The organism is Stenotrophomonas sp. UBA7606, from assembly GCF_002477705.1.
Taxonomy (GTDB): domain Bacteria; phylum Pseudomonadota; class Gammaproteobacteria; order Xanthomonadales; family Xanthomonadaceae; genus Stenotrophomonas.
Window position 1 is genome coordinate 1 of the sequence record NZ_DLJW01000124.1, and the last position, 41,885, is coordinate 41,885.

The 41,885-nt window shown below is 65.9% G+C and carries 35 protein-coding genes; 20 read left to right on the forward strand and 15 right to left on the reverse strand.

Translation table 11 applies throughout. The features are described 5' to 3' along the window. Window positions 1-438: 438 nt before the first annotated feature. The gene (locus B2527_RS16035; RefSeq protein ID WP_293715877.1) at window positions 439-1,311 is read left to right on the forward strand and encodes a methylglyoxal synthase; all 873 of its coding nucleotides are present in this window, start codon (window positions 439-441) and stop codon (window positions 1,309-1,311) included. A 504-nt stretch (window positions 1,312-1,815) separates the two neighbouring features. Here the strand turns inward: B2527_RS16035 and B2527_RS16040 are convergent. From B2527_RS16040 to B2527_RS16055, 4 genes are read right to left on the reverse strand one after another with little or no spacing between them, the layout of a single operon-like run. After that, window positions 1,816-2,484, reverse strand: a complete 669-nt coding sequence (locus B2527_RS16040) for a DUF2894 domain-containing protein (RefSeq protein ID WP_293715881.1) — start codon at window positions 2,482-2,484, stop codon at window positions 1,816-1,818. Next, complete coding sequence (locus tag B2527_RS16045) at window positions 2,481-3,131, reverse strand: OmpA family protein (protein ID WP_293715884.1); 651 nt, start codon at window positions 3,129-3,131, stop codon at window positions 2,481-2,483. Before B2527_RS16045 ends, B2527_RS16040 begins: the two co-directional genes overlap by 4 nt. Window positions 3,132-3,136: 5 nt before the next feature. After that, window positions 3,137-5,224 carry a DUF802 domain-containing protein gene (locus B2527_RS16050; RefSeq protein WP_293715887.1) on the reverse strand — a complete coding sequence of 696 codons (2,088 nt, stop codon included), beginning with the start codon at window positions 5,222-5,224 and terminating at the stop codon, window positions 3,137-3,139. A 10-nt stretch (window positions 5,225-5,234) separates the two neighbouring features. Then, window positions 5,235-5,951 (reverse strand): DUF3348 domain-containing protein, encoded by a 717-nt coding sequence (locus B2527_RS16055; protein WP_293715890.1) that lies wholly within the window; start codon window positions 5,949-5,951, stop codon window positions 5,235-5,237. 206 nt (window positions 5,952-6,157) lie between these two features. Between B2527_RS16055 and B2527_RS16060 the strand changes: the two genes are divergently transcribed. The 4 genes from B2527_RS16060 (at window position 6,158) to B2527_RS16075 (ending at window position 10,717) form a co-directional block, all read left to right on the forward strand. Continuing rightward, window positions 6,158-8,377 (forward strand): TonB-dependent siderophore receptor, encoded by a 2,220-nt coding sequence (locus B2527_RS16060; RefSeq protein ID WP_293715893.1) that lies wholly within the window; start codon window positions 6,158-6,160, stop codon window positions 8,375-8,377. Between the two features lie 132 nt (window positions 8,378-8,509). After that, window positions 8,510-8,797 carry a hypothetical protein gene (locus B2527_RS16065; protein ID WP_293715896.1) on the forward strand — a complete coding sequence of 96 codons (288 nt, stop codon included), beginning with the start codon at window positions 8,510-8,512 and terminating at the stop codon, window positions 8,795-8,797. Continuing rightward, window positions 8,794-9,096, forward strand: coding sequence for a hypothetical protein (locus B2527_RS16070; protein ID WP_293715899.1), 303 nt, complete (start codon window positions 8,794-8,796; stop codon window positions 9,094-9,096). Before B2527_RS16065 ends, B2527_RS16070 begins: the two co-directional genes overlap by 4 nt. Before the next feature lie 10 nt (window positions 9,097-9,106). Then, a complete protein-coding gene (locus tag B2527_RS16075) occupies window positions 9,107-10,717 on the forward strand; it encodes a PepSY-associated TM helix domain-containing protein (protein WP_293715901.1) in 1,611 nt (536 codons plus the stop codon). A gap of 148 nt (window positions 10,718-10,865) precedes the next feature. Here the strand turns inward: B2527_RS16075 and B2527_RS16080 are convergent, their stop codons facing one another. Further along, window positions 10,866-11,138 (reverse strand): metal/formaldehyde-sensitive transcriptional repressor, encoded by a 273-nt coding sequence (locus B2527_RS16080; RefSeq protein ID WP_293715904.1) that lies wholly within the window; start codon window positions 11,136-11,138, stop codon window positions 10,866-10,868. Between the two features lie 62 nt (window positions 11,139-11,200). On the opposite strand from B2527_RS16080, the gene dmeF reads away from it, so the two are divergent. Beyond that, window positions 11,201-12,154, forward strand: coding sequence for a CDF family Co(II)/Ni(II) efflux transporter DmeF (gene dmeF / locus B2527_RS16085; RefSeq protein ID WP_293715907.1), 954 nt, complete (start codon window positions 11,201-11,203; stop codon window positions 12,152-12,154). Between the two features lie 210 nt (window positions 12,155-12,364). On the opposite strand, the gene B2527_RS16090 is transcribed toward dmeF, so the two are convergent. Next, window positions 12,365-13,000 (reverse strand): response regulator transcription factor, encoded by a 636-nt coding sequence (locus tag B2527_RS16090; RefSeq protein ID WP_293715910.1) that lies wholly within the window; start codon window positions 12,998-13,000, stop codon window positions 12,365-12,367. Beyond that, on the reverse strand, window positions 12,997-14,103 hold the full coding sequence (locus tag B2527_RS16095) for a sensor histidine kinase (protein WP_293715913.1): 1,107 nt from the start codon (window positions 14,101-14,103) through the stop codon (window positions 12,997-12,999). Before B2527_RS16095 ends, B2527_RS16090 begins: the two co-directional genes overlap by 4 nt. Before the next feature lie 168 nt (window positions 14,104-14,271). Here B2527_RS16095 and B2527_RS16100 point away from each other — a divergent pair, with 168 nt between their 5' ends. Further along, window positions 14,272-14,991 carry a hypothetical protein gene (locus B2527_RS16100; RefSeq protein WP_293715916.1) on the forward strand — a complete coding sequence of 240 codons (720 nt, stop codon included), beginning with the start codon at window positions 14,272-14,274 and terminating at the stop codon, window positions 14,989-14,991. A gap of 112 nt (window positions 14,992-15,103) precedes the next feature. Here the strand turns inward: B2527_RS16100 and phhA are convergent, their stop codons facing one another. Further along, entirely contained in the window at window positions 15,104-15,994 is an 891-nt protein-coding gene (gene phhA, locus B2527_RS16105; RefSeq protein ID WP_293715918.1) for a phenylalanine 4-monooxygenase, read from the reverse strand. 131 nt (window positions 15,995-16,125) lie between these two features. On the opposite strand from phhA, the gene B2527_RS16110 reads away from it, so the two are divergent. Then, a complete protein-coding gene (locus tag B2527_RS16110) occupies window positions 16,126-16,608 on the forward strand; it encodes an Lrp/AsnC family transcriptional regulator (RefSeq protein WP_293715921.1) in 483 nt (160 codons plus the stop codon). Window positions 16,609-16,828: 220 nt separating this feature from the next. Here the strand turns inward: B2527_RS16110 and B2527_RS16115 are convergent, their stop codons facing one another. Next, window positions 16,829-17,869: a patatin-like phospholipase family protein gene (locus tag B2527_RS16115; RefSeq protein WP_293715924.1), complete on the reverse strand. Its 1,041-nt coding sequence runs from the start codon at window positions 17,867-17,869 to the stop codon at window positions 16,829-16,831. Window positions 17,870-18,250: 381 nt separating this feature from the next. Continuing rightward, entirely contained in the window at window positions 18,251-19,264 is a 1,014-nt protein-coding gene (locus tag B2527_RS16120) for a TIGR00266 family protein (RefSeq protein WP_293715927.1), read from the reverse strand. 173 nt (window positions 19,265-19,437) lie between these two features. On the opposite strand from B2527_RS16120, the gene B2527_RS16125 reads away from it, so the two are divergent. Next, window positions 19,438-21,699, forward strand: coding sequence for a TonB-dependent receptor (locus B2527_RS16125; protein WP_293715930.1), 2,262 nt, complete (start codon window positions 19,438-19,440; stop codon window positions 21,697-21,699). Between the two features lie 126 nt (window positions 21,700-21,825). On the opposite strand, the gene B2527_RS16130 is transcribed toward B2527_RS16125, so the two are convergent. From B2527_RS16130 to B2527_RS16140, 3 genes are all read right to left on the reverse strand, one after another. Further along, complete coding sequence (locus B2527_RS16130) at window positions 21,826-22,944, reverse strand: glycoside hydrolase family 18 protein (protein WP_293715933.1); 1,119 nt, start codon at window positions 22,942-22,944, stop codon at window positions 21,826-21,828. Between the two features lie 252 nt (window positions 22,945-23,196). Next, window positions 23,197-24,036 carry an acid phosphatase gene (locus B2527_RS16135; protein ID WP_293715936.1) on the reverse strand — a complete coding sequence of 280 codons (840 nt, stop codon included), beginning with the start codon at window positions 24,034-24,036 and terminating at the stop codon, window positions 23,197-23,199. Window positions 24,037-24,910: 874 nt separating this feature from the next. Beyond that, a complete protein-coding gene (locus tag B2527_RS16140; RefSeq protein WP_293715939.1) occupies window positions 24,911-25,735 on the reverse strand; it encodes an ABC transporter ATP-binding protein in 825 nt (274 codons plus the stop codon). Between the two features lie 124 nt (window positions 25,736-25,859). Here B2527_RS16140 and B2527_RS16145 point away from each other — a divergent pair, with 124 nt between their 5' ends. From B2527_RS16145 to B2527_RS16165, 5 genes are all read left to right on the forward strand, one after another. Continuing rightward, complete coding sequence (locus B2527_RS16145) at window positions 25,860-27,062, forward strand: DesA family fatty acid desaturase (RefSeq protein ID WP_293715941.1); 1,203 nt, start codon at window positions 25,860-25,862, stop codon at window positions 27,060-27,062. After that, window positions 27,059-27,391: an EF-hand domain-containing protein gene (locus B2527_RS16150; RefSeq protein WP_293715944.1), complete on the forward strand. Its 333-nt coding sequence runs from the start codon at window positions 27,059-27,061 to the stop codon at window positions 27,389-27,391. The genes B2527_RS16145 and B2527_RS16150 overlap by 4 nt, the downstream gene beginning before the upstream one ends. Before the next feature lie 183 nt (window positions 27,392-27,574). Further along, complete coding sequence (gene mutM, locus B2527_RS16155) at window positions 27,575-28,387, forward strand: bifunctional DNA-formamidopyrimidine glycosylase/DNA-(apurinic or apyrimidinic site) lyase (protein ID WP_293715947.1); 813 nt, start codon at window positions 27,575-27,577, stop codon at window positions 28,385-28,387. A 265-nt stretch (window positions 28,388-28,652) separates the two neighbouring features. Further along, a complete protein-coding gene (locus tag B2527_RS16160; RefSeq protein ID WP_293715950.1) occupies window positions 28,653-29,666 on the forward strand; it encodes a DUF4380 domain-containing protein in 1,014 nt (337 codons plus the stop codon). Between the two features lie 457 nt (window positions 29,667-30,123). Further along, a complete protein-coding gene (locus B2527_RS16165) occupies window positions 30,124-31,728 on the forward strand; it encodes a glucan biosynthesis protein (RefSeq protein ID WP_293715953.1) in 1,605 nt (534 codons plus the stop codon). 159 nt (window positions 31,729-31,887) lie between these two features. Here B2527_RS16165 and B2527_RS16170 read toward each other — a convergent pair whose 3' ends face one another. Continuing rightward, window positions 31,888-32,508, reverse strand: a complete 621-nt coding sequence (locus B2527_RS16170; protein WP_293715955.1) for a thymidine kinase — start codon at window positions 32,506-32,508, stop codon at window positions 31,888-31,890. A gap of 76 nt (window positions 32,509-32,584) precedes the next feature. Between B2527_RS16170 and B2527_RS16175 the strand changes: the two genes are divergently transcribed. Next, window positions 32,585-34,567 carry a UvrD-helicase domain-containing protein gene (locus tag B2527_RS16175; protein ID WP_293715975.1) on the forward strand — a complete coding sequence of 661 codons (1,983 nt, stop codon included), beginning with the start codon at window positions 32,585-32,587 and terminating at the stop codon, window positions 34,565-34,567. 697 nt (window positions 34,568-35,264) lie between these two features. After that, the gene (locus tag B2527_RS16180) at window positions 35,265-35,783 is read left to right on the forward strand and encodes a GNAT family N-acetyltransferase (protein ID WP_293715957.1); all 519 of its coding nucleotides are present in this window, start codon (window positions 35,265-35,267) and stop codon (window positions 35,781-35,783) included. A 133-nt stretch (window positions 35,784-35,916) separates the two neighbouring features. On the opposite strand, the gene B2527_RS16185 is transcribed toward B2527_RS16180, so the two are convergent. Further along, window positions 35,917-36,582, reverse strand: coding sequence for a YceH family protein (locus B2527_RS16185; protein ID WP_293715960.1), 666 nt, complete (start codon window positions 36,580-36,582; stop codon window positions 35,917-35,919). Window positions 36,583-36,787: 205 nt separating this feature from the next. Here B2527_RS16185 and B2527_RS16190 point away from each other — a divergent pair, with 205 nt between their 5' ends. From B2527_RS16190 to plsB, 4 genes are all read left to right on the forward strand, one after another. Beyond that, entirely contained in the window at window positions 36,788-37,690 is a 903-nt protein-coding gene (locus tag B2527_RS16190; protein WP_293715963.1) for a 5'-nucleotidase, lipoprotein e(P4) family, read from the forward strand. Continuing rightward, on the forward strand, window positions 37,687-38,406 hold the full coding sequence (pyrF, locus tag B2527_RS16195; protein WP_293715966.1) for an orotidine-5'-phosphate decarboxylase: 720 nt from the start codon (window positions 37,687-37,689) through the stop codon (window positions 38,404-38,406). Before B2527_RS16190 ends, pyrF begins: the two co-directional genes overlap by 4 nt. 362 nt (window positions 38,407-38,768) lie before the next feature. Beyond that, window positions 38,769-39,743, forward strand: coding sequence for a hypothetical protein (locus B2527_RS16200; RefSeq protein ID WP_293715969.1), 975 nt, complete (start codon window positions 38,769-38,771; stop codon window positions 39,741-39,743). Next, window positions 39,743-41,885: glycerol-3-phosphate 1-O-acyltransferase PlsB (gene plsB / locus B2527_RS16205; RefSeq protein WP_293715972.1), on the forward strand; the 2,143-nt coding region annotated here is incomplete at its 3' end. The genes B2527_RS16200 and plsB, both read left to right, overlap by 1 nt.

Genomic DNA, 41,885 nt, shown 5'->3' on the forward strand with positions numbered 1-41,885 from the left:
TGGCTCGGCACTACACGGCTCCGTGTCGCGTATGCCGCGAAGCCGTCACGTATCCACTGGGATACGAACCGGGGGCGGCCGGATTGCGGGAAAGCCTTTGCCGAGCATGGCTCGGCACTACACGGCTGCGCGTGGCGTATGCCGCGACGTCGTCACGCATCCACTGGGATGCGCACCGGGGGGACGGATTGCTGGGAAAGCCTTTGCCGAGCATGGCTCGGCACTACAGGGCTTCGGTGAGGAGGGCCGCGAAGCCGCCATTTTTTGCTCAGGAACGCCTGAGGGACGTCCGGATCAGGGGAAAAAGTCGCTGCCGAGCATGGCTCGGCACTACCGTGGCCCCCCTTTCGCGGGTGATGTCCTTGATCATCTTGTCGTCAACGCTGGCACCGGGCTGCCCTACACTCCACCTGTATCCAGTGGAGAAGAGAACAAGCGATGCGTATTGGACTGGCCGCCAACCGTCTGCACCACGAAAGCAAGGATGCTGCATTGTTCCGTTGGCTCGGCGCGTGTGAAAAGGGTATCCGTGAGCTGGGTATCGAGCTGCATGCCGTGGGACGCACTTACGACGCGATCGCCAGTGCTCAGTCGCTTACCGACTACCCCGCGCTGAAACGCTATCCCAACGGGCGCGAGGGCGGGCTGATGAAGCTGGTGGCCGAGGTCGTGGGCATGGGCAGCCCGGAACGAACCCTGGATGGCGCGATCTACCTGATCGATCCGGTCGATCCGTCTTCGATTTTTCCCGAGGCCATCGCCCTGAAGCGGCAATGTGTCATCCACGGGAAGCCTTTCATTTCCACAGTTGCCACGGCCCGTGACTGGATCGAGATGGAGCGCATCCACGCCGGGTTGGCGGCAGACCCGGCGGCGGACGACCTCAATGCCTTTGAGCAGCAGACCCTGGCATTGATCGCACACGATGCGCGTAAACCACAGATGCTGGCCTTTGCGGCGGAACACTTCGATGTCCTGTCACGCTTCAAGCAGCGCATCGGTACCGGCACCACGGGCCAGCGCCTCAACGAGATGGCGTGGAGCCGCGGATGGCCGCGGGAGCAGGCGTGGATCGAGCGCTTCCAGAGTGGCCCATTGGGTGGCGACGCGCAGATTGCGGATCGTGTCCTGGAGCACCAGTGCCAGCGTGCGATCTTCTTCGAGGATCCGCATGTCGCCCGGCAACACGAAGCCGACATCCAATTGCTGGAAAGAGCGGTGACCACGGTGACGGATGAGGCCGTTTGCATTACGGCGCCGAACATCGCAGCACGATGGGCGAGCGCCGCGGCGCTGCGACAGCAGCGTTGATGTAGCGCCGAGCAATGCTCGGCAGCGGCTTTCCGGGCAATCGGAGACTGACCCGGCGGTGACCTGACACAAGGTCCTGTCGGGGTGGCTTACCTCGTTCCTGGCGGGCCTCGTAGTGCCGAGCCATGCTCGGCAGCAGGAGCTTTCCCGGCAATCGTGGCCTCACCCCGGGCGGACCAGGCAGGAGGTCCTGTCGACGCGGCGGCTTACCTCGTTCCTGGCGGGCCTCGTAGTGTCGAGCCATGCTCGGCAGGAGCTTTCCCGGCAATCGTGGCCTCACCCCGGGCTGACCAGGCAGGAGGTCCTGTCGACGCGGCGGCTTACCTCGTTCCTGGTGGGCCTCGTAGTGCCGAGCCATGCTCGGAAGGAGCTTTCCCGGCAATCGTGGCCTCACCCTGGGCTGACCTGGCCGGATGCTTCGCCGGTTTTGCAGCGCTTACGCCACTCCTGCCCGCTACCGGATACCGCCTCCGGCGGGCTGTTCCATCAACGGGCGGAGGCGGCTCATCGACCGGGCGCTGCATGGTTCTGTGCGGACTTGGCCGTGCGCTTCCTGCGTGGCCCCTTGCGCTTGCCATCGGGGCTGCCAGCAGTGCCGCCGGCGCTCAGCTGCTCCATCCAGGTGAGCACATCGACGTAGGCGATGAAGTGCTGCAGGTATTCCGGCGAGATCTCCTGCATCAGCGCCATTGCGCGGTAGGTGAGCACGCTGGAGTGCAGGGGGCCGGCATCCTCGGGCAGTGAATCCAGGCATTGCCGCAACAGGCTGTCGATGCGGATGCGGCTCCACAGCTGCTGGAATTCATCCAGTGCCGGCATCAATGCGGTGTCACCGGATTCGCCAGCCTTGGTGTCGTCGCCGGCCCCGCGGGAGGCGTGCAGGGGTAGCTGGTACTGCAGCGGATCGGCAGCCAACTGCTGCAGCAGGGACTGCAGCGGGCCTGGGCCGGCGTCGCCGGCAGCGCTGGGTGCCGGCGTGGCCAGCTGCTGCGCGTACGCCGCGGTGAGCTGGGACAGGCGTGCATCCAGCTGTGCCCGTGCGCTGCCGCCATAGCGTTGCGCGCGATCTGCCAGCGAGGCGATCAGTGCGAAACCGGCGGGATCGCAGCGGTCAGCACCGCATTCGCGCCATGCCTGCAGCTGTGCCAGCGTTGCCGAGTCAGCGCTGGTCATTGCGCAGCGCTGGCCGTGTCGTCCTGCTTGGGACGCGGGATGGGCGCGATCTCGACGCGGCGGTTCTTCGCCCGCCCGGCTTCATCGTCGTTGCTGCTGACCGGCTGCTCGGCGCCGAAGGCGGCGGCGAACACCGATTGCGATGGCACGCCATCGGCGATCAGGGTGCGGGTGACGGTGAGCGCACGCGCCGCTGACAACGCCAGGTTGTCGGCGAAGCGGCCATTGACCACACGCACCGGCTGGTTGTCGGTGAAGCCGCTGACCATCAGGATTTCCTCGCGTGCGCCCAGATAGTCGCGCAACGGCGCAGCGATGCTCTGCAGCAGCTCGCGGCCTTCCGGCTGCAGCTGGTCGGAGTTGAGTGCGAACAGCACGCTGCCGCTGATGCCGATGCGGCCATTGATCACGGTCACGCGGCCAGCCGCCAGTGGCGCGGCCAGGGCTTGCTCCAGGGTCTTCAGCTTGGCGGTCTGTTCCTGGCGTTGCTTGACCTCTTCATCCAGGCGGTTGTGCAGCAGCAGCTGGATGCCGATGACGCTGGCCAGGATCAGCACGAACGCGCCCAGCAGCACCGACATCAGGTCGCCGAACGCGGCCCAGGTGGTGGCGCTGGATTCGGCGTCGAACTCGATTTCGTCGCTCATCGCGCTCAGGCTCCGGCGTTGTCGCGTGCTTCGGCGAGCTGCTGCAGCTCACCGATGATCTGTTTCTGCGAGAGCATGCTCAGGTCCACCACTTCACGTGCCTGCGCGACGTAGTAGGCCAGCTGCTCATCACTGCGGGCCAGCGACTTGTCCAATGCGCTTTCGATCAGCTGCAGGCGCTCGTTCAAGGCCGCGGTGGACTGGCCGAACAGCTGCACGGCGCTGCCGAAGGCATCGCCCAGGCTGGCCATTTCCACCGCGCTGGCGGTGACGTTGGCGGCGGCGTGGTCGAGCTTGCTGGTCTCGCTTTCAAGCTGGGTGCTGAAGCGGCTGCCGACGCGTTCAAGCAGATCGGCCGAGGTGCTGACCAGTGCGTCGACTGCGCTGCGTTGCTCGGTCGATGCGTGGGTCACCGCGCCGAGCAGGGTTTCCAGGGTCGACAACAGGTGGCCGCGTTCTTCCAGCATGGCAGTGTCGCGGACCATGCTGTCGGACAGCTTCTGGCGCAGCTCGGCTACCACTTCGGCGGCGGCGCGCGGCGCCTCGGAGGCGGTCTGTACCAGGCGCGAGATCTCGGCGATGGTGTCGCGTGCCTGTGCCTGCTGCTGTTCGCTCATGGCCTGCGTGGTCTGCGCCAGGCTGTCGCAGATCTGCTGCTGGCGCTGTGCGACGGCTTCGCCGTTGCGCTGCCAGCTGCTGTCCAACGTGCTGACCATTGCCGATAGCGACCGGGACCATTGGCCGAGACGCTGTTCGTCGCGTTCGGCGAAAGCGTTCTGCAGTTGTTCGTGCGATTGCTGCAGCGAAGACAGCAGCGACTGCGCGTGCTGTTCAAACGCAGACGAAGTCGCGAGCAAGGCCTGCTCATTGCGCTGCGCCAGTTCGTCATGCGCGTTGTGCTGCTGTGCCAGTGCATCACGCCAGGCATCGGCAGTGCGGCTGACATTGTCTTCCATGCGCGCGGCGACGCCGTCGATCAAGCTGTTGGAGCGCTGTTCGAAGGTGCTGCTGAACTGTGCAAGTGCCTGCTGCAGCTGTTCGGTCAGCGCGCTGTTGCTGCGCTGCTGTTGCTCCAGTGCGCTGTTCCAGCTGCTGCCCGCAGTTGCGGCCGCACTCTGCACGGCTGCGTTGATGCCTTCCAGTTGCTTGTGCACGGCGCTGTCGATGCTGGCGTGCAGCGCATTGGACTTGTCAGCCAGGCCCGCCATGGTTGCATCAACAACGGGCTGCAGTGCGGCGCCGACCGCATTGGCCTGCTGGCTGATGCCGGCCTGCATCGATTGCTGCAGCGATGCCGCCAGCTGCGTATAGGCCGCTTCGGTGCGCTGGTGGAACTCCTGCTGGCTGGCCTGCAGGCGTTCGTTGTTGGCCTGGTGCTGCTGCTCCAGGTTGCCCATCATGGCCTGCAGGCGCTCGACCAGGGTCGGCATCAGCGCGTTCTGTTCCTGCAGCAGGCGGAAGGTCTCGCCGCGCTGGAAGCTCTGCGAATGCATGCGCAGCTGGCTGGCGATGCCGGCATCCAGCTCCTGCACGGCCTGCGCGCGTTCGCGGCGCAGCAGGGCTGACAGCAGGCCGAGCGCGGCTGAACTGGCAACACCGGCGATCGAGGTGCCGAAGGCAAAGCCCAGACCCTTCACCGGTGCGGCCAGCGAACTGCGGATCGCGTCCAGGTCGGTAGCGCTTTCCAGCGCCAGGCCGGTGCCGCGCAGGGTGGCCATCATGCCGAGCAGGGTGCCGAGCATGCCCAGCAACACCAGCAGGCCGACCAGATACGGGGTCAGTGCAGGCGCGGGCAGGCCTACGCGCTCGCCCTGTACGCGCAACCGCACCGGACCACGCAGGCCCGGCTGCAGGCGACCGAGCCAGCCGTCGAGGTTGTCTGCGGCTTCACCGATGGACGGCAAGGCCTGTTGCAGGGTGCTGGTTGCCTGGCGGTAACGGAACAGCTCAAGCGCGCCGGCCAGGTAGCAGGCAGCGATGATCGCGGCGACCACCGCGGCCAGCGGATGGGTGCCGGCATAGCCGATGCCGATCCAGCACACGGCCAACAGGCCAACAAGGAAGACAACGACTGCGACGAGGTTTCTGGACATGAGGTACGGATTACCGGGTGCGTAGCGCTGCAAGCAGGCCATCGATGGGGTGGAAACGGACATCCAGTTCGGCCAGCAGCGCGATGCGCAGGTCTTGCCGGAACGTGACCAGCCAGGGGCCGGCGGGTGCCGCGGTGGAATCCGATGCGGCTGCATCGGCGGGGTCGTGCGCGGCTGCAGCAAGCAGCCGTTGGTAGTGCAGGCCGAGCAGCACCGGCACATGGGAGAGCAGGCTGTGTTCGCGCGGGCTGAGGGTGGCTTCCATCACCGCGTCGACTTCAGCCAGACGCGCCTTGGCCGGGGATTGCCGCGCCAGCATGTCACGCAGGCGGCCGCGCAGGCGGCCGCTGGCGGTCTGCATGGCCCGTTGCTGGTTCAGGTAGTGCTGGCGGTAGGGGGCGAAGCCGGGCGGCAGCTCGGCATCGGCAGGCGCCGGGTTGCGTGGCGGGCTCAGGTCGATCTCGGCCTGGATGGCGTCCACCAGCTTGGTTCGCGCAGCGGTGTATTCGGCATCCTGCGCCGGCGTGTAGGCGGCACCGGGTTCGGGCTCCGGTGGTGGGTTATCCAGCGCCTTGGACAAGGTGACGGCACGGTTCCAGTCGAACCACTGCGCCAGCCGCTCCGGCACCGCAGGCGCCGCAGGGGATGTTCCCTCGTCATTGAAGCGGGCCAGCAGGCGAATGAACGCCGGGCCCAGAACGGGCGCCCGTTCGGATGCTTTCGCCATGGTCCTGACTAAAAATTGGCCATTTTACATGCTGGCGCAAAGCGCGCCTTGGGCCGGGTATTCAGGCCTCTGTGGACGGGACCGCCGCGGCTGGCAGAACAGCCAGTGTCAGCAATGTTGTTGCGAATGGTTATTATTTACTATAATCAGCCCATCAGCCGCTGCCTGGGCAGTCAGCCAATACTTCTGTCTGTGCAGGTTGATCCGTGTCCCTCCCCCGTATTTCCGCCGGTCTCCGTCCGGCCTTGTTGTCCCTTGCCGTTGTCTCGGCCCTGTTCCCGATGGCTGTGGTCGCCGCCGAAGCCGAAGCGGCACCGGCTGCAGACGCGCAGACCCTGGATGCGGTGCGGGTCAATGCCTACCGCACCACCGGTCACACTTCCGGCGCGACCAAGACCGATACCGCCATCGCCGAAACCGCACAGTCGGTCTCGGTGATCGCGCGCGAGGAACTGGACGCACGCGGCGTGCAGAACCTCAACGAGGCCATGCGTTACGTGGCTGGCGTGTCGCTGGAAAGCAGCGGCATCGACAACCGTGTCGATGACTTCCGCATCCGCGGCTTCGACGCCGGCAGCTGGGCCAACAACGTCACCATTGACGGCATGCGCGCGCCGCAGGGCAGCCAGTGGAACCGCAGCATGGTCGACAGCTGGAACCTGGATCGCGTGGAAGTGCTGAAGGGCCCGTCCGCAGTGATGTACGGGCAGGTGGCTCCGGGCGGCATGGTCAACCAGGTCAGCAAGACGCCGGTGCCTGACCAGCAGCAGGTGCTGCGCCTGGGCATCGATGGCAATGGCCAGTACAGCACTGCCTTCGACGTCGGCACCGGCAGCGACGACAACCGCCACCTGCTGCGCCTGGTCGGCCTGTACCGTGACGGCCAGACCCAGATCGACCGCACCGAGCAGCAGCACTGGTTCCTTGCACCCAGCTACACCTTCCAGATCGCCGAGCGCACGCGTCTGACCCTGCTCGGCCTGTACCAGAAGGACGACGGCGGCTCGACCTACCAGTTCCTGCCGATGGACGGCACGCTGCGCCCTACCGCTTACGGCTACATGAAGAACACCACCTTCATCGGCGAGCCCAACTGGAATACCTTCGATCGCACCATCTGGACCGCGGGTTACCTGTTCGAGCACAGCTTCAACAACAACTGGACCCTGAGCCAGAGTGCGCGCCATACCGATGTCGAATCGGTGTTCCGCACGGTGGTCACCAATGGCGGCCTCAACGCCGATGGCCGCACCCAGAAGCGGCGTGCGACCTGGGGCGAAGGCGACTCCAAGGGTGAGACGGTCGATACGCGCTTGACTGGAAAATTCAGCACCGGCGTTGCCGAGCACACCGTGCTGTTCGGCGTGGACTGGCAGAAAGCCGACTGGACCGGCGCGCGTGGTGCGATGGTCAACCCGGCCGATATCGACATCTTCAATCCGATCTACACCAACTACGTGCCGGTCACCACCAGCATCAACTACAGCGGCGGCATCAACCGCCAGACCGGCGTTTACCTGCAGGACCAGATCGCCATCGACAAGTGGCGCCTGACCTTCGGCGGCCGCCATGACTGGACCAAGGACGACACCTGGACCCAGGCGTATACGGTGGCCACCAATACCTACCGCCCGGTGGTGCCAACCAAGGTCAAGGACAAGGCGTTCACCGGCAATGCCGGCGTGCTGTACGTGGCCGACAACGGTCTGACGCCTTACCTGAGCTATGCCGAGTCGTTCCAGCCGGCGGGCACCAATGCCAACATGAGTTACACGCAGACGCCGTTCGACCCGGTCACCGGCAAGCAGTGGGAAGCCGGCCTGAAGTACCAGCCGGCCTCGTTCGATGGTCTGCTGACCTTGTCGGCCTACGACCTGCGCCAGCAGAACATCGTCACCAACGACCCGATCAAATCGCACAATACCTGCGGTGCCGCCGGCAATGCGGATTGCCAGGTGCAGGACGGCGAAGGCCGCGTGCGTGGCGCCGAGCTGGAAGGGCGCATCACCCCGCTGGAGGGCTTCAGCCTGATCGGCGCAGCCAGCTGGATGGATTCGGAGGTCACCCGCAGCAACAACGGCTATACCGGCAAGCAGTTGGCAATGGTGCCGGACTGGACGGCGGCGTTGTGGGCCGACTACACCTTCGTCGCCGGTGGCATGGAAGGTCTGAGCATTGCCGCCGGCGTGCGCTACAACGGCAGCAGCTACGGCGACAGCGCCAACCTCTACCTGATCCCGTCCTACACCTTGTGGGATGCGGCGATCCGCTACGACGCGGGCCAGCATGGCGCGGTCGGCACGCAGTTCGCGCTCAACCTGAGCAACCTCACCGACAAGCGCTTCGTCTCCACCTGCGGCGGCGTGTCGTCCTGTTACTACGGCACCGGCCGTACCGTCACCGCCACCGCACGTTTCAGCTGGTGATCGGCGCGCGGCACCTGCGCGTTCGTGCAGGTGCCGCCAGCGCATGTCCAGCGAAGAGCCAGACCCGATGAAGAACCCCTATCGCATGCGCGTCCGGCAAGGACGCGCGACCACGCACAGCAGGCAGGCCGCATGAACCTGTGGCTGGGACTCGCCGGCACCTTGGCCGGCATCATTGGCGGACTGTTGTTGTATGTCGCTTCGCCACAGCAACAGCTGCGCGCCGCCGGGCCTTGGCCGACGCGGCATGCATGGTGGCCGGGCACGCTGCTGGTGCTACTGTCACTGTTGGCGCTGTGGCCGCTGCTGGCGCCACTGGAAGCGATCACCACTTGGTTGATGCTGTTGATGCTGGTGTGGTCGCTCGCCCCGTTCCTCGGGGCGTGGCGTGCACGCGTGCGCGCGGGACGGTCGGCATGAACGCGGTGAAACCGCGGCTGGAAAGCCGCCATTGGTTCGGCAAGACCTGCGCGGGCGTGGTGTTGGGCTTTGGCCTGGCCTTGGCGTTGTCGGGCCTGTTCGCGTGGCTGGGCCCTGACGGCATCAATGCCGGCGGTGGCAAGAACCAGTTCAACATGTGGCTGATGGCACCGATCTGGGCCACGGTGCTGTCCTTCGTCTATCTGTTCCGCAACAGCCTGCGTGCCTGGCTGTGGTTGGGTGCGGCCAATGTGCTGGGCTTCGCCGCGCTGTGGCTGGTGCGTGGAGTGATGTCATGAAGGTGGCTGCATGAAGATTCGTAGCGACATCATCAAGGTCTACAAGGACGTGCATATATGGATCGGCATCGTCAGCGGGCTGATGCTGTTCATCGCCTTCTATGCCGGTTCGGTCACCATGTTCGAGAAGCCACTGGAGCGCTGGGCGACGCCGCCTTCCGCGTTGTCGCCGGCACCGTCACTGCAACAGGCCGACGCGCTGGTGGCCGCGGTGCTTGCCGAACACCCGAAGGCGGCATCGCGGTACTTCGTGTCGGTGCGCCCGCATGCCGATCAACCGGCGCGGGTGTACTGGCAGGAGCGCGCGCCCGGCCAGGGCCGGCGCCAGTTCACCGAGTACGGCGCCAGCTTCGCCGCCGACGGCAGCCTGCAGGTGGCACAGACACGCAAGGCACCGGTGGCGCAGCTGGTGGATACGCTGCACCAACTGGTCGGCCTGCCATTCCCGGACAAGATCGCACGGCCGATCATGGGCGCAGTGGCGATGGCGTATGCGGTTGCCCTGGTATCGGGCCTGATCGTGCTGCTGATCACCTTGAGCAAGGACGTGTTCGCGCTGCGCATCGGCAAGAACATCAAGCGCATGTGGCTGGATGCACACAACGCCTTGGGTCTGTTCAGCCTGCCGTTCCACATCGTCATCGCGCTGACCAGCGTGGTGTTCGCCTTCCACGACCAGTTCTACGATGCCCAGGGAGCGGTGGTGTATCCGCAAGGCATTGAGTGGAACGAGGAGCATGCCGAAGCGCCCGGAGGGGCCGCAGTGCTGCCGGCCGCCGAGTTGCTGCGCCGGGTGGAGCAGCAGTTGCCGGGCTTCGAGGTGCAGAGTTTCGGCTTCCAGAACAAGGGCGGCCATGTTGAAGCAACGGTAACCGGACTGGATATCCGCCATGGCACGCGTGCGCGGGTGTATGCCAGCACCCATCTGGATCCGTACAGCGGTGAGGTGGATGCGCATGACCTGCCTGGCCACATGGATGGCTGGAACAGCGCGGTCAATGCGTTCTTCGCGCTGCATTTCGGCAGCTTCGGTGGCAACCCGGTGCGTTGGTTGTACCTGCTGATGGGTCTGGCTGGCGCCGCCCTGTTCTACACCGGCAACCTGCTGTGGGTGGAATCGCGGCGGCGCAAGCGAAAGGGCGCGGAAACGCCGGTGCAGAAGCGTTCGGCCTGGGTGTTGGCCTGCCTGACGGTGGGCGTATCACTTGGCTGTGTGGCCGGCATATCCGCCAGCATCGCCGCGACCAAATGGTTGCCATCGCTGGTCACCGATCTGAAGGCCTGGCACACCGGCATCTACTACGCGGTATTCGTCGCCGCCATCGTCTGGGCATTCCTGCGCGGTGCGCCGCGTGCTGCGGTGGAGCTGCTGTGGTTGAGTGCGCTGTGTACGCTGACGATTCCGCTGTCGAGTCTTGCCGGTGTACTAGGCGTCGCTGGCAGCTGGTACCACGCCGGCAGCTGGCCGGTGGACCTGACCGCGCTACTGTCGGTGCCGGTGATGGTGTACATCGCGCGACGCACGCAGAGGCGCATGCAGCAAGGCCATACCGACAGCGTCTGGTCGCAAGGTAGTGCCGAGCCATGCTCGGCAGAGGCCGTGCCAGCAAGTCAGCCGTAGCAGCGGTGTCAGCCGCGAAGCTGGCAATGCTGCAATCACCGAGGTGTCTGCTAGCTGACGGATCATCAGCTTCGCGGCTTATGCCGCTCCTACCAAGGCTGATGGGTCGCTGGTGAAGCCCTTGCCGAGCATGGCTCGGCACTACCGGTCATTTTGCGTGGCGCTTCATCAGCTCCAGCAGCACCTCGGCTTCCTGTGCGCGCTTGGCCGGGTTCTTTTCCGCCACCACGTGGTCACTCAGGTGCCCGGCCATCACTTCCAGCATCAGCCCGTGCATGGCGCCTTTGGCGGCGGCGATCTGCACCAGCACGCCGTCGCAGTCGTCGCCGCTTTCCAGTGCCTGTTCCAGGGCCGCTACCTGGCCGGCGATGCGCCGCACCCGGGTCAGCAGCTTCTTCTTGTCGCGTTGGATATGAGCCATGGCTGGCATCATATACCCCTTGGGGGTATAAAATCACGCCGTCCTTCTCCCAACCCACTGCCATGCAACTCGACGCGCTCGCCCAATCCCGCCGCCACAGCCATGCCTTCAGCGAAGGCAATCCGATGGCGGAGAAGAACACCCGGCGCGCGATGGTGCTGACCATTGTGATGATGGTGATCGAGATCGTCGGCGGCTGGTGGTTCAACTCGATGGCGGTGCTGGCCGATGGTTGGCATATGAGCTCGCATGCGCTGGCGCTTGGTCTGGCGGCGTTCGCCTACGCCTGTGCACGGCGCTATCGTGATGATCCGCGCTTTGCCTTCGGGACCTGGAAGATCGAGATCCTGGCGGGGTTCACCAGCGCGATCCTGTTGCTGGGGGTTGCCGCGATCATGGCGTTGGAGTCCATCCTGCGCGTGTTCAAACCCAGTCCCATCCATTACCAGCAGGCCATTGCGATCGCGGTGGTCGGCTTGGCGGTGAACCTGCTGTGTGCATGGTGGCTGCGCGATCAACACCATCATCATGGCCACGATCATGGGCATGACCACCACGCGCACGGTGGCCACCATCATCATCACCATGACCTGAACCAGCGCTCGGCCTACCTGCATGTGCTGGCCGATGCGGCGACCTCGGTGCTGGCGATCATCGCCCTGCTCGGTGGTCTGTACTTCGGCGCCTCCTGGCTGGACCCGCTGATGGGCATCATTGGTGCGGTACTGGTGTCGGTCTGGGCCTGGGGTTTGATCAGGCAGACCGGCGGCGTGCTGCTGGATGCGGAGATGGACGCGCCGGTGGTGGCCGAGATCCGCGAGGCGGTGGAGCAGGGCGACGTACCTGCGCGTATCAGTGACCTGCACGTCTGGCAGGTGGGACGGGGCCGCTACGCCTGCGCGATGGAAGTTGTGACCGAGACCATGGTGGCGCCGGAAGTGTTCCATCGCGCCTTGGCGATCCACGAGGAGATCGTGCACGTGACCGTTGAGGTGCGCAGCGCAGCCGCGCAGTAGTGCCGAGCCATGCTCGGCAGAGGCGTTACCGGGAACCCAGCTGTAGGAGCGGCGTCAGCCGCGAAGCTGGCAATGCTGCAATCATCGGCATGCCCGCAACCTGAAGGTCTACCGGCTTCGCGGCTGACGCCGCTCCCACAAGCGCTGATGGATTGCGAGTGACGCCCTTGCCGAGCATGGCTCGGCACTACAGTTGCGCATGGCTTGCTGCTAGATCACCCGCAGGGTGATGGCCTTCAGCACCGCGCGGGTGCGGTCGCGGGTGTCGAGTTTGTCGAGGATGGCCGAGACGTAGTTTTTCACCGTGCCTTCGGCCAGGAACAGGCTGCCGGCAATCTCGCGGTTGCTGTAGCCGCCGGCCATCAACCGCAGCACGGCGATTTCCTTCGGGCTGAACAATTCCTTGGGTGCGTCATCGGCGTGGTAGCGATAGCGCTGCCGCACCGGGTCGGTGCTCACCGGCTGCAGCAGGGTCTGGCCGGCGATGGCGCGCACGATGGCATCGTGCAAGTCTTCCGGCGCGGCATCCTTCAACAGGAAGCCCTGTGCGCCGGCCTCGGTGGCACGCAGCAGCAGATCGCTTTCGTCGAAAGTAGTCAGGAACACGCAGGGAGTGTGGTCGCCGCGCGCACGCAGGGCCTTCAAGGCCTGGATACCGTCCATGCCCGGCATGCGGATGTCGGACAGGATCAGCTGCACCGGCTGCTGGCTGAGTTGGTCGAGCAGGGCGTCGCCGCTGTCGGCCTCGAACACGATGGTCACGCCCAGCTGCAGCAGCAGGGCGCGCAGGCCGGCGCGGATCAATGCCTGGTCATCGACCAGGGCAATGCGGGGGGAAGCGCTCATGCCGGCAATTCCACACGAATCTGCAGGGCGCCGGAAGCGGCACGTAGCAATTGCAGGCTGCCACCTTGTTCGTCCACGCGTTCGCGCATGCCGGTGAGGCCATTGCCGGCGCGTGGCGGGCCACGCAACTGGCCGTCGTCTTCCAGTGTCAGCGACAGGCTGCCGTCAGCCTGTTGCAGATGGACATGCAGGACCTTGGCATCACTGTGGCGGGCGCTGTTGGTCAGTGCTTCCTGTACGCAGCGCAGCAGCGTTTCAGCCTTGGCGGTATCGGCGATATGCACACCGTCATCGCGATGCAGCTGCAGGCGTGGGCGCGGCAGCGGTGCGGCCAGGGCGTGCAGTGCGGTATCCATGTCGAGCTGACCACTGTCGCGCAGGCGCTGCACGACGGCGCGCAGATCGCCCAGCAGTTCGGCCGACAGCTGTTCGCACAAGGCCAGTTCGGGCAGTGCATCGGTGCGTCCGGCCAGTGCCCGCAACTGCAGGCGCAGGGCGGTGAGTTTGTGCCCGGCGACGTCGTGCAGGTCGCGCGACAACCGCAGCCGTTCGGCATCGCGCGAGCTTTCGGCCAGCAGGGCGCGGGTGGCCAACAGGTCGGCGTTGACCAGTGCCAGCCGGTCGCGGGCCTGCTCGGCGCTGCGCGCGTAGTGGGTGGTGAGCATGGCAAAGGCCTGGAAGCCGGCGAAAATCAACACCACCAGCAGCGGATGCTCGTGCACACCGTGCAGCACCAGGTACATGCCGATATTGACCACCAGCATGAGGGGTAGCGCGGTGCGGGGTGCCCAGCTGCTGGCGACCTGGGCGGCCAGCATCACCAGCAGCGCCGGCGCCACGCCGCTGACCGCAGCTACCCGGACCAGACCCAGCGCAGCAGCGGCTTCGATCACGAGCAGCAGGCTGCGTTGCCAGCTTGGGCGGTCGTACACCGTGGCTGCCAGGAACGCTGCCAGGAACAGCAATGCGCAGGCCCAGCGCCAGGGCACCAGGGCGTCCGGGCCAAAGCGCAGGGTGCTGGCCACCGCCAGCCAGGTGAGCAGGCCGGCCAGGTTCAGGGGGTGCAGGAGGCCGCGCCAATATGGGGTGCTGAGTGCTTGCATGCACGCATGCTGGTCGCGGCGCGGCCCTGGGACAAGAGGGCAGGCGCAGAAAGTGACTTCCGGCAGGGTCGAACAATGACCGATGCGCCTGCCGCCAATGCGGCACGCGGCGCAGGCTGTGCACAGGTCGCTGCATCCCGCTGGCGGCCCCCTGCAGAGAACCGCGTCATGCCCGGATACTCCCTGATCGTAGCCTTGCATGTGCTGGCCGGCGTGGTGTCGCTGATCAGTTTCTGGTCGGCGGCGCTGATGAAGAAAGGATCGCCGCGCCACCGTGCAGTGGGCAAGGTCTACCTGGTGGCGATGGCGACCATCGTGGCCAGCTCGGTGCCGATCACGATCCAGTTCGCCTTCTTTCGTCAGCAGCCGTTGACGGCATTGTTCCTGGCCTACCTGATGGCCATCACCGGTAACGCCACCTGGTTGGCCTGGCGTGCGGTCACCGACAAACGTGACTGGAAAAAACTGGTGGCGCGCCCGGGCTGGCATCTGGCGCTGTGGCCGATGGTGGTGCTGGCGCTGGCCGTAGTGGCTACCGGCGTACAGCATCGGCAGGTGCTGTTCTTCGGTTTCTCGGCGATTGGTTTGTGGGCTGGCTGGCGAATGGTGACCTTTGCCCGCCGCGGCCCGGTCCGCCCGGACTGGGCTTTCCGTCAGCACTACCAGTCCATGCTGGGCGCCGGCATTGCCACCCATGTGGCTTTCCTTGGCATCGGTATGCGCCCCGTGTGGCGATGGTTGCATAGCCACACCTCGGTCCCGGCGTTGCTGATCGAGCTGTTCCCGTGGGCGGCGCCGCTGCTGGTGGCGCTGATTGCCGCGGCCTGGTTGAACCGCAAGTACGGTGGTCGGCGTGTGGCCAAGGTGGCAGCGGCGAAGGCGCAGTGAACTGCCGCCGTCCCAACGTTTGGGAGCCCCCGGGTGCGCTTCGCTTACCCGGGCTACAGAGCACAGAAGCCGCCCTTGGGCGGCTTCTTCCGTTGCAGTGATGTGGGCTGGCTCAGACGTCGCCGCCGTCGGCCCAGCCTTCGCCGCTGCCGCGCTGGAACACCGTGTCACCGTCTTGCACATCACCCGCCGGGAGGTGCACGGCGTCGGCCAAGCGTGCGTAGATCGGGGTGAAGTCCGGCTCGGTGGAGGCCATCAGCTGCTCGAAGCCGTCGATGACGAAATAGCTCTTCTGGAAGGTGTCGATGCGGTAGCGGGTGCGCATGATCCGTTCCAGGTCAAAACCAATCCGGTTCGGTGCGGCCGACTCGAGCGAGTACAGCGACTCGCCCTTGGACGAGACGATGCCGGCACCGTAGATGCGCAGCCCGTCGGCGGTGTTGATCAGGCCGAACTCCACCGTGTACCAGTACAGGCGGGTCAGGTTCTGCAGCGCGTCCGGGCCGATCGCATGCGCTTTGACCCCGCCACGGCCGTAGGCGGCCATGTAGTCGGCGAACACCGGGTTCATCAGCAGCGGCACATGGCCGAACAGGTCGTGGAACAGGTCCGGTTCGGCGATGTAGTCGATCTGGTCCGGGCGGCGGATCCACCAGGTTACGGGGAAACGGCGGTTGGCCAGGTGGTCGAAGAAATCGAGTTCGGGCAGCAGGCCTTCCACCCCGACCAGGGTCCAGCCGGTGGCCGCGCCCAGCACTTCGTTGAGCTGGTCGAAGCGCGGGATCATGTGCTCGCTCATGCCCATCTCGTCCTGGGCATCCAGGAACTCCTGGCAGGCGCGGCCAACCAGCAGCTCGCGCTGGCGCTGGTACAGGGTGCTCCAGGTGGCGTGGTCGTCGGCGCTGTAGCTGTCCCAGGGCTGTTCCACCACCGCTGTGGTGTAGACCGGCACATACCCCTTGTCGGTCTGCTGGTGTTCGACGCGGCGCGGGTTGGCTTCCATGGCGGCAGCTCCTTCGGGAATAAGTAACCGCATGGTAGGAAGCCTGCCGCGCAACAGGTGTGCGTAATTGCGCTGGCAGCCAGTTCTGACGCAATATTGTTGCGTCCATTCAATGGTGCGGAGCAACAAAGATGGCGTCGATGAATCTTGATCGCACGGATCTGCGGCTTCTGGTCGAAATACAGCAGCATGGCCGCGCCACCAACGCCGAACTGGCGGCGCGGGTGAACCTGTCGCCCTCGGCCTGCCTGCGGCGCGTGCAGCGGCTGGAGGCGGAGGGGGTGATCGTGGGCTATGGCGCACGCCTGGAGCCACGCGCCATCGACCTGGGCCTGCAGGCGTTCGTGCGCGTGCAGCTGTCCAAGCACGGCCAGGCGGCGATCGACCACTTCGTGCAGGCGGTGCAGCTATGGGATGAGGTGGTGGCCTGCCATGCGCTGACCGGCGACATGGACTACCTGCTGCAGGTCTACGTACGCGACCTGGATCACTTCTCGGCCTTCCTGCTGGACAAGCTGCTCAATGCGGCCGGTGTGGCCGACGTCAATTCCAGCTTCGTGCTGCGCACCGTGAAGGAGTTCCGCGCGCTGCCGCTGTCGCAGTTGGGGCGGTAAGGCGCTTCCTTCTCCCTCTGGGAGAAGGTGCCCCGAAGGGGCGGATGAGGGTAAGGGGCGAAGCCAATGGAACCCCCGCAGCAACTCGCTTTAACCGCACCCTCACCCAACCCCCGCTCCGCGCCCCGGCCCTCGCGCTGGCGCGAGGGCGTGCGTGAGGCAGCGAACCAATGGTTCGCAAGCTGCCTCTCTCACCCCGCCAGGAGAGGGGCTATGAGCGTCAACGCGCTGGGGCGCTGCAGTTCTTCTCGATGCCGCGCAGTTTCTCGATGCGGCTGCGGCTGTCCTGGCAGCGCTGGTGGGCTTCGGCCTGTGCAGCGGCGGCACGTGCATCGGCATTGCGCGCGGTTGCCACGCGGGCCTGCTGCAGGCGGGCGACGCCGGCACGGATCTGCGGCATTGCCGCCATCGCCGCTTTCTCGCCTTCCAGAATCGCGCGGCCACGCTGCTCGAAATCGGCCGCGCCGATATCCAGCACGGCGGGGCGGATCACCACGTCGGCGCGGACCAGTTCCTGCTCGCCCAGGCGCTGGCCCATGATGGTGATGGACTGGTTCACCGCACCCAGCAGGCCGCTCGGGCGCTGGCCGTTGGCACGGCTGGAGATATCCACGGCGATGACGAACTCGGCACCGAGCTGCTTGGCTGCATCCACCGGCACCGGGCTGACCACGCCGCCATCGACGAAGCTCTTGCCGCCGATGATGACCGGCTCGAACACGCCGGGGATGGAACTGGAGGCACGCACCGCCTGGCCGACATTGCCGCGCACGAACACCGCGCGTTCGCCGGTTTCCAACTGGGTGGCGACTGCGGCGAACGGCTTCTTCAGCTGCTCGGCCGGCTTGTTGCCGACCTGCGCGTTGACGTAGTCCTGCAGCTTCTGGCCCTGGATCAGGCCGCCGGAGAACAGGCGGATATCGCGGATGCTGGCTTCATCCAGCGCCACCGCCTTCTGCTGCATCTGGAAGGCGTTCATGCCACTGGCATACAGCGCACCGACAACGCTGCCGGCGCTGGTGCCGGACACCACCACCGGCTCGAAGCCGTTGGCTTCCAGCATCTTGATCACGCCGATATGGGCAAAGCCCTTGGCCGCACCACCGCCCAAGGCCACGCCGATCTTGACCGGCTTCACTGGCGTGCTCGGCTGCACCGCCATTGCTGCCGGCGGGGTGGGCTTGGTGTTCTCGCCGCCACAGGCCGCCAGCAGGCCGAACAGGGACAGGGACAGCAGCAGACGGGCGTTGCGCGCTTTCATGATGAACAGGCGGTGGGGGAAAGGGCGCCAGCATAGCGCTTTGTGTTGGGAGGGCACGTGGGCAGCAGGCGAAGTCGTTTAGGCAGGGCTGCGATTCGGGTTCAGTGTGCTGAAAAAGAGATCGTCATCCCCGCGCAGGCGGGGATCGCTCCGGGGCAGTACTGATGATGCTTGAAACCGTCATCCCCGCGTAGGCGGGGATCGCTCCGGCTTTTGAGGCTACCGCTAGAGCAAAAGCAAAGGCAGGAGCGATTCCCGCCTGCGCGGGAATGACGAGCCAAGGGCTAGGAGCCAAAGCGCAAAGCGCAAAGCCCAAAGCCCAAAGCCCAAAGCCCAAAGCCCAAAGCCCACAGTTGCGCTGGGCGTTGCTCCAGCAAGCAATCAGAAGTTGTTGTCACCATCCAGGATCCGGCCCAGCCCGCCCAGCACCGAGCCCTCACCGCGGCTCTGGCCCCCGCCCTGCGGCGCGGCGGCAAACATGCGGCCGGCCAGGCGCGAGAACGGCAGCGATTGCAGCCAGACCTTGCCCGGCCCGGTCAGGGTGGCCAGGAACACACCTTCGCCACCGAAGAACATGCTCTTCAAGCCGGCCACGCGACGCACGTCCATGTCCACGCCGGCGTGGTAGGCCACCACGCAGCCGGTGTCCACGTCGATGCGTTCGCCTGCGGCCAGCTCACGCTCGACCACGCAGCCACCGGCGTGCACGAACACCCAGCCGTCGCCTTCCAGCTTCTGCATGATGAAACCCTCGCCGCCGAACAGGCCGGTCATCACCTTGCGCTGGAAATGCACGCCCACCTGCACACCACGCGCGCCGGCCAGGAAGCTGTCCTTCTGGCAGATCAGCTTGCCGCCGTGCTGGTCCAGCTTCATCGGCAGCACCGTGCCGGGGTAGGGCGCGGCAAAGGCGACCTTGGCCTTGCCGTGGCCGGTGTGGGTATACACGGTGGCAAACAGGCTTTCGCCGGTGATGACCCGCTTGCCGGCGCTGAGCAGCTTGTCCATGAAGCCGCCGCCCTGGCCCTCGTGGCGGCCGTCACCGAATACGGTGTCCATCTGTACCGCCGAATCCTTGAACATCAGCGCGCCGGCCTCGGCAATCGCGCTTTCACCCGGGTCCAGTTCGATTTCCACGAACTGCATCTCATGCCCGACGATGCGGAAATCGATATCGTCGGCACGGTTGCGGTTGCCACCCAGCGGCGGCGGCATCGGTGGCGGTGCGGCTTGGCCGCCGAAATCGGCGATCTCGGTCACTGCCTGCCAGCCCTGCATGCCCTCGCGCCAGGCCAGTGCCTGGCGGCTGCCCTGGGCAAACCGGCGGGCGGCCTCGTCGTCCAGCGGGCCTACGCGGTCGGCTTGGCCGGGAATATGGAAATACCACTGGGTCATGACGGTGTGCCTGGGCGGGAAAGAAGCCCCAAGTCTAAGCGGGGCAAGGGCTTCGCACCGCTGGCAGGCGTCATCCTGCTGAATACCTGAACGATTGCGATACGAATGTTGTACTGCAACAATTTCGTGCTAGGCGCAGTTCCCCATTCCTCCTCAACAGGCCCTTCTCCGCCATGTCCCCGATCCGTTCCGTCCGCCGCCGTCTGCCGGCTGCGCATCCGCTGTTTGTCGCCGTTCTTGCCGTGCTGCCGTTGACCGCAGCCGCCCAGGACGCAGCGCCGGCCAAGGAGGCCGTCGCCCTCGATACGCTGCAGGTCACCGCGCAGCGCCGTGTGGAGAACGCCAAGGACGTGCCGGTTTCGATCACTGCCATCCAGGGCGAAAAGCTCGATGTGATCAGTTCCTCGGGCGACGACATCCGTTTCCTGTCGGCGCGCGTACCCAGCCTGAACATCGAGTCGTCCTACGGCCGTGCGTTCCCGCGCTTCTACATCCGCGGCCTGGGCAACACCGATTTCGATCTCAACGCGTCGCAGCCGGTGTCGCTGGTGTATGACGACGTGGTACAGGAAAGCGCGCTGCTGAAGGGTTTCCCGCTGTTCGACCTGGCCGGTGTGGAAGTGCTGCGTGGCCCGCAGGGCACCCTGTTCGGCCGCAACACCCCGGCCGGCGTGGTCAAGTTTGATTCGGCGCGTCCCTCGCAGGACGCCGATGGCTACCTCAAGGTCGGCTACGGCAGCTACAACACCTGGAACACCCAGGGTGCCTATGGTGGCCCGCTGACCGACCGCTGGTCGGCGCGCGTGTCGGCGCTGTACCAGCGCCGCGATGACTATGTCGACAACACCGTGGCCACTGCGCCCAACGATGGCTTCGAGGGCTATGACGAAGCCGCCGCCCGCGTGCAGTTCCTGTACGAAGGGGACGCCTTCGAAGGCCTGTTCAACCTGCACAAGCGCAAGCTCAACGGCACCGCGCGCCTGTTCCGTGCCAACATCATCGAGCCGGGCAGCAACAAGCTGGTTGATGGGTTCGATCGCGACAAGGTGTCGGTGGACGGCGTCAATTACTCCGAGCTGGAAACCTGGGGCGGCAGTGCGCGCCTGAAGTGGGATCTGGGCAAGGTCACCCTGTACTCGATCAGCGGCTATGAAACCGCCAAATCGCAGAACCGCGGCGACATCGACGGTGGCTACGGTGCCGCCTTCCTGCCGTCTTCGGGTCCCGGCCTGATTCCGTTTGCCTCCGAGTCGATGGATGGCTTGCCGGACCACCGCCAGATCACCCAGGAGTTCCGGGTCGAATCCAACGAATGGGGCCGCTTCGATTGGCAGGCCGGCGTGTTCTATTTCGACGAAGACGTCACCATCGACAGCTTCAATTACGACTCGCTCACCCCCGGCAATCCGCAGACCGGCCATGCCGTGCAGAGCCAGCGCAACAAGGCCTGGGCGGTGTTTGCCTCGGGCGATTTCGACGTCACCGACAAGTTCAAGCTGCGTGGCGGCGTGCGTTACACGCAGGACAAGAAGGACTTCACCGCCAGCGTGCTGCAGGCTGTGCCGTTCGGTACCCCGGTCAGCGGCCCGTACATCGCCAAGACCGATGTCGACGATGTCAGCTGGGACCTGAGCGGCGTCTACCAGATAACCGACGACGTCAACGTCTATGCACGCGTGGCCAAGGGCTTCCGCGCACCGTCCATCCAGGGCCGCCTGGCTTTCGGTGGGGTGTCACAGGCGGATTCGGAAAAGGTGATTTCGTATGAGGCCGGCATCAAGGCCGACCTGTTCGACCGGCGTGCACGCCTGGGCTTCAATGTTTTCCGCTACAACGTGGACGGCCAGCAGTTGATCGCGGTGGGTGGCAGCAACAACACCGCCACCCTGCTCAATGCCGACAAGACCATCGGCCAGGGCGCCGAGCTCGACTTTGAAGCCTATCTGTCCGACAACCTGCTGCTGACCCTGGGCAGCAGCTACAACGACACCGAGATCAAGGACAAGGACCTTGCGGTGGCGATTTGTGGCGGTGGCTGCACCATCACCGACCCGACCACCATCATCGGCGGCACCACGTACGCGCTGGTCAACGGCAACTCCCTGCCGCAGGCACCGAAGTGGATCCACAACCTGACCCTGCGCGCCAGCTTCCCGCTCAACGACGCCAGCGAGCTGTATGTGTACACCGATTGGGCCTATCGCAGCCCGGTTAATTTCTTCCTTTACGAATCGCCGGAGTTCCGCAGCCGTTCGTCGCTGGAAGGTGGGCTGCGTGCGGGTTACAACTGGGCCTATGGCCAGTACGACGTGGCCGTGTTCGGTCGCAACCTGACCAACCAGACCCGCGTGGTGGGTGCCATCGACTTCAACAACCTCACCGGCTTCCTCAACGAGCCGCGCACCTATGGGGTGGAGTTCACCGCGAAGTTCTGATCACCGGGTTGTTGCAGTGACAGACAAAGGGCGCGGATTTCCGCGCCCTTTGTGTTTCCGCCGGATTGGGGCGGTGATCACGATCTTCCTTGCGCCGGCGACGCAGGAGAGGGGAGTGGGCCCAAGTTACTTTTGCCGGCCATGCAGCGCGTCATGCAACACATCGAGCAGCTGCTCGTTGTCATCGCCGCGCTGTTCCCAGTACATGATGCCGCCCAGGCCCTGCTGCTTGACGTAGTCGGCCTTGATCCGCAGCGACTGCGGATCGTCATAGCTGATCATGCGCCGCTCCTTGGCATTCCACAGCCAGGGCACCTGTGCTTCCTCGTCCCAATGGCGTTCCCAATCAGTAGCGTTGAGACGGGTGTGGACGATGTCGCGCCAGGTGATGAAGCCGCCTTCGGTAGTGAATTTCTGGAAGCGGCCGTTGTTGTCGCTGCCGACATCGCCAAAGGTGCGGCCGTAGAACGGCACACCGACGTTGATCTTCCCGGCGGGCACGCCAGCATCAAGGAAGTATTTCACCGCATCCACGGTGGTGCGGCCCTGCGGCGTGGCCAGGGACGAGCGCTGGAAGCCGGAATGGTGGCCGGTGGTCTTGGTCAGGCTGCCGTAGAAGTCGTACGTCATCAGATTGATCCAATCCAATGAATCGGCGATGCGCGGCAGTTCCAGGCCCTCGGCAGCGCGGCCTTCGGCGGCGGCGATGGTCAGCAGGTAGTGGCGCTTGCCGGCGCCTTCGCGGTCCAGGCGGGCGCGCAGTTCTTCCAGCAGCACGGTGAAGTTGTGGCGGTCATCCGGGCTGTGGCTGATGTCGGCATCGCCCAGCGTCGGGTATTCCCAGTCGATGTCCAGGCCGTCGAGCTTGAACTGGTGCATCAGTGCAACGCTGCTGTCGATGAAGCGTGCACGCGCCGGCGCCGTGGCGGCTGCTTCGGAGAAGTTGCCCGCGCCCCAGCCGCCGATCGACAGCACGATCTGCAAGGACGGGTTGTCAGCGCGCTTGGCGACGACCGCGTGCAACCGTGCGGGGTCCACGTTCTGTGGCAGATAGACACTGCCGTCGGGCTTGACCACGGCGAAAGCGAAGTTGACCACGTCCAGTTTCTGCGCCGACAGCTGCAGCGGTGCCGGGCTGTCCATCACATAGCCGATCAGGCGCGGGGTCTGTGCCTGCGCAGCGAAGGGCAGCAGGGCTGCAAGCAGCAGTGCCTGCAGCCGGCGTGGTCGAAGGATTACGGGCATGAGAGGTCCCCCTCGGAAAGGACCCCGGACTGTACCCGGATACGCGTCGCAAAGCCCCCAGCGGTGACGTTGGAAACCATCGCGCCCCTGTAGAGCCGAGCCATGCTCGGCTGGAGCATTACCGATACCCCAGCAGCGCGTCGTATAGGGGCGGCATAGGCCGCAGTGCCGAGCATGGCTCGGCACTGCCCAAGGTCGGTGGGGCTTTCGGGCAAGCCTCTGCCGAGCATGGCTCGGCACTACATGTCCTGCTCAGCGGGCTTCGGGGATGTCCGACGTCAGTGCGGCGGTCTCTGCGGCGCAATCGCGCGGCATCGGCAGGTTGAGCGTGCGTGCATGCGACAGTTCTGCGCGGGCCTTGGCCAGGTCGGCGACAAACCCGGGGTTGTCATGCAGCCGCGCCACGGTTGCCGCGCCCATGAACTGGCCCTGTTGCACGTCGCTGTACCAATGCACATTGCAGACCAGGCGGCTATGGCCGTAGTTGCGGCCGCGTTCGATCAGGGCGGTGGCATGGTCCGGATCGATTTCCGACAGGATCAAGGCCCAGGCCCAGCCGATGGAGGTATGTCCGGACGGGTAGGAGCCGCTTTTGCGCAGGCCCGGCTCACTGTCGGGCGTGCAGGTAGGCGCATTGTTGACCATGAACGGACGCGGGCGCTGGTAATGGTTCTTCGCCGCCTTGGTGGCCGCGCTGGCATCGATGCGGCTGCGCTCCAGCAGGCGATACAGCACCGGCGTGGTCTTGGCCGTGACCGCAACGCCGAGCGCGCAGCTGAACTGGTCGGCGCCGGCGGGGAAGCTGAGATCGGCGTCGGCGTGGGCCTGCACGAAACGCGCGCTGTCGCGCATGGACAGCGCCTGGCGGGCGACGGCCTCGTCCAGTTGCGCGGCGACCGAATCGGGGGCGGGCGGTGCCGGACTCAATGCCAGGCTGTCGGGGATGGCCGCACCGACCAGGTAGCCGGTCACCGGGGTACCGGTGTCCTTGCCGGTGCTGGACGTGTGGGTGGGGGTGCTGGAGCAGGCGCTGAGCGCAGCGCCCAGGACAAGGGCGGCGCCGAAGCGCAGCGGGGAATCGAATAAAGACATTGCGACGACAACGGGATTGCAGGAGCGGGCAGGCATCATCGCACCAACCGCCATCAGGAGGCACAGCGGCCTTGCCGCCTGCCTTGCGCTGATGTCACCCCCTCCCTTGCGCGCAGCGCAGGGGAGGGTCGGGGAGGGGCAAAAGCAGCTCGGGCTTTTCGCAGCACAGTGGCAAACGCGGCCCCCTCCCTTGCGCGCAGCGCAGGGGAGGGTTGGGGGGGGTGCTTCTGGCGGGAGTTCTGCGCGGTAGTGGAGCGCATGCGCGCGAATCGACCCCCTCCCAGCCTCCTCCCTTGGCGTGCGCCAAAGGGGAGGGGCAAAAGCAGCTCGGGCTTTTCACAGCGCAGCGGCAAACGCAGCCCCCTCCCTTGCGCGCAGCGCAGGGGAGGGTTGGGGAGGGGGGCTTTGGGCGGGAGTTCTGCGCGGTAGTGGAGCGCATGCGCGCGAAGCGCACCCCCTCCCAGCCTCCCCCTTGGCTGCGCCAAAGGGGAGGGGCAAAAGCAGCTCGGGCTTTTCGCAGCGCAGCGGCAACCGTAGCCCCCTCCCTTGCGCGCAGCGCAGGGGAGGGTTGGGGAGGGGTGCTTCTGGCGGGAGTTCTGCGTGGTAGTGGAGCGCACGCACGCGAAGCGACCCCCTCCCAGCCTCCCCCTTGGCTGCGCCAAAGGGGAGGGGCAAAAGCAGCTCGGGCTTTTCGCAGCGCAGCGGCAAACGCGACCCCCTCCCTTGCGCGCAGCGCAGGGGAGGGTTGGGGAGGGGTGCTTTGGGCGGGAGTTCTGCGCGGTAGTGGAGGGCATGCGCGCGAAGCGCCCCCGTCCCGGCCTCCCCCTTGGCTGCGCCAAAGGGGAGGGGCGAAGCGAAGAGGCCTGCTCCCGGCTTAAAGCTGGCCCGCCCAGGCCGTCATCCGTCCGGCGTCCTCGCGCACCTCGATCGGGCCGCCAAAGACCTCCGACAGCGGCCCGGAACGCAGCAGTTCGGCGCGGCTGCCATCGGCGAAGATGCGGCCGCCCGTCATCAGCACCACGCGGTTGATCTCCGGGATCACTTCCTCGATGTGGTGGGTGACCAGCACCAGGGTGATGCCCTGCTGGGCGAGGTGGCGCATGCTGTCGATCAGGTGCTGGCGCGAGATCAGGTCCAGCCCGGTGGAGGGCTCGTCCAGCAACAAGGCCTTGGGCTGGTTGACCAGGGCACGGGCGATCAGCACGCGGCGGGTTTCACCGGCCGACAGCTCGGCATAGCTGCGGCCCAGCAACGGCAGGGCGCGGGCCAGTTCCAGTGCATGCCGCGCGCGCTGGCGCATGCTGTCGGTGACATCGCGGTGCGCCGGCACCACGTAGCTGGCGAAGAAGCCGGCGATCACCGCTTCCTCCACGGTCAGCCCGGGCATGCTGGACAGGTTGCTGGACAGGTCGCCGGTGACGATGCCCAGCTGCGCCCGCAGCCGGTCCACCTGCCAACGGGTCTGCCCCATCACCTTGACCGGCACATGGCCGTCGGCGCGTGCCAGCGGATAAAGCTCGCGCGTGATCAGCTTGATGAATGAGGACTTGCCGCAGCCGTTTGGCCCAAGGATGGCGGTGTGCTGGCCCTGCTCGATGCGCAGGTTCAGTTCGTGCAGCACGCGGACCTGGCCGCGAATGACGCAGGCATGGTCCAGTTCGATCAGGGGGGCCGCTTCGGCGGCGGGTGCAATGGACATTCAGGAGTAGGCGGCAGCTGAGGATTCGACCAACGGACCTGCCGCCGGAGGATGCAGTTTGCGCCGACAGCCCCCATGATGTGTAGCAGTTGTTTCATCTGCCACCGATGGCCTGGAGCCCGCCATGTCCGACGCACTGCTCGATTTCCTTACCGGTGGCATTGCCGGTCTGGGTTGGTGGGGCATGCTGGCCGTGCTGCTGGTGTTCACCCAGCTCACCATCTTCGCGGTGACCTTGTACCTGCACCGCAGCCAGGCCCATCGCGGCGTGGATTTCCACCCGCTGGTGTCGCATTTCTTCCGCTTCTGGGTGTGGCTGACCACCTCGATGATCACCCGCGAATGGGTGGCCATCCATCGCAAGCACCACGCCAAGGTGGAGACCGAGGAGGACCCGCACAGCCCGGTCACCAAGGGCATCAACATGGTGTTCTGGCGTGGCGTGGAGCTGTACCGCGAGGCGCGCGCGCTGCGGGGCGACATCGAGCAGTACGGGCGCGGTGCGCCGGAGGACTGGATCGAGCGCAGGCTCTATACCCCGCATGCCAATCTCGGTCCGATCCTGCTGTTCGCGATCAACACCGTGTTGTTCGGTCTGCCGGGCATTGCCTTGTGGGCGATCCAGATGGCATGGATTCCGTTCTGGGCGGCAGGCGTGGTCAACGGCCTCGGCCATTGGTGGGGTTATCGCAATTTTGAATCGGCCGACACCTCGACCAATCTCACGCCGTGGGCGTTCTGGATCGGCGGCGAAGAACTGCACAACAACCATCATGCCTTCCCGAGCTCGGCACGCTTCTCGATGCGGCGTTGGGAGTTCGACATCGGCTGGCAGGTGATCCGCCTGCTGCAGTTGTTGCGCCTGGCCAAGGTGCTGCGGGTAGCGCCGAGCATGGATATCCGTCCGAATATCGCCGTGCCCGATGCCGATACCCTGAAGGCGCTGTTGTCGCACCGCTTCCAGGCCATGACCGACTACCAGCGCAACGTGTTCGCGCCCGCCTTGAAGGAAGAGGCTGCCGCAGCAGGTGCCAAGCTGCGCAAGCTGCTGCCGCGGCGCATGCGCAAGGGCCTGGTCAACGACGGCCGCTGGCTCAAGCCGGCCTGCCGCGCGCAGCTGCAGGATTGGGTGCAGCAGCGCCCACGCATCCAGTTGCTGGTGGAGCACCGTGCGCGCCTGTCGGCCCTGCTGGAAGCCCGCAGCCAAGATGCGGCCGAGCGCCTGCGTCAGTTGCAGCAGTGGTGCCAGGAAGCCGAGGCCAGCGGCAGCGCCGCCTTGCAGGCCTACGCCGCGCGGCTGAAGGGCTATTCGCTCAGCGTCGCATGAAGACGACTCTCCTTGTATTCCTCATGCTGGGCTGTGCGTTGCCGGTGGCAGCGCAGGTACAGGACACCAGCGAGTACCTGCAGCGCATGGACAGCGATAGCGATGGCCGCGTCAGCCCGGACGAGTACCTGGCGTGGATGCTGTATGCCTTCGACCGGATGGACCGCAATGGCGATGGCGTGCTGCAGGCCGAGGAGCAGCCTGGCGGGCGCGGCAAGCCGATCAGCCGCGAGGAGCAGCGGCAGGTGATTCTGGCCCGTTTCGCCCGCCAGGATGCCAACGGCGACGGTTACCTCAGTGCCCGCGAACTGATGGCTCCACCGCGCTGATTTGCAAGCCATGAAATGCGGGATGTGGGTGTGTATGTGGGCGCGGCATAAGCCGCGAAGCCAGCCATCCAACCGAAGCCGATAGCGCATTGCAATTGATACAGGTCCGCTGTTCGCCACCCCCGCTTCACGGCTGACGCCGTTCCCACAAAACCCATCAAACACAATCGTCTTGAGATTCGCATGCCAGAACTACCCGAAGTAGAAACCACCCGACGCGGGCTGGAACCGCATCTGGTCGGCCAGCGCATCCATGGCGTGATCCTGCGGCGCCCGGATCTGCGCTGGCCGATACCGGCCGAGATTGAACAGCTGCTGCCGGGTCAGCGCATCGAAGCGATCCGTCGCCGCGCCAAGTACCTGTTGCTGGATACCGAAGCGGGCAGTGCGGTGTTGCACCTGGGCATGTCCGGCAGCCTGCGCGTGTTACCCGGCGATACACCGGTGCGTGCGCACGACCATGTCGATATCAGCCTGGACGATGGCCGCCTGCTGCGCTTCAACGACCCACGCCGCTTCGGTTGCCTGCTGTGGCAGCCGGCGGGTGAAACCCATGAACTGCTGCGTGATCTCGGCCCCGAGCCGCTGGACGAAGATTTCGACGGTGACTACCTGTTCCAGCGCAGCCGTGGCCGCAAGGCACCGATCAAGACCTTCCTGATGGACCAGGGCATCGTCGTCGGCGTGGGCAATATCTACGCGGCGGAGAGCCTGTTCATGGCCGGCATCAACCCCCTGCGCGAGGCCGGCAAGGTGTCGCGTGCGCGCTACCAGCGGCTGGCCGATGCGGTGAAGGAGATCCTGGGCCACGCGATCCAGCGCGGCGGCACCACCTTGCGCGACTTCATCAGCCCCGATGGTGCACCGGGATACTTCGAACAGGAGTTGCTGGTGTACGGGCGTGAGGGAGAGAACTGCAGGCAGTGCGGGCGTGTGCTGCGTTATGCCAGCATCGGCCAGCGGGCGACCGTGTGGTGCAGCAGCTGCCAGCGCTGAGCCGCAGCACGGTAGTGCCGAGCCATGCTCGGCAGAGGCCTTGCCGGGCCAATGCCAGGGTAGTGCCGAGCCATGCTCGGCAGAGGCCTTCCCGGCAATGCCAAGGTAACGCACGAGCCACGCTCGACAGAAGCGTTCCCGCTAGAGCCTCTGCCGAGCATGGCTCGGCACTACGCTGCATTGATCCGCGCCTTTTGGCCTGATCTTTGCTTGCACCGCCCCGACATTGCGATGATCCGCCTTCCATCCCCGACGGCTCACACGCATGCGATCTCCCTGGCTCTGCCTGTTGTTGCTGCCCACGCTGGCCCTGGCGGAAAGCCCGTCCACCCCGGATCCGGTCAGCGCGCTGCGCAATGGCCAACTGCAGCTGCAGGTGAGCTCGGCCTTTGGCGGCCGCGTGCTGTCGCTGCGGCGCGAGGGCCAGCCCAACTTCCTGCGCGTGGGGCCGGCAGTGAATACCGAGCCAAACCCGGAAGTGACCGCTGAAAGCGGCGACATCGCCTATCTCGGCCACGACGTCTGGGTCGGCCCGCAGTCGCAGTGGTGGTTGCACCAGCAGCTCAACCCGCAGCGGCGGGCGGCCAAGGCCAACTGGCCGCCGGACCCGTGGCTGTCGCTGGCGCCGGCACAGTGGCTGCAGCGCGATGCCGATCAGCTGCGCCTGCGTGGTGCCGCCAGTCCGGTGACCGGGATGCAGCTGGAGAAAAGCTTCCGGCTGGATCCGGCGCAGCCGGATACCGTGCAGCTGCAGGTCACCGGCCGCAACATCCGCGACAGCGCCGTCGCCTGGGACCTGTGGTTCAACACCCGCGTCCATCCCAATACACGCGTGTTCGTGCCAGTGGCCACGGCCAGCGATATCCGTGTGGATGGCGCGCCGGACGCGGGCACGCCGGATCACGTCTTCGCCGACGGCATGCTGGTGCTACGCGCGGGACCTGCCAGCAGCGGACCGCGCGGCAAGTGGTTTGTGCAGCCGACGGCAGGCTGGATGGCCGGCTTCAACGGCCAGCAGGTGTTGATCATCCGCTTTGCGATGCAGCCGCGTAGAGCCATCCATCCCGAGCAGGCGCAGGTGGAGTTGTACCTGGACGCTGGCGGCATTGCCGAGGGACTGCTGGAGATGGAAGTGCATGCGCCCTACACGACCTTGCAGCCGGGGGAGCAGATGCAGGCTGCCGAGCAGTGGACGCTGCTGGCCTGGGAGGGCGGCGACGATGCGCAGGCGCAACGTGCATTCCTGTGCGCACAGCAGCTGCAGCAAGCCTGCCAGTAGCGTAGCCCGGGTAAGCGCAGCGCACCCGGGGCTGTTTGCGGGGGAGTTGCGTTGCCGGTAAGGCCTCTGCCGAGCATGGCTCGGCACTACGCGCTGCTCCCTCCCTTTGCCGTAGGCAAGGGGAGGGCTGGGGAGGGGTAAGGCTTTGTGGCTTTTGCCGAGCATGGCTCGGCACCAGGTTTTGCTCCCTCCCTTTGCCGCAGGCAAGGGGAGGGTTGGGGAGGGGTAAGGCTTTGTGGCTTTTGCCGAGCATGGCTTGGCACCAGGTTTTGCTCCCTCCCTTTGCCGCAGGCAAGGGGAGGGTTGGGGAGGGGTAAGGCTTTGCGGCTTTTGCCGAGCATGGCTCGGCACTACCGCGGGGTTGGCTGAAGACGATGTTCATCCGCCGCCGGCGCGGGGCTGTCGATTCACACAATTGCGCCTACCATGCTGCGGTCCCCCATCGGCACGCACTTCCATGCAACGACGCGACTTCCTGCGCAATGCCGCCGCCGCGCTGGCGGCCTTTGGTCTTCCGGCGTTCAGCGCCTGCGCGGCGGGCAAGCCCGCGCAGCTGGGCCTGCGCCGCCTGGGCCAGCCGCAGCCCTTTGATTTCGCCACGCTCAAGGGCCAGGCCCGCGCGCTGGCGCAGGCGCCGTACCAGAGCCACAAGCGCACCCTGCCGGGCGCGCTGGAGAAACTGGACTGGGACCAGTACCAATCCATCAGCTACCGCCAGGACCACGCCTTGTGGGCGGACCAGCCGGGCAAGTTCCAAGCCAAATTCTTCCACCTGGGGCTGTACTTCCATTCGCCGGTACGCATGTACGACGTGGTCAATGGCAAGGCGCAGGAACTGGCCTATGACGGCGCGGCCTTCAACTACGGCAAGAGCGGCATCCACGATGGCGAACTGCCTGCGGACCTGGGCTTTGCCGGCTTCCGCCTCAATACCCGCAGCGATACCGACCGGGACTTCGCCGCCTTTCTCGGTGCCAGCTATTTCCGCGCGGTAGGCAAGGAAGGCCAGTACGGGCAATCGGCGCGCGGCCTGGCCATCGATACCGGCATGGGCCGCCCGGAAGAGTTCCCGGACTTCATCGCCTATTACCTGGAACAGCCCAGCGCGGAATCGGACACCCTCGTCGTCTATGGCCTGCTGGATTCGCCCAGCGTTGCCGGTGCCTATCGTTTCGCCATCACCAATGGTGATGTGCTGTTGATGGACATCGACAGCGCGTTGTACCCGCGCAAGGAAATCGAACGGCTCGGCATCGCACCGTGTACCAGCATGTACCAGGTCGGCGAGAACGACCGCCGCATGGATTGGGATTGGCGGCCGGAGATCCACGACACCGATGGTCTGTCGATGTGGAACGGTGCCGGTGAGTGGATCTGGCGGCCGCTGTGCAACCCGGCCAACCTGCGCTTCAACATGTTCGTGGACAACAACCCACGCGGCTTCGGCCTGCTGCAGCGTGACCGCAACTTCGACCATTACCAGGACGACGGCGTGTTCTACGAGAAGCGCCCCTGCCTGTGGATCGAACCCAAGGGGCAATGGGGCGAAGGCTCGGTGCAGCTGGTCGAGATCCCCACCGTTGATGAAACCTTCGACAACATCGTCGCCTTCTGGAACCCCAGGACCAAGCCGCAGCCGGGCCAGGAACTGTTGGTCGGCTATCGCCTGTACTGGGGCGCCGAGCCACCGGCACGCCCGCCGCTTGCCTACTGTGTGGCCAGCCGTACCGGCCTGGGCGGCATCATCGGCAAGAAGCGTGAGTATTTCTCATGGCGCTTCGCGGTGGATTTCGAAGGCGGTGAACTCGCCAGCCTGATCGACAAGGCCGAAGTGGAAGCGGTGGTGGAAACCAGCCGTGGCCGCGTGGAAGTGGTATCGGCGCGGCCGCTGCGCGAGATCAAGGGCTACCGCGCGATGTTCGACCTGGTGCCGCCGGAGGGCAGTAGCGAGCAGATCGACGTGCGCCTGTACCTGCGCAGCGGCGGCAAGACCCTGACCGAAACGTGGTTGTACCAGTACAGCCCGCCGCCCGCTGGTGCGCCGGAGCGGACGTTGTATTGAAGCGCTTGAGCCCCTCTCCCTCCGGAGAGGGGTTGGGGAGAGGGTCGGTGCGAAGCCACCAGAATGCGAGCTGCAGCAAGCTCCACCCCAACCCTCATCCGCCCTATGGGCACCTTCCCCCAAGAAGGGGGCTGCAGTCCCGGAGGGAGAAGGAAGGCGTTACAACGGCAGCGGCGCCTGCATCGGATCAATCCGCCCTTCGCCGCGGGTGATCTTCTTGAACTCGGCGCGGCTTACCGACACGTAGCGGTCGTTGCCGCCGATCTCCACCTGCGGGCCGTCCTGCACGGCGAAGCCGTTTTCGTCCACGCGCACGGTCATCGTCGCCTTCTTGCCGCTGTGGCAGATGGTCTTGATCTCCTGCATCTCGTCGGCCCAGGCCAGCAGGTATTGGCTGCCTTCGAACAGTTCGCCACGGAAGTCGGTGCGCAAGCCGTAGCACAGCACCGGGATGCGCAGCTGGTCGACCACCTCGGACAGCTGCCACACCTGCGACTTGCTCAGGAACTGCGCCTCGTCCACCAGCACGCAACCGAGCTTGCCGTGGGCGGAAATGTCCTGCTTTATCAGCGCCTCCAAGTCAGTATCACGCTCGAAAGTGGTGGCTTCGGCCTGCAGGCCGATCCGCGAGGCGACCACGCCGGTGCCGACGCGGTGGTCCAGGTGCGGGGTCAGCAGGGCCACCCGCATGCCGCGCTCGCGGTAGTTGTGCGCGGACTGCAGCAGGGTGGTGGTCTTGCCGGCGTTCATCGCCGAATAGTAGAAATAGAGCTTGGCCATGCCGCATTTTACCGCGCCAGCCGGCGCTCACGGGCGATGGCTTACACTGCCTGCCTGCGACTGAAACCACCCCATGCTGGACTCCCTCAATCCCCCCCAACGCGCGGCGGCTGTGCACGCCGAAGGTCCTCTGCTGGTGCTGGCTGGTGCCGGCAGCGGCAAGACGCGCGTGATCGTCGAGAAAATCGCCCACCTGATCGGCATTGGCCGCTACAGCGCCCGCCGCATCGCCGCGATCACCTTCACCAACAAGTCGGCCAAGGAAATGCGCGAGCGTGTGGCCAAGCGGCTGCGCGCCGAGGACGCAGCCGAGGTCACCATCTGCACCTTCCACGCCCTGGGCCTGAAGTTCCTGCAGATCGAACATGAACAGGTTGGGCTGAAGCGCAACTTCTCCATCTTCGATGCCGACGATGCCGGCGCGCAGATCAAGGATCTGCTGGGCGGCAGCAGTGCCAAGCCCGACGACATCGAGGACATGAAAAACCTGATCTCGCGGGCCAAGAACGCCGGGCTGTCGCCCGAGCAGGCGATGGCGGCGGCGCGCAGCAACCGCGAGAAGGACGCGGCGATGGTCTACGAGCTGTACCAGACCCGCCTGACCTCGTTCAATGCGGTGGATTTCGATGACCTGATCCGCCTGCCGGTGCAGGTGCTGGAAGAGCACCCGGATATCGCCCTGGCCTGGCGCGAGCGCATCGGCTACCTGCTGGTCGACGAATGCCAGGACACCAACGATGCCCAGTACCGCCTGCTGAAGCAGCTGGCCGGGCCCGCCGGCAACTTCACCTGCGTGGGTGATGACGACCAGTCGATCTATGCCTGGCGTGGTGCCAATCCCGAGAATCTGCAGCAGATGGGCGTGGATTACCCCAAGCTGCAGATCATCAAGCTGGAACAGAATTACCGCTGCTCCAACCGCGTGCTGCGCGCGGCCAATGCGCTGATCGCGCATAACCCGCACGAGCATCTGAAGACCCTGTGGTCCGACCAGGCCGATGGCGAGCGTATCCGCGTGTGGGAGTGCCGCAACAGCGAACACGAAGCGGAAAAGGTGGCGGCGGAAATCCATTTCCTTGCGACCAGTCGCAAGATTCCGTGGAGTGATTTCTGCATCCTGTTCCGCGGCAATTTCCAGTCGCGGCCGCTGGAAAAAGCCATGCAGCTGGTCGGTGTGCCGTATCACCTCAATGGCGGCACGGTGTTCCTTGAGCGGCAGGAGGTGAAGGACACGTTGGCGTGGTTGCGCTTGATCGTGAACCCGGACGACGACACGGCTTTCATGCGTGCGGTGCAGTCGCCCAAGCGTGATGTCGGCGCCAGCACGCTGGCCAAGTTGGCGGAGCTGGCTTCCGAGAAGGACATCCCGATGGCGCAGGCGGCCGAGAGCATGGGCGCGTTGGCCCAGCTCACCCCGCGTGCGGCCAACAGCCTGAGCAAGTTCACCGACATCCTGCGCGCGCTGCGGCTGGACATGCGGCAGATGAGTTCGGGCGATCTGGTGCGGCGCGTGGCCAAGGATTCGGGCATGTTGGCCGAGCTGCGGCATGCGGCCAAGGACACCGCCGGTTACGAGCGGCGCGCCAACAATCTGGAAGAACTGGCCTCGTGGTTCGAGAGCGGCCCACGTGGTGCCAGTGCCGCCGACATGGCCGCGCAGCTGGCGCTGATCTCGCGCAACGACAAGGATGACGGCGGCAACCAGGTGCGGATGATGACGCTGCACGCGTCCAAGGGCCTGGAGTTTCCGTATGTGTTCATCGTTGGCTGCGAGGACGGCGTGCTGCCGCACCAGGTCAGCCTGGATGAAGGCAACCTGCAGGAAGAGCGGCGTTTGCTGTACGTGGGCATCACCCGCGCCAAGATCCAGTTGTGGATGAGCTTCAGTCGCTTGACCCGCAAGTTTGGCGAGCACATCCGGCTCAAGCCGAGCCGGTTCTTTGATGAGATTCCGGCCGGCGAGATCCAGCGCGATGGTGCCGACCCGGTGGCCGATGCCGCGCACAAGCAGGAGCGCGCCAAGGCAGGCCTTGCAGCGATCCAGGCGCTGTTTGATTGATGCTTGTCTCCTCCCCTTTGGCGCAGCCAAGGGGGAGGCCGGGACGGGGTAGCTTTTGGCCTCGGTCTTGCGCTTTGATTGGGCTCAGCGCAAACAGCCCATCAGCCCTCCCTGAGCAAAAGGGGCGGCGGTAGTGCCGAGCCATGCTCGGCAGGGGCTCTACCAGCAAAAATCATAAGCACCCCTCCCCAACCCTCCCCTCTGTTACGCAGAAGGGAGGGGGCACGGCTTTGCTCCTCCCCTTTGGCGTAGCCAAGGGGGGAGGGTTGGGAGGGGGTAGCTTTTGGCCCCGGTCTTGCGTTTTGATTGGGGCTCAGCGCAAACAGCCCGTCAGCCCTTCCTGAGCAAAAGGGGCGGCGGTAGTGCCGAGCCATGCTCGGCAGGGGCTCTACCAGCAAAAATCAGAAGCACCCCTCCCCAACCCTCCCCTCTGCTACGCAGAAGGGAGGGGGCACGGCTTTGCTCCTCCCCTTTGGCGTAGCCAAGGGGGAGGTTGGGAGGGGGTAGCTTTTGGCCTCGGTCTTGCGTTTTGATTGGGGCTCAGCGCAAACAGCCCGTCAGCCCTTCCTGAGCAAAAAGGGGCGTTGGTAGTGCCGAGCGATGCTCGGCAGGGGCTCTACCAGCAAAAATCAGAAGCACCCCTCCCCAACCCTCCCCTCTGCTACGCAGCAGGGAGGGGGCCAACGCCGAGCACCTTATGTCTCTGATCCAAACCGAACGCCTGCAACTGCGCCTGCTGCGCGACGACGACGGCGATGCTGCTGGCATGTTGCAGCTGCTCAACGAGCCGGGTTTCCACGAGTTCATCGGTGACCGCGGCGTGCGCACGGTGGAGCAGGCGCGCGATTACGTGCGCAATCACACCTTCGGCAGTTATGCCGCGAACGGCTTCGGCATGTATGCGATTGAACGCCGCAGCGATGGCGCCTGGCTGGGCAACGCCGGATTGGTGCGGCGCGATGGCCTGCCCTGCGCGGACGTTGGCTACGCCCTGCTGGGCGCGTACACCGGCCAGGGCTATGCGCTGGAAGCGGTGCAAGGCGTGCTGGCTTATGCGCGCGGCGCGCTAGGCCTGGGCGAACTGCGTGCGGTGGTCTCGCAAGGCAATGCGCGCTCCGTCGCGCTGCTGGAAAAGGCCGGCTTCCGTGATGACGGCATGGTGGTGCTGCCCGGCAAGGACGAACAACTGCTGCTGTTCGTCAATACGCCCGCCTGAGTCCGTAGCCGCGTAGCCCGGGTAAGCGCAGCGCACCCGGGGGTGGGGATCTCAGCGATTTACGGGTTTCCGGCAACGGCCCCGGGTGCGCTGCGCTTACCCGGGCTACGGTCGGACGTTTGCCTGCGTCGGCTCAGCCGCCCAGTTGCTGCTGCAATGCGGCCAGCTGCTCCTGCAGCGCGGCGATGGTGGCTTCCAGCTGCTTCACGCGATCTTCCAGTGCGCTGTTGCCGGCTGCCGCAGCAGCGCCGGCCGGTGCACGGTACTGCGCCGCCAAGGCCTCCACATCCACCGCACCACACAGCAGGTGCATGTAGCGGTCTTCGCGCTGCCCGGCGGCACGCGGCAGCTGCACGACCAGGCCGCGTTGCTGCATGCGCTCCAGCTGGTGACGCAGGTCGGCGGGGTCGGCGAACTTGGCCATGCGCTCGCTGCGGATGGCCAGCTCACCGGCGGTCTGCGGGCCGCGCAGCAGCAACAGGCCGAGCAGGGCCACCTGCTGGCGCGGCAGGTCCAGCTTGAGGCCGGTTAGGTGCTCGTAGCGCTCGGCGCGCGAGGAGAAATGCTGGCGGGCCAGGCCCATGGCTTCCAGTTGGCGCAGCGCGTACTGCACCTTGCCGGCTTCCAGGTTCATCACCGGCTCGCGTGCGGTCTTCTGGTTGGCGGCCACCTGGGCGGCGTTGACCGTGAGCGGGTAGGTGTCCGGGGTGGTGGCCTCCTTCTCGATCAGGCAGCCCAGCACGCGTGCCTGGTCGGCATCGAGAACGGGCAAATCGGGGGTCTGGCTGGCGTCGGTCACGGCGGGGCTCCGGTGTAGCTGGGGGGCGCAAGCATAGCCGAGAGCCCTACCGGGGACAGGGCAGGCTGCCCGCGCAAACCCGCTGCCGCGCCCGGTTTGGCCCGTTTGGCGTCCGGGCCAAGGTTCCGGCCCGGCTCACCCTGCAAGGCGGCCAAGGCGGGGAGCCGGTAAACTTGGCCGGTTTTCGAAGATCCCGGTAGTTTCCATGTCCCGATTCCCTGCCCTTCCCCTGCTGGCCGGCGCCCTGCTGTCGCTGGCCGCCTGCAGCACCACCGCGCCGCAGCGCCACGTTTCGCCGGCCCCGGCCGATGCGGTCGTGGCCCCGGCCAATGCGCCCAACGACAACCTCAATGCCGTGCTGTGGGTGCAGCGTTCGCAGGAATACCGGGCCAGCGCGCTGCAGACCTGGAAGCTGGCCGGCGCGCAGCTGGATACAGCCCTGGCCGATGGCCGCTGGACCGCGCTGCTGCCGGAAGAGGGCGGCAACCATCAGTCGGCGACCCTGAAGCCGGCCGTGGTGGTGGACGTGGACGAAACCGTGCTCGACAACTCGCCCTACCAGGCGCGCCTGGTGAGTGAGGGCACCAGCTACAACGACGCCACCTGGGAAGCCTGGGTGGACGAGCAGAAGGCGCAGCCGGTGCCGGGCGCGGTGCAGTTCGCACAGGCCGCTGCGGCCAAGGGCGTGACCATGATCTACATCAGCAACCGCACCGCGGCGATGAAGGACGCCACCATCGCCAACCTGCGCAAGGTCGGCTTCCCGGTCGCCGATGACAGCGTCTATCTGGGCCTGGGCACGCCGGTGCCGGGCTGCAAGGAGCACGGCAGCGAGAAGGGCTGCCGCCGTCAGCTGGTGGCGCAGCAGTACCGCGTGCTGATGCAGGTGGGCGACCAGTTCACCGACTTCCTGCAGGTCGAGGACAACAGCCTGGCCGCGCGCGACCTGCTGCTGGACAAGTACCAGGGCTGGATCGGCTCGCGCTGGTGGATCCTGCCCAACCCCACCTACGGTGGCTGGGAAGGGGCCGCGATCAACAATGCCTGGTCGCTGCCGGCCGATCTGCGCAATGGCGCCAAGCGCGAAGCCCTGGAGCTGGCCCGATGAACCGTGCACCGTTGCCGCTGCGCAATGACGAGCGCCTGATCTTCGCCCTGGACGTGCCCGGCAAGGCCGAGGCCCTGGAATGGGTGGACAAGCTCGACGACGCCGTGTCGTTCTACAAGATCGGCATGGAACTGCTGGCCTCGGGTGAATACTTCGACGTGCTGGACGCGCTGGCCAAGCGCGACAAGCGCGTGTTCGTCGACCTGAAGTTCTTCGACATTCCGGCCACCATTGCCGGCGTCATCCGGCGCCTGTCGCAGTGGCCGGTGAGCTATTGCACCATCCATGGCTGGCACCCCGGCATGATGGAAGCGGCTGCGGCCGCCAACAGCTCGGAGATGCGCCTGCTGGCGGTCACCGTGCTGACCTCGATGGGGCGGCCGGACCTGGTGCAGATGGGCATCGACCGTGAACCCGTCGACGTGGTGGTGGAGCGCGCGCTGGCCGCGCAGCGCGCCGGCATCGACGGCGTGATCGCCTCGGGCCAGGAAGCCGCGCCCATCCGCGCGGCAACCGGTCAGGGTTTCTCCATCGTCTGTCCCGGCATCCGCCCCGGTGGCCCGGTGGGTGACGACCAGCAGCGCACGGTCGGCGTGGCCCAGGCCTTTGCCGACGGTGCCGATGCCATCGTGGTCGGCCGGCCGATCCGCCTGGCCGCCGATCCGCGTGCCACGGCGCTGGCTATTCAGCGTGAAATCGCCGAATCAATCAAATAAAATCAATCACTTATATGGTTGTTTATAAAGTGTTGCTTTAACTGAATCGGACGCGTAGGCTACGTTCCGTCCGGCTCTGCCGGCGATGCGTCAAACATGTCTACCGGCTTCGCGCCGGCTTGAGGGGTCTGTCACCGGCAACGGGGCGGCCTCTTTTTTTGTCTGGGATTTGGGAGTCGGGGTTGGGGGATTGGATGAAGGTGGACAGCAGGCGCCCCGCTTCCCAAAGCGACGAGCGCTGTTGCCAGCTACGAATCCCCAATCCCGACTCCCAAATCCCCGCTCCACCGTGACGGCCATGCTTGCTGCTGTCACCGGGCAGGCATCAAGATGCTGGGCCTACGGGGAGGATAGCCGCCGCCATGCAACGCCGTTCACTACGCAACTGCCACCGCATCGTGTTGGCTTCGGTCTGCCTTGTCGCCCTGCTGGCGGCCTGCAAGCGCAATACCGAGCCCTTGCCCGGCGCCGCCACCGAGCCGGCCGCCGCCGTGCGGCAGCTGGCCCAGTACCTGCACGACAATGATCTGGCCGGTTATGCCCGGGCCTCGGTGCCGCCGGATCAATACGCCGCGCTGGAGAAGGCCTGGGCGCAGGGCGATAGCCGCTGGCCGCTGACCGAGCTGCCGCTGGATGAGAAGCTGCCGTCGTTGCTGGCCACCTTGTCCGAGCCGGGGGCCGAGCAGAAGCTGCAGCGTGCATTCCGCGCCCAGTTCGAGGGGCAGTCGGCCGCGGTGCGCCAGGCCGCCCACTCGCTGGGCATGTTCGGTGTGCAATACATCACCCATCAGGGCGAGTACTCCACCGAGGAACGCAGCCACTACGTGCAGTTGGTGACCGCATTGAGCGACTGGGCCCAGGCCGCGCCGCTGTCGGACGCCAAGCTGGCCAAGTCCAACATCGCCGTGTTGACCGCCGCCGCGCGCGCCACCGGCCTGGACAGCGCGCAGCGCCTGCAGCAGGCCGGCATGACCGCCAGCCTGCAGCGTCTGGGGCCGTTTGCAGCGGCCCTGAAGCGGGTACTGGCCAGCTATGGGCTGGCGCTGGACGACAGCGTGGCGCAGATGCGCACCGGCCTGACCGCGCAGAATGGCGACAACGCGCTGGTGCGTGTGCAGTACCCCTTGGCGGGCAAGGAGCTGGACCTGCAGGTGGCGCTGGTGCGCCGGGAGGGGCATTGGTATCTGGCCCGCACCCTTGCCGAAACCGATGCGGTGCTGACCGCGGCCAGCGCTGCCGAGAAGGCCAGGAACGCGGCCGCAGAAGCCGCTGCGGCAGCGGCCGACGCAGAAACCCGCGCAGCCTCCGACAGCGCCAAACCCCCAGCTAAGCCATAATGCGGCGGATGCCGAAACAGAATTCCCAGCCCGAACAGGGCGACCTTCTTCCCCCGGACGACGCCAGCCAGGCGCCGGCCACCCCTACCGCTGCCATCGTCCCAGGTGCTGCCACGCGTGCCCCGCAGGCCCGCGTCGCCGGCCGCCGGCCGCTGTGGGCGCGCCTGCTGGGCAAGCTGATCGAGCCCTGGCTGGGCTTGAAGATCGAGCCCGAGCAGGCCGGCCAGCACAACGACGGCCGCCCAGTGGTGTACGTGCTGGAGGACTACGGTCTGTCCAATGCGCTGATCCTGGACAAGGCCTGCCGCGATGCCGGCCTGCCGTCGCCGCTGGTGCCGCTGGCCGGCGACCCTACCGGGCGCAAGCGCGCCTACGTGGCGCTGTCGCGGCGTTCCAGCAACAGCGCGCTGATCCCCGAGCAGCGCGGCGCCAAGACCCACTCCGATTCGCTGGCCAAGCTGCTGCAGGCGCACCGCGCCAACCCCGGCTTGGACGTGCACCTGGTGCCGGTGTCGATCTTCGTTGGCCGCGCCCCGGACAAGCAGAGTGGCTGGTTTGCGGTGCTGTTCTCGGAAAACTGGGCGCTGGTGGGCCGCTTCCGCCGCCTGCTGGCGATCCTGCTGAACGGCCGTGACACCATCGTCCGCTTCGCCCCGCCGGTGTCGCTGCGCGAAACCGTGGAAGAGGGGCTGGAGCCGGAACGCACGGTGCGCAAGCTGCAGCGCGTGCTGCGTACCCACTTCCGTCGCATCCGCGAATCGATCATCGGCCCCGACCTGTCCACCCGCCGCCTGCTGGTGGACAAAGTGCTGGAGTCGGACCCGGTGCGCGAGGCCATTGCCGTCCAGGCCAAGCGCGACAACTCCAAGACCACCGACGCCTGGAAGAAGGCGCAGGGCTATGCCTGGGAAATTGCCGCCGATTACTCCACCCCGGTGGTGCGTTCGGCCAGCTTCCTGCTCAGCCATGTCTGGAACCGCATCTATGCCGGCGTGCTGGTGCACCACTTGGACAAGTTCAAGGAAGCCGCGCCGGGCCACGAAATCGTCTACGTGCCCAGCCACCGCAGCCACATGGACTACCTGCTGCTGAGCTACCTGCTGTATGACCGCGGCATCGTGCCGCCGCACATCGTGGCTGGCATCAACCTCAACCTGCCGGTGGTCGGCACCTTGCTGCGCAAGGGCGGTGCGTTCTTCATCCGCCGCTCGATCAAGGGCAATGCGCTGTATTCGGCGGTACTCAGCGAGTACGTCGCGCAGTTGGTGGCCGGTGGTTATTCCATCGAATACTTCGTCGAAGGCGGGCGCTCGCGTACCGGCCGGCTGCTGCAGCCCAAGGGCGGCATGATCTCGATGACGCTGCGGGCCTTCCTGCGCCAGCCGCGCAAGCCGGTGCTGTTCCAGCCCATCTACGTCGGCTATGAAAAGCTGATGGAGGGCAACAGCTACCTGGACGAACTGTCGGGCCGGCCGAAGGAAAAGGAATCGATCTGGGCCCTGCTGTGGGGCATCCCCAAGGTGCTCAAGCAGAACTACGGCCAGGTGGTGGTGAACTTCGGTGAGCCGATCGCGCTGAACGACGTGCTGGCCGAGAAGGCACCGGACTGGGACGGCCAGCCGGTGGGCGAGGACGAGAAGCCGGCGTGGTTGTCGAGCACCGTCAACACCCTGGCCGAGTTGATCCAGGAGCGCGTCAACGCCGCTGCCGACGTCAACCCGATCAACCTGCTGGCGCTGGCCCTGCTGTCCACGCCCAAGCATGCGATGGGTGAGGCCGATCTGATCGCGCAGATCGAGTTGAGCAAGAAGCTGCTGGTGGAAATGCCGTATTCCGACCGGGTCACGGTCACCCCGCATTCGCCCGAGCGCATCATCGCCCACGCCGAGGAAATCAACGTCCTCACCCGCATCAAGCACCCGCTGGGCGATGTGCTCAGCGTCAGCGGCGACACCGCGGTGCTGCTGAGCTATTTCCGCAACAACGTGGTGCACCTGTTCACGGCCTCGTCTTGGGTGGCCTGCTGTTTCCAGAACAACCGCCGCATGAGCCGTGGCGGCCTGCTGCGCTTGGGCCGTGGTTTGTACCCGTTCCTGCAGCAGGAGCTGTTCCTGCCATGGACCGAGGACGAGTTCGCCGCGC

Bases quoted from the DNA above. Each gene is read 5' to 3' on its own strand.
- B2527_RS16035 (WP_293715877.1), top strand. From the start codon at position 439: ATGCGTATTGGACTGGCCGCCAACCGTCTGCACCACGAAAGCAAGGAT.
- B2527_RS16040 (WP_293715881.1), bottom strand. From the start codon at position 2,484: ATGACCAGCGCTGACTCGGCAACGCTGGCACAGCTGCAGGCATGGCGC.
- B2527_RS16045 (WP_293715884.1), bottom strand. From the start codon at position 3,131: ATGAGCGACGAAATCGAGTTCGACGCCGAATCCAGCGCCACCACCTGG.
- B2527_RS16050 (WP_293715887.1), bottom strand. From the start codon at position 5,224: ATGTCCAGAAACCTCGTCGCAGTCGTTGTCTTCCTTGTTGGCCTGTTG.
- B2527_RS16055 (WP_293715890.1), bottom strand. From the start codon at position 5,951: ATGGCGAAAGCATCCGAACGGGCGCCCGTTCTGGGCCCGGCGTTCATT.
- B2527_RS16065 (WP_293715896.1), top strand. From the start codon at position 8,510: ATGAACCTGTGGCTGGGACTCGCCGGCACCTTGGCCGGCATCATTGGC.
- B2527_RS16070 (WP_293715899.1), top strand. From the start codon at position 8,794: ATGAACGCGGTGAAACCGCGGCTGGAAAGCCGCCATTGGTTCGGCAAG.
- B2527_RS16075 (WP_293715901.1), top strand. From the start codon at position 9,107: ATGAAGATTCGTAGCGACATCATCAAGGTCTACAAGGACGTGCATATA.
- B2527_RS16080 (WP_293715904.1), bottom strand. From the start codon at position 11,138: ATGGCTCATATCCAACGCGACAAGAAGAAGCTGCTGACCCGGGTGCGG.
- dmeF (WP_293715907.1), top strand. From the start codon at position 11,201: ATGCAACTCGACGCGCTCGCCCAATCCCGCCGCCACAGCCATGCCTTC.
- B2527_RS16090 (WP_293715910.1), bottom strand. From the start codon at position 13,000: ATGAGCGCTTCCCCCCGCATTGCCCTGGTCGATGACCAGGCATTGATC.
- B2527_RS16095 (WP_293715913.1), bottom strand. From the start codon at position 14,103: ATGCAAGCACTCAGCACCCCATATTGGCGCGGCCTCCTGCACCCCCTG.
- B2527_RS16100 (WP_293715916.1), top strand. From the start codon at position 14,272: ATGCCCGGATACTCCCTGATCGTAGCCTTGCATGTGCTGGCCGGCGTG.
- phhA (WP_293715918.1), bottom strand. From the start codon at position 15,994: ATGGAAGCCAACCCGCGCCGCGTCGAACACCAGCAGACCGACAAGGGG.
- B2527_RS16110 (WP_293715921.1), top strand. From the start codon at position 16,126: ATGGCGTCGATGAATCTTGATCGCACGGATCTGCGGCTTCTGGTCGAA.
- B2527_RS16115 (WP_293715924.1), bottom strand. From the start codon at position 17,869: ATGAAAGCGCGCAACGCCCGTCTGCTGCTGTCCCTGTCCCTGTTCGGC.
- B2527_RS16120 (WP_293715927.1), bottom strand. From the start codon at position 19,264: ATGACCCAGTGGTATTTCCATATTCCCGGCCAAGCCGACCGCGTAGGC.
- B2527_RS16125 (WP_293715930.1), top strand. From the start codon at position 19,438: ATGTCCCCGATCCGTTCCGTCCGCCGCCGTCTGCCGGCTGCGCATCCG.
- B2527_RS16130 (WP_293715933.1), bottom strand. From the start codon at position 22,944: ATGCCCGTAATCCTTCGACCACGCCGGCTGCAGGCACTGCTGCTTGCA.
- B2527_RS16135 (WP_293715936.1), bottom strand. From the start codon at position 24,036: ATGTCTTTATTCGATTCCCCGCTGCGCTTCGGCGCCGCCCTTGTCCTG.
- B2527_RS16140 (WP_293715939.1), bottom strand. From the start codon at position 25,735: ATGTCCATTGCACCCGCCGCCGAAGCGGCCCCCCTGATCGAACTGGAC.
- B2527_RS16145 (WP_293715941.1), top strand. From the start codon at position 25,860: ATGTCCGACGCACTGCTCGATTTCCTTACCGGTGGCATTGCCGGTCTG.
- B2527_RS16150 (WP_293715944.1), top strand. From the start codon at position 27,059: ATGAAGACGACTCTCCTTGTATTCCTCATGCTGGGCTGTGCGTTGCCG.
- mutM (WP_293715947.1), top strand. From the start codon at position 27,575: ATGCCAGAACTACCCGAAGTAGAAACCACCCGACGCGGGCTGGAACCG.
- B2527_RS16160 (WP_293715950.1), top strand. From the start codon at position 28,653: ATGCGATCTCCCTGGCTCTGCCTGTTGTTGCTGCCCACGCTGGCCCTG.
- B2527_RS16165 (WP_293715953.1), top strand. From the start codon at position 30,124: ATGCAACGACGCGACTTCCTGCGCAATGCCGCCGCCGCGCTGGCGGCC.
- B2527_RS16170 (WP_293715955.1), bottom strand. From the start codon at position 32,508: ATGGCCAAGCTCTATTTCTACTATTCGGCGATGAACGCCGGCAAGACC.
- B2527_RS16180 (WP_293715957.1), top strand. From the start codon at position 35,265: ATGTCTCTGATCCAAACCGAACGCCTGCAACTGCGCCTGCTGCGCGAC.
- B2527_RS16190 (WP_293715963.1), top strand. From the start codon at position 36,788: ATGTCCCGATTCCCTGCCCTTCCCCTGCTGGCCGGCGCCCTGCTGTCG.
- pyrF (WP_293715966.1), top strand. From the start codon at position 37,687: ATGAACCGTGCACCGTTGCCGCTGCGCAATGACGAGCGCCTGATCTTC.
- B2527_RS16200 (WP_293715969.1), top strand. From the start codon at position 38,769: ATGCAACGCCGTTCACTACGCAACTGCCACCGCATCGTGTTGGCTTCG.